Genomic DNA, 53,626 nt, shown 5'->3' with positions numbered 1-53,626 from the left:
GCCCAGACAGACCTCGCGCAGATCCGGCTCGGTCACCGGTTCCAGCCCCAGATGCGCCACCAGAGGGGCCGCCGTCTGATGCGTGCGCTGCAGGGTGGTGACATAGATCGCGGCCAGCCTTTCTCCCTCCAGTCGCTCACCAACCGCCCGCGCCTGCGCCTCACCATCGGGATGCAGCGCCGGGTCGCCATGCCCGTCCTTCATCGGAAAACTCTGTCCCGGCACCGCCGCCTGGGTCTCTCCATGGCGGATCATCAGCAGGTCCACAGCTCCTTTGGGCGGCACATAGGCACGTTGGCGGTATTTGCGGGTCATCCAGTCGCTCCGTTTGGCAAACGCGCGCATCCTGCCCCAACGAGGGTCTGGGGTGCAACGGAAGGACCATGAAGATGTCTCGACTTGAAGCAGCCCTTGCCGCCGAGCAGAACAGGATTGGCACCGAGGTCGGTGTCTCGGACTGGATCACCGTCGATCAACCGGTGATCGACGGCTTTGCAAAATTGACCCATGACGATCAGTGGATTCACACCGATCCCATCCGCGCGGCGGCCGAAACACCGTTTGGCGGCACCGTCGCGCATGGGTTTCTGACGCTGTCTCTGGCGAGCCGGTTTGCCTATGACTGCCTGCCTCCGGTCGATGGACAATCGATGAGCATCAACTACGGCTTCAACCGACTGCGCTTTCTATCTCCGGTCCGGGCCGGATCGCGTCTGCGGGGCCGGTTTGCCTTGCGCGATGTGCGGTGCCGCTCGGATACCGAATTCCTGCGGATCCATGATCTCAGCATCGAGATCGAAGGGCACCCCACCCCGGCGCTGGTTGCGGAATGGCTCAGCCTGATCGTGGTTGATCCGGAACCGTGATCGGGCGTGCTGCAATGCTAGGCATGGCGGCCCTTCGGATGCAGAAAAGCCGCAACAGATCATCTGAATGCGTGAGTGCGTAGTGGACAGCCCCAGCTATTCATGGCTATGACTGGCGTGAATGGGGATAACACACGTATGAGTAAGATTCTGGTCTTGAACGGCCCGAACCTGAACCTTCTTGGCACCCGCCAGCCCGAGGTTTACGGCCACACCACGTTGCAGACGATCGAAGAGGCCTGTGTCGCCCATGGGCACACACGCGGGCTTGAGGTTGCTTGTGTGCAGTCCAACCACGAAGGCGCCATGATCGACGCGATCCATGCGGCACGCGATGAACAGGCGGGTATTGTCCTGAACGCAGGCGCATATACCCACACGTCAATTGCGCTGCATGACGCCATTGCCTCGGTCGATCTTCCCGTGATCGAGGTCCACCTGTCCAACATCCACGCGCGTGAGCCGTTTCGTCACCATTCCTGCATTGCCGCGGTTGTGATCGGGCAAATCTGCGGGTTTGGAGCACACAGCTACATTCTCGCGCTCGATGCCTTGGCTGCGCATCTGGATGAGGAGGTCGGCGCATGACGTTGCGGGACTACCTCCAATACGTCAGCTATTCCAAAACGCTGGAAGAGCTTTGGGACGCGCATACGCGGCAGATGGCGGATTATGGGTTCGACCGGTTGCTTTATGGCTATACCCAATACCGGACCGCGACCTCGCTGGGTGATCCCGAAGACTTCGTGATTCTGACCAATCACGACAAGGACTATATCGACGGTTTCCTGCATTCGGGCCTCTATTTCCACGCTCCTATGCTGAAATGGGCCTTGGATCATGAAGGGGCCGCGAGCTGGCGCATGCTGGCTGAAATGAATGCCAGCCAGGCCATGACCCGGGATGAGCGTCGCGTCTACGACTTCAATGCGTCCAAAGGTGTGATGGCTGGCTATACGGTCAGTTTCAACTCGGTATCAATACGAACCAAGGGCGCGATTTCCTTGTGTGCCCGCGAGGACCTGAGCCAGGACGACATTGATGCGGTCTGGGATGAGCACGGGCAGGATATCCTGCTGATGAACAACGTTGCTCATCTGAAAATAATGAACCTGCCCTACACCGCCCCGAACAGATCCCTGACCAAGCGTCAGCGCGAGGCGCTGCAATGGGTCGGCGATGGCAAGACCACGCAGGATATCGCCCTGCTGATGGGTTTGACGTCGGCCACGGTCGAAAAGCACCTGAGGCTGGCGCGCGAGGCGCTGTCGGTCGAAACGACGGCGCAGGCCGTTCTAAAGGCGGCTCTGCACAACCAAATGTTCGTGGTCGAAGCTTGAGGTAGCAAACGTGACGCTGTCACGCGTCACTTTACCTAGGGTAAGGAAATCATGACTTCCGAATCCCTCGTCTTTGTCGCAATATGAGAGCGTTCCGTGAGTGGTGGCTTTGGCCAAGGAACATTCAGGCCGGATCTCTGCAATTTCAGGGCGCTCCGGTCGCTCTGGCAAAAGGCGCTTATTTTTCGGCGTTCTTGTGTTGGAAATTTTGAGGAGCCCCTACCATCCCCATCGTGTGGGGCTCCTCATCACTTTCCCGTTGATTGGTTTATCTGGGCTGCATTTCGGTGCAGCCCTTTTTTAGTCAAGGAACTCGGAATTCGCGCAAAAAAAAACCGGCTGCCCATTGCGCAACCGGTTTCTTGCTATTGATTTGGTGCCAACCAGTGGCGCCGGGCGTTGTCAGCCCTGAGCGGCCTTTGCGACCTCGGCGGCAAAGTCTTCCTTTTCGACTTCGATGCCTTCGCCAACTTCCAACCGGACAAAGCCGGTGATGGTGGCGCCGGCCTCTTTGGCGGCGGCTTCGACGGTCAGGTCGGGGTTCACCACGAACTGTTGGTTCAGCAGGGTGGATTCGGCGATGAATTTCTTCATCCGGCCCACGATCATCTTCTCGATCACCTGCTCCGGCTTGCCGGATTCGCGGGCGATGTCCATCTGAACCTGCTTTTCCTTCTCGACCACGGCCGGGTCCATGTCTGCCTCAGACAGGGCGGCGGGGTTCACAGCGGCAATGTGCATCGCGACCTGCTTGCCGATGGCCTCGTCACCACCCGACAGTGCAACCAGAACGCCGATCTTGCCCATACCTGCCGCAGCGGCATTGTGGACATAAGACACGACGGTTTCGCCTTCGATCTTGGCCATGCGGCGCACCGACATGTTCTCGCCGATGGTGGCGATCTTGTCGGTCAGGGTATCGGCAACGGACTTGCCACCCAGATCAGCCGCTTTCAGCGCCTCGACGTCAGCCACGTTCAGCGCGGCGCCGGCGATGCCCGACACCATCTCCTGAAACTCGGCGTTCTTGGCGACGAAGTCGGTTTCCGCGTTCACTTCAACGGCCACACCGGTGCCGCCTTCGACGACAACGGCAACCAGACCTTCGGCAGCGGTACGGCCCGATTTCTTGGCGGCCTTGGCCAGACCCTTGGTACGCAGCCAGTCAACGGCGGCTTCCATGTCGCCACCGGTTTCGGTCAGCGCCTTTTTCGCGTCCATCATGCCTGCGCCGGTCGAGTCGCGCAGTTCCTTCACGAGTGCTGCTGTGATTGCCATTTTCGGCTCTCCTCAATTCAAACGGATTTGGGGCAGGTCATACCCTGCCCCATATGTCAATTCAGTGACGGGCAGCTTACGCTTCGGCCGGGGTCTCGGCGGTTTCTTCTGCCAGGGCTTCTTCGGCCGGAGCCTCTTCCATCTCGCCCAGGTCAACGCCAGCGGCGCCCAGTTGCGCCGACATGCCGTCCAGAGCGGCGCGGGCGGCCAGATCGCAGTAGAGCGCGATTGCGCGGGCTGCGTCGTCGTTGCCGGGGATGATGTAGTCCACGCCATCGGGCGAGCAGTTGGTGTCAACCACAGCCACAACCGGGATACCCAGTTTGTTGGCTTCGGCAATCGCCAGTGCTTCTTTCTTGACGTCGATGACAAACAGCAGATCCGGAACGCCGCCCATCTCGCGGATACCGCCCAGCGAAGCCTGCAGCTTGTGCTGGTCACGCTCCATGCCCAGACGCTCTTTCTTGGTCAGGCCTTCGGCACCCGATTCCATGGCTTCATCGATCTGGTTCAGACGGTTGATCGACTGGGAAACTGTTTTCCAGTTGGTCAGGGTGCCGCCTAGCCAGCGGTGGTTCATGAAGTACTGAGCCGACTTCTCGGCAGCTTCGGCGATCGGCTGAGCCGCCTGACGCTTGGTGCCGACGAACAGGACGCGGCCGCCTTTGGCGACGGTGTCACGGATGACCTGCAGCGCCTGGTCCAGCATCGGAACGGTCTGGGTCAGGTCCATGATGTGGATGCCGTTGCGGGCGCCGTAGATGAACGGCGACATGCGCGGGTTCCAGCGCTGAGTCTGGTGGCCGAAGTGAACGCCAGCTTCCAGCAGCTGGCGCATGGTGAACTCGGGAAGAGCCATGCTATTTTTTCCTTTCCGGTTTCTTCCTCGGCGGGGGTTTCAGAGCGGATGCTCCAACCGGCGGTCTTGATGGGGATGTCTCCCCCAAAAAGGCCAAACCCCGCCTGCGGGTTTGAATGGCGCGCGTATACGGCAGGATCAGATGGGGTGCAAGGGTTAAATACCCTTATTTTGCAGGGCTCGCCAAAGGCCTGGCCAGCGCGTGCGCGTGACGCACCGCCGCCTCGCAATGAGCGGCCAGCGCCTTGCGGTCGGGGAAGTCGCTGACACGCGCCGGGCTGTGATAAATCAGCTCAACCGAGCCCTGCCGCCGCGCCGCCAGTGTCTTGAGCAGATGAGGTGCAAAATCCATATCTCCCCACCAGCCGTAGAAGCGGTCCGGCTGCCCCTCTGGCGCGTGAAACACTACTGACACCGGCTGCACATACATGAAATCGCGCAGCTCATCGGAAAAGAAGGCGGCAAACAGCGTGGTCTTGAACGGCAACACCCGCAGCCCGTCGGTTGAGGTGCCCTCGGGGAAGAACAGCAGCTTGTGCCCCGCCTTCAGTCGCTCCTCGAACAGCTTGGTCTGCTCGTGCGCCTTTTTGCGGTCGCGCTCGATGAATACGGTGCCGGTGGCGCGGGCCAGCCAACCGATGCCGGGCCAGTTCGCGACCTCGGCCTTGGAGACGAAGTAGATCCGTTTGCGGGCGTTGAGCGCGAAGATATCCAGCCAGGAAGAATGGTTGGCCACCACCGCCCCCGGTTCCTTCATCAGCTCGCCCGAGGTGCGAAACCCGATGCCAAGAATGCGGAACGCGTTCCTGCAGACAAACTGACTGATATAGGGCGTGACCGGGCGGTGCAGGCCGTAAAGAGGCCGCTCGATCATCCGCACGGCGAGCAGAATGAACAGCCCGCCAAAAACCAGCACCGCCAGCGGAAGGCCGCGCAGAATCACCAGCAGCCCGCCGATTACGCCGACCTTGACCGGATCGGGATCATCCTCGCTGTTCCAAAGCGCGTCCATCAGTCCGCTTGCGCCCCGCCATAGATGCGCCGCTGCCGCTCGTTCATGCGGGCTGTGTCGAGGATCAGGCAGACGTCGGTGGTGTTGAAGGCGTGGTCGATATAGGCCCCCTCGCCAACAAACCCGCCAAGCCGCAGATACGCCTTGATCAGCGCCGGAACTTCAAGCATCGCTTTGCGCCGGTCTAGATCCTCGGGCTCCATCAGGTTCATGTCCACATAGTGCTGCGGCTGCGTGCGCACGCGCAGATCGGGCGGCGCCAGATGGTTGTGATGCAGCATCGACAGAGGCTGCGCCAGCGCCTGAACATCGGTACCGTGAAAGCTGGCGACGCCGAACAGCACTTCGATCCCGTGCTCGGCCACATAACCTGCCAACCCGTTCCACAGATGATACATCGCCGTGCCGCCGCGATAGTCGGGATGCACGCAGGACCGGCCCAGCTCCAGCAGCTTGCGGCCGCTCTGTTTCAGCACCGACAGGTCGTATTCATCCTCGGAATAAAACTGCCCCATCGCCTGCGCCCGGTCGCCGCGCAGCAGGCGGTAGACGCCAATCACCTGGCCCGAGCCGTCATCAATGGCCAGCATGTGGTCGAAACAGGGATCGAACCGGTCGCGCTCGAGGCCCGCCTCATGATCGACCATCTCGCCGCCGCCTCCCAACTCGCGCACGAAGACGTCATAGCGTAGCCGCTGGGCGGCGCGCAGCTCATCCTCGGTCTCGGCGATCTTGACGGTAAAGGCAGGCCCGCGATCCGGCATTCACGCTCCGTTTGTCAGGAAAATTGGGACGCCGCGCTGATACAGCACATTCGGCGACAAAGGCAATATCCGCCGCAGGATAGATGCGGATGTTAACTATTCATCAACCTGTTTCACGGATCAAAGACGGGCATCAGGGCGATGCGCGCGCCGTCGATCACCACCTTCCCCTGCTCGCGGAAATTTACGGTGATCTTGCCGCCGATATTGGACTGCACCTGTCCTATGCCCCAATCGGGGAAATCGGGGTGGCGGACGTACATGCCGGGTGCAAGAATGGCATTCAGATCTGTCATGCGCGGCTCTGCTTGGGGTCAGGATGGCGGATGCTACAGGAGGTATGCATGGGCGAAAGCAACGTCAACCTAGCCGCTCTGATCGGTTCGCGGATCTGCCACGATCTGATCAGCCCGATCGGCGCCATAACCAACGGGCTCGAGCTGCTGGATATGGCCGGTGGCGTGCACGGGCCGGAGATGGAGTTGATCTCGGACAGCGTCGACAATGCCGGTGCCCGCATCCGGTTCTTCCGCATCGCCTATGGCGCGTCCGGAGAACAGTCGCTGGGCCGGTCCGAGGTTGCGGGGCTGCTCGGCGACCTCAGCCGCATCGGGCGGGTCAAGACCCATTGGGGCCCGGTCGATGCCAAGCCGCGCGGCGAGATCAAGCTGGCTTTTCTGGCCCTGCAGTGCTGTGAAACCGCGATGCCGTTCGGCGGTACGGTAGAGGTCGCCTGCGACGAAGGGCGTTGGAGCGTAACCGGAACAGCCGACAAGCTGAACATCGACCCCGATCTATGGCAGGGGCTGAGCAAGCCGGGCTCTGGCGGACCAATCACGCCGGCGCTGGTCCAGTTCATGCTGCTGCCGGATGTGGCGGCAGAGATGAATCGCCGGGTGCGGGTCGAAACCACCGCCACCCAGCTCACCATCCGGTTCTGAGGCGCCGTCTTACCCGGCGCGTGTCGTGCCGTTGCCGCGCACCAGATATTTGAAGCTGGTCAGCTGCGCTGCCCCCACCGGGCCGCGCGCGTGCATCTTGCCGGTGGCGATCCCAATCTCGGCGCCCATCCCGAATTCCCCGCCATCGGCAAACTGGGTCGAGGCGTTGTGCATCAGGATGGCGCTGTCGAGCCGTTCGAAGAACCGCGTGGCGGCGGCCGGATCCTCGGTCATGATGCAGTCGGTGTGGTTCGAGCCGTATTGGCGGATATGGGCGATGGCGGCGTCGATATCCTCGACCGGTTTGGCGGCAATGATGCTGTCGAGGAACTCCTTGCCCCAGTCGGCCTCGGTGGCGGTGGTGGTGCCGTCGGCGGCCAGTGCGCCGTCGGCATGCACTTCGACCCCGGCGGCCAGCAGCGCCGCGATGGCGTCGCGGCCAAGGCTGTCGGCCACATCCTGATGCACCAGCAGGCATTCGGCAGCGCCACAGATGCCAGTGCGCCTGGTCTTGGCATTCAGCACCACATCCAGCGTCTTTTGCGGATCGGCGGCCTTGTCGATATAGATATGAACGATGCCCTCGAGATGGGCAAAGACCGGCACCCGCGCCTCGCGCTGCACCAGCCCCACCAGCCCCTTGCCACCGCGCGGTACGATCACGTCCACGTGGTCGGTCATGGTCAGCAGTTCCTGCACCGCCGCACGGTCGCGGGTCGGCACCAACTGGATTGCATCCTCGGGCAGGTTCGCCGCCTTCAACCCCTCGACCAGACAGGCGTGGATGGCGGATGAGGAGTGAAAGCTCTCCGAGCCACCCCGCAGGATCACTGCGTTGCCGGATTTCAGGCACAGCGCGCCCGCATCCGCCGTCACATTGGGGCGGCTTTCATAGATCACGCCGATAACCCCCAGCGGCGTGCGCACCCGCCGGATATTCAGGCCCGAGGGCATGTCCCATTCGGTCAGAACCTCGCCCACCGGATCGGCCTGATCGGCCACGGTGCGCAGCCCGTCAACCATGCCCTGAACGCGCGCGTCGTCCAGCATCAGACGGTCCATCATCGCCGGGCTCAGGCCCTTTTCGCGGCCATATTCTAGGTCCTTGGCATTGGCCTCGATGATCGCGGTGCGGTTGGCCCAGACTGCGTCCGCCGCCGCGATCAGGGCGGCGTGTTTGCGTTCGGCGCTGGCAAAGGCCAGCTCTTTCGAGGCGGCCTTGGCGCGGGTGCCGAGGTTAGCCATCAGGGCGGGAATGTTGTCGAGGTCCTTCATCGCGGGCGCCTTTCGGGTCGGTCGGGATTGCGTATTTCTAGCAAGAAGAAGCGTCAGAGCGCCATATCATCGCGGTGGATAAGCGCCGCACGGCCGGGATACCCCAGTGTTGGCTCGATTTCCGAGGATTTGCGCCCCTTGATCGCGTCCGCCTCCTGCGCGGTATAGCGGCTGAGCCCCTGCCCCAGCTTGCGGGCGCCGGGCCCGAGGATCGCAACCGGATCGCCGCGCCCGAAATCGCCGGTCACTTCGGTGATGCCCGCCGGCAGGAGGCTCTTGCCGTTGGAGAGCGCAGTGGCCGCGCCCTGATCGACCACGATCTCGCCGCGCGGTTTCATCGCGGAAATCCAGCGCTTGCGCGCTGCCTGCGGGTCGAGTGTGGCGGTGAACCAGGTGCAGTTTGCACCATCTTCAAGCGTTTTCAGCGGGTTGAGGGGTGATCCTTCGGTGATTGCCATGTCGCAACCCGCCGCCGTGGCCATCTGCGCTGCCATCAGCTTGGTTTTCATCCCGCCTTTGGAAAGCCCTGAGCCTGCGTCGCCAGCCATTGCTTGGATCTCGGGCGTGATGCGCTCGATGACGTCATAGCGGATGGCATTGGGGTCCTCGTTCGGGTTTCCGGAATAGAACCCGTCCACATCCGACAGCAGGATCAGCTGATCTGCGCCCACCGTCACCGCGATCTGGGCGGCCAGCCGGTCATTGTCGCCATAGCGGATCTCATCGGTGGCCACAGTGTCGTTTTCATTGACGATCGGGACCACGCCCAGCCCCAGCAGGGTCTCCAGCGTGGCGCGGGAGTTCAGGTAGCGGCGACGATCCTCGCTGTCCTCAAGCGTCACCAGCACCTGCGCGGTGGTGATATCGTGCGGCGCCAACGCCTCTTCATACGCGCGGGCCAGACGAATCTGGCCGACGGCGGCGGCGGCCTGCGACTGTTCCAGAGGCAAGGCAACAGCAGATAGGCCCAGAACCCCACGCCCGAGCGCGATGGAACCGGAGGAGACAAGAATGACATCCGTCCCCTGCCCTTTAAGCCAGGCCACATCCTGCGCCAGCGAGCGCAGCCAGTCCGAGCGCAACAGCCCAGTGTCCCGGTCCACCAGCAGCGCCGAGCCGATCTTGACCACCAGCCGCCGAGCCGACCTCAGGGTTGCCAAGGCTGTGCCTCCTCGACGGGTTTCAGCCGCAGGCGATCCTCGTCAATGCGGGCACGCAGGGCGCGCAGCACGTCGGTCACGCCTTGGCGCGCAACGCCGGACATGGTCATGACGGGGGCGCCAGCGGCCTCTTCAAGTTCGGAGCGGGCCAGTTCAAGCTCTTCTTCATCCAGCGCGTCGATCTTGTTCAGCACGGTGATGCGGGGCTTGTCGGCGAGATGGCCGCCATAGGCCTCAAGCTCGTGAATGATGGTGGTGTAATCTTCGGCCACGGTCTCGGACGTGCCGTCCACCAAATGCAGCAGCACGGCGCAGCGTTCGACATGGCCCAGAAACCGGTCGCCGATCCCGCGCCCCTCATGCGCGCCTTCGATCAGGCCGGGGATGTCGGCCACCACGAATTCGGCATTGTCCACGCCGACGACGCCCAGATTGGGGTGCAGCGTGGTAAACGGATAGTCGGCGATTTTGGGCCGCGCGTTCGAGGTTGCGGCCAGAAAGGTTGATTTGCCCGCATTGGGCATCCCCAGCAGGCCTACATCTGCGATCAGCTTGAGGCGCAGCCAGATGGTGCGCTCGATCCCCGCCTGACCGGGATTGGCCCGGCGCGGGGCCTGGTTGGTGGCCGACTTGAAATGCAGGTTGCCGAAACCGCCATTGCCGCCGCGTGCCAGCAGAACCCGCTCACCCACCTCGGTCAGATCGGCGATCACGGTTTCTTCGTCCTCGTCTAGGATCTCGGTCCCCACAGGCACCCGCAACACGATTTCGTCGCCGTCCTTGCCGGTGCGCTGCTGGCCCCGGCCCGGTTGTCCGTTCTTGGCAAAGAAATGCTGCTGATAGCGGAAGTCGATGAGCGTGTTCAGCCCCTCGACCGCCTCAGCCCAGACCGAGCCGCCCTTGCCGCCGTCGCCGCCATCGGGCCCGCCATATTCGATGTATTTTTCGCGCCGAAAGCTGACGCATCCGCCACCTCCGGCCCCGGACCGGATGTAGACCTTTGCAAGATCGAGAAATTTCATGAGGGCTCCCTACTGCAAAGGCGGCGGCGCGCCAAGTCAGAGTTTTCGGCTGTATGTCCAGGTGGGCACGGCCGCATTGCGGGCGACCGAATAGCTTTCGGCATCTCCCAGATACTGGAACCCGCAATGGGTTAGCACCCGGGCCGAGGCCGGATTGTCTTGAAAGACGCTGGCGAACATGGTGGCGTTGTCCAACGGATTGGCCTCGACCAATGTCTGAACCGCCAGCGAGGCAACGCCGGTGTTCCAGAAGATCGGAGCGACCCAGTATCCCACTTCGGACTGGTTCCGGTCCATCTTTTCCAGCGAGATCAGACCCATCAACTCGGGCCCGCCATCCTTGGTCGCGTCCATGGCCCAGACGTCCTCGTCCCGGTCTTCGGACATCGCCCGCAGGACAAACGCCTCGGTCATGCCCGGAGGCACGGGATGCGGGATTGACGTTGTCATCAGCGCCACGCGCTCGTCGCTGGCGTAATGCTCGATCAGGCCCATGTCAGACCGGCGCAAGGGGCGCAGGTCGAACCGCTCGGTTTCGATGACCGGCTGATTTATTATCTGTTCAAGTTTCATATGTGTGCTCCTCCTCCGAACAACACAAAAAGGACGGACGCGACGGTCAGGCCCGCCAATGTCCACATCAGATATTTCTCGGCAGCCCGTCCTGCAACCGCATGGGCGATCCTGTCGCCGGCAAAGGTCCAGATCGGGTGCAACACCAGCTGACAGCTCAACAGACAGAGAGCGATCGTGAGTGTCGCATCAAATGTTGACGTTCCCGTGGCAACGAAGCCGGTAAAGCCCGCGACGATCATCGCCCAGGCCTTGGGGTTGAGCGGGTGCACGATCAGCCCGGCCCAAAAGCCCGGTGCCCGGTCCGCCGCCCGCCCCGGTGCGAGGCGCAAGTTAGCAACTTTCCAGGCAAGCCAGCAAATATAGGCTGCCGAGGCGTATTTCAGGACCGTGAACAGCCACGGCACCTGCTCTGCCAGTTCCATAAGTCCAAAGCCCACCGGCCAGATCACCAGTTGCTTGCCAAGTGCCACACCCGCCACAAACGGCAGCGCTGCGCGAAAGCCATAGCGCGCGCCTGTCGCCAGCAGGGCCATGTTGGCCGGGCCCGGTGTGCCGACCTGCGAGGCGGCAAAGATCAGGAAACTGGTGGTTGCGACGGCCATGGCAAAGACAGTTCAAACCTTGGTGAAAAACGAGAAAGGGGACCGGCATGTTCTGCCGGTCCCCCATGAATTTTCTCTTAACCTTCTTGGGTCTCGGCTTACTCTGCGGCCTCCGCCACTGGCAGGACCGAAATAAAGGTGCGGTTTTTCAGTCCCTTGTGGAACTTCACGGCGCCATCGACGGTTGCAAAGATGGTGTGATCCTTACCCATGCCTACGCCTTCGCCCGGCCAGAACTTGGTGCCGCGTTGACGTACGATGATGTTGCCTGCGATGGCGGCCTGGCCACCATACAGTTTCACGCCAAGGCGGCGACCAGCTGAGTCGCGACCGTTACGGGAGGAACCGCCAGCTTTCTTATGTGCCATTCTCTCTCTCCTTAGCCTTTGGCCAGCTCTTTGGCCTGCTCAACCCATTCGGGTTTCACTTTGACCGTTTCGATAGCAGCAATCTGCTCATCCGACAAGGCGGCCAGAGCGGCAAAGCTCTCGATACCAGCCTCGGCCAGCTTCTTGGCGGCGGCGGGGCCGACACCGGTCAGCTGGGTCAGATCGTCGGCAGCGGCAGCGGCCGGTGCTTCGGCTTTTGCAGCTTTCTTGGCAGGCTTTGCCGCCGGGGCAGCTTCGCCGGCCGGGGCCGACCCGGTTGCAGCCTTGACGCCCGACTTCTCTGCACCCGAGGCGAGGATGTCGGTGATTTTGACCAGGGTCAGCTTCTGACGGTGGCCAACGGTGCGCTTCGAGCTGTGCTTACGACGGCGCTTGACGAAGTTGATGACCTTGTCACCCTTGATCTGTTCGATCACTTCGGCCTGAACGGCGGCACCATCGACAAACGGCGCGCCAACGACCGGAGCGTCACCGCCCAGCATCAGTACGTCGTTGAATTGAACTTTTTCACCTGCGTCGGCAGCCAGTTTCTCAACGCGGAGCATATCGCCCGCCTGAACCTTGTACTGCTTGCCGCCAGTCTTGAGGACCGCAAACATGCGTCTTTCCTTTTCATCACCGCGTTCTGTGGTCCCCGGGATTCCGGGTGTTTCGGCTTGCGCCACCTCGAACAGCGCGCCCGTTTGTCGGGCGGGTTTGAGGCCCCTGAGACATCCCCGTGGGCCAAATAATAACAAGACCCGGCACGGGTGTTCCGGCCGGGATGCGCGCTTATCCGGGCATTCGGGACAAATGTCAACCGGATTCGGGCGTCTAGAGATCTGTCGCCGTCAGTGCCAGCGCGACGGCCAGTCCCAGCTCATAAGAGATGCTGTCATACATCGCGTCAAACCCCTCAAAAAGGGCCGCGTTCAAGGCTTGCCCTGCCCCGGTTCGAGAAAAGGCGATATTCTCGCGCATCTCGGCTTCGCTCAGGGGCTGGTAGGCCATCAGCAGAAAGCCATAGAGCCACGCGGTGGTTTCGGCCCGGGTTTCATCCTGCTGGTCCAGCAGATCCGACAGCATCACCCCGTCATCCCGTTGGGCACCGTGCCCTTCGGCCATTCCACGGTAGAAGTTGAAATCGGCGCTCAGCGCGCCCTTTACATTCTGCGCCACCAGATCGTTGACCGAGATATATTCCTCGACCAGCCGAAACCGTGCGTCCTGTTGATCGATCTCTTCGTAATAGGTCCGCGCCGCCTCTTCTATGGCGGGCGTTGCAAACGCCCTGCGGGCCGAGTTCTCCAGCGAGATGATCGTCTGCCCTAGATCGCCTTCAAAGAAGGTGGCGGCCTGCGCGCGCTGTTCTGCCGTCATACCATCGGCCAGTGCTTTCCGCAGACCGGCCTGCATCTCATCGGCGACATAGATCCGTTGGATCTGCTGGTCGAAGGGCTGTCCGCCCTCGCCGCCCAGCATCTGATCGTCCAGTTCCCGACCGTACTTCAGCCCCTCATCGCGCAGGATCTCCACCACTTCGTCCAGGCGAAGCGCCTGCGCCAGCCGGTCCAACGTCTCGTCCGCCGCCACCGGCAGTGCCCAAACGCACATCGCAGCCAGTGTCAGCAGCGCCAAACGCATCAGATATCCTGCGCCGGGTGCAGATCCGCCATGCGGGTGGCCAGAATCTCGAACCGGCCCGCCATGATCTCGTATTGCACCGCGTTCAGCAGCTCATAAACCTCCTGCATCAGCGGCTGTTCCAGCGCTTCGACATAGGTGTCCACATCCTCATCCGAGAAATCCTGATAGGTATAGGCGGCGCCCGCCAGCGCCGAGAGTTGCAGCGCACTGCGCATCGAGGCCTCATTCTGGCGCAGCATTGCGCGCAACTCGTCCGCATCCATCTTCAGATCGACCACACCGGCAGCACTGGCCGCCAGCAGAAAGCGCACCTGGATCTCCTGCAAAGCCCGCAATGCCGTGCCGCTGGAATCGATGGCACGGTTCATCCGCTTGAGTGATTCCACCCGCTGCGAACCCTCCTTGACCAGATCGGCGACGATGGCCTGCCCGTCCTGCTGCTTGACCGTGTCATCCTCGATCATGTGTGACGCATTCTCGGCCTCGACCAGCCTCTGTCCAAGATCTGTGGCATAGAACTCAACGGCATGGGTCAGCGCCTCGTCACTCAGCGTTTGTTCCAGGATCGAAACGGCGATCTCACGCATGGTTTTGGTGTCGAAAACCTCCTGAGTCAGCCGCTTCCAGTCCGAGCCAAAAACACCCGGGTCGACGCCAAGCATCTCGGGTGCGGAAGATGAGGCAAAGGCGATGCTGTCCAGCGCCACATCAAAGCCGGTTGTCGTCAGAAAAGCCTCGATCCGTGCGCGGTCGGCGGCACGGGCCGGCGTGGTGGCGATCAACAGGGCCAGAACGGGTAAAACGATCAGCGGGGCGCAACGGCGCAAAACATGTCTCATACTCTTTAGCCTAGGTGATTTCAGGCCATGGGCAACGGAAAATCGGATGCGGTGCGAAATCCCGAAGTTTCTGCTTGCACCCCCGGTCAATCATCACTAAATCCCCCCCTCACAGACCCCCGCGGAGAGGTGCCGGAGTGGTCGAACGGGGCGGTCTCGAAAACCGTTGTGGGTGCAAGCCCACCCAGGGTTCGAATCCCTGTCTCTCCGCCATGATCTTCCTGCTGGAACTTCCAAAATGACGCCCTGTGACAGCCGGGGCGGGTTTTGCCATGTCTTGGGCGTCACCACACCTCGCATCATCGATAAGGGAAGACCATGACAGAAGATCAGATCCGTCTCCGCGAAGGCCGCGCCCTGCTGATCGGCATGTGGGGCAACCTGTTCATGGGGGCCGCCGGTGTCGTCGCGGCGATCCTGTCTCATTCGGATGCCATTCTGGTGGACGGCCTGTTTTCGCTCATCGGCTTCACCTCGGCCCTGCTGGGGCGCCGGGTCAGCGCCACGGTGCATGCCGGGCCCGACCGGTTGCGCCCCTTCGGCTATGCGGCGGATGAAGCGATCTTCGCCACCTTCCGGGCGCTGTCGCTGCTCGGGCTGGTGCTGTTCGCGATGTCGGGCGCGGCGATGAACATCTACGGCTATCTCACAGGCGATCCGCCGGTGCCGCTGAAATTCGGTCCGCTGATCGTTTATTTCGTCCTGATCGGGCTGACCTGTGCATTGCTGTGGTTCATCCACCGCCGGGCCTGGAAACGGACCGGCGAGAGCAGCGATATTCTGCGGATGGAGGCCACGGCAGCCGCCTTCGACGGCATCATCACCGCGGCGGCGGGCCTGGGCATGGCCGGGATCTACTTCCTGCAGGACACCGCGCTGTCGGTGATCACGCCGGTGGGGGATTCGATCATCGTGCTGCTGCTCTGCTCGACCGTCATTGCACGCTACATTTCCGATTTCCGGCGCGGGCTCGCGGAACTGGCTGGTGTCACCGCTGCGCCTGAGCACATCGCCACCACTCGCCGCGCTGCGCGGGCTGCATTGGGTGAGGATGGCGGAAGGCTCAACGATCTGTCGGTCACCAAGCTGGGGCGCAGTTTTCAGGTGGCGGTCTATTACGATCCGGGCCGCCCGGTTCTGGCGCAGGAGATCGACACGCTGAACCTGCGTCTGCAACATGACATCTCCGCCGTCCTGCCCGGCGCCGATGTCATCCTGCTGGCCACCGCCTGGGGACGCAGTTGGCCCGCCACGATGGACCCACGGAGCAATCCGCGCCCGTGACCATCCTGTCTGCGGACGCGCGCCAGAGGCCCCGTATGGCCCGGTGCAAAGGCACGCAGTGCCGCCGGGCCGCGCCCTCCCTCCCCCATGGGAGGGCGCATTGGCGAAGTCGCGCATCGCTCATCCGTCGTTCAGGGCTTTTGAGATAAGCCGCTGACCGCAGCCGTAATCGGCGCCCGCCCGAGGGAGGACACTGCCCTCTGTTGGTCCAGAGATGAACGTTTTGTCAGTGGCGCGCGCTATCCTCGGCCAACCACCGTCAGAACAACGTAAAAGGCCGGACTTCCCGGCCCGGCCTTCTGTCTCGTCTTGCCCCGGATTATGCGCGGCGACGGCGTCCGCCTCCGCGGCGGCCACGGGCGCCCTCGCCCGCGGCGCCTTCGGCTTCGGGGGCCTTGTTGAACTTGATCCACGCACCGCCATGCGGGTCATTGTTGGTCAGAAGGTTGGCGGCACGGATGGCCTCCATCTCCTTGCCCGCACGCGGCAGGGTCGAGCCCAGACCGAACAGTTGGCAGAAGGTCTCATCATCCATGTCTGGCGGCAGGATCACGCCTTTGGCCTCAACCTCGGCCTTCTTCTCGGCCAGCTTCTTGGGGCCGACCGGCAGCGCCACCGGGTTCATGATTGCCGAGGTCATGCCAGCCGCCATCGCCATCGGCAGGAAGGCGTTGTTGATGCCATGCCGGTTCGGCAGACCGAACGAGATGTTCGATGCACCACAGGTGGTGTTCACGCCCAACTCTTCGCGCAGGCGGCGGACCAGCGCGAACACCTGCTGACCGGCCGTCGCCATGGCGCCGATGGGCATCACCAGCGGGTCGACCACGATGTCATGGGCCGGAATCCCGAAATCGGCGGCCCGTTCCACGATCTTCTTGGCAACGTCGAAGCGCACATCGGGGTCTTCGGAAATCCCGGTGTCGTCATTCGAGATCGCCACCACCGGCACGTTGTATTTCTTGACCAGCGGCAGAACCAGCTCCAGACGCTCTTCCTCGCCGGTGACCGAGTTCAGCAGCGGTCGACCCTCAGCCGCTTCAAGGCCAGCCTCCAGCGCGCCCGGCACCGAGGAGTCGATGCAAAGTGGAACCTCCACCAACCCCTGCACCAGCTCGACGATCTTGGTCATCAGCGGCGGCTCGGTCTCGTTCGGGTTGGGGTTCGAGTTATAAACCACGCCCGCGTTTATATCGAGTACGGTGGCGCCTGCGGCCACCTGTGCCAGTGCGTCTTTCTCGACGGTCGAGAAATCGCCCGCTTCCAGTTCGGCGGCCAGTTTCTTGCGGCCTGTGGGGTTGATCCGCTCGCCGATCACGCAAAACGGCTCGTCAAAGCCCAGAACGGCAGTTTTTGTTTTTGATTCTACGACTGTACGGGTCATTGCCGATCCTTAGGAGTTTGCAGGCTTCGCCGAAGCGCCGCCATTGTTGATGGCCCAGTTGGCGTTGGTCTTGATGCCGCCAAGCGGGAAGAAATGCACGGATTCGATGTTGAAATCTGGGTTCGCGGCCTTGTGTTCGGCCAGCTCGGTGATCACGTCGTTGGGCTCATACGGCAGCAGCAGCTTGGAGACGTCCATGGCGCGCTTCTGCAGCACTTTCAGCGACGGGCCGACGCCGCAGGCGATTGCGAACTTGATCAGGGTCTGCAGCTTGGCCGGACCGGCGATCCCGATATGGATCGGAATATCCACACCCGCCGCCTTGACCGAGTTGGCCCATTCGATGATCGGCTTGGCCTCGAACGCGAACTGCGTGGCCAGCGCCATCTGCGCGTCGGTGCGCTCGCTGAATTTCTGTTTCCACTGAAGCGCTTCGTCGACGTTCTTGTTAGACCCGTCGGGGTCGATATCCTTGTTGCCCTCGGGATGGCCCGCTACATGCAGGCGCTTGAAACCCGCCTTGTCGAACAGGCCGGTCTCCATCAGCTGCATCGAGCTGTCGAAATCTCCATGTGGCGTGGCCACGCCACCGGCCAGCAGCAGCGCCTGATCGACGCCCGCCTCGCCCTGATACATCGAGATCCAGTTTTCCAGCGTGGCGGCATCTTTGATGATCCGCGCCGGGAAATGCGGCATCACCGGATAGCCCTCAGCTGCGACGCGCTTGGCGGTCTTGACCATGTCCTCGATCGGGGTGCCCTCGATATGGGCGATGTAGACGCGGGTGCCTTGCGGCAACAAAGCGCGGAAATCGTCGACCTTCTCGGCGGTGCGCGGCATCACCTCGATCGAATAGTTCTTGAGGAAAGCCTCGACGGTCGGATTCACCGGGCCGGGTTCGACCGCATCACGTTTCTTGAAGTTCAGCAAAGCCATTACGGCCTCCCATAAAGATGTGGGGCTTATGCCCAACCGTCATTGGCGATCAGGGCCTTGATGCGATCCTGATCGTATTCCGTTTCCAGACGCAGCGCCTGCGCCTCGGCGATCTCGGACGGATCGCCCTCGACCGCAAAGGGTTCGGCCTTGCGCCACTCGGCCAGGTAGGCATCGCTATCCTTCGCATTCACCTTCATTGCGGCACGGTCGATGGCTTGTTCGAACCGCTCCTCCAGCTGCCGTTTGGCCCCGCGCCGGCCCTTGCCGACGATGACCTGAGCCGGGATGTCGCGCCAGTATACGATGGTGACGTCGGGCATCGCTTTTTGATTCCTCCTAACCTGATGCACAGGTTCTAAACGGCAATGTGGGTCCGGGTCGGTCGATTTTCGACATGTGCCGTATGTGCAGCGACCTTTTCGCCCACGATGGGATACAGGGCATGTACCTTATTTTCCCGCATTGGCAGACATCAAAATACTCATCACTTTAATGAGCCGCTTGCGTGATGTGGGCACGCGACCTATGGTCGGGGTAACTCGAAATCGGAGGGCGTGTGACATGGCGCCCAAGCGTCCCAGAGGTGCGGGCGCGTTCCCGAAAGCGGTCGAAAGCCCCGCGCCTGGCAGGCCCGATCCCGACGCTCTTTATGCAGCGCTTGATCTGGGTACAAATAGCTGCCGCATGCTGATTGCCCAGCCCAAGGGCAGTGGGTTCCATGTGGTGGACAGTTTCTCCAAGTCCGTGCAACTCGGCGCTGGGTTGGAGCGGACCGGGCGGTTGTCGCGGTCCTCGATGTCGCGCACCGTGCAGGCGCTGCGCATCTGCCAGCAAAAGCTCAAGCGCAACAAGGTCAAGCGGATGCGCCTGATCGCGACCGAGGCGTGCCGCCGCGCCAAAAACGCGCGCGATTTCATCCGGCAGGTCAAGCGTGAGACCGGGCTGACGCTCGAGATCATCCAGCCCGAGGAAGAAGCACGCCTTGCCGTGATCTCCTGCGCGCCGCTGGTTTCCACCAAGACCGAGCAGCTGTTGGTCGTCGATATCGGCGGCGGCTCGACCGAGCTGGTATGGATCGACATCTCGTCCATACCGCGCCGCGACCGGCCTTCGGCGATCATGCGGCTGCATGCGGGATTCCATCCGGTCGAAAGCCCGTTTCCGGCGGCCAAGGTGGTCGATTGGATCAGCGTGCCGCTGGGCGTGGCCACCTTACGCGACCAGTTTCATGATGTTGAAGACGACGCTGCCCGCTTCGCGCTGATGAGCTGGTTTTTTGAGGAGAACCTCGCCGATTTCGCCCCCTACAAGGACGAACAGGCGCGCGAGGGGTTTCAGATCGTCGGCACTTCTGGAACGGTCACCACAGTGGCCGCCAGCCATCTGGGGCTCAAGCGCTATGACCGCACCAAGGTGGACGGGCTGCGCATGACCAGCGATCAGATTGACAAGGTCATACGCGGTTATCTAGAACTCGGGCCCCAGGGCCGCCGCCGCGATCCCCGTATCGGCGAGGATCGTCAGGCCCTGATCATGTCCGGCTCGGCCATCTTGCAGGCGCTTTTGCGGCTCTGGCCCACCGACCGCCTCTCCGTGGCGGACCGGGGGCTGCGCGAAGGGCTGCTCTATGCGCAGATGAGCGCGGACGGCGTATTGGAAGACGGACCGTTCTGATGGCGAAGACACCGAGTGGAAAGAACACCTCGGGTCGCGGGCAGCGCGACCTGAAGGTCAAGGTGAAGACTGCGCGCGGGCGCAAGCTCAGTTCGACGCGCTGGCTGCAGAGGCAGCTCAACGACCCTTATGTCAAGCGAGCGCAGGCCGAGGGCTATCGCGGGCGCGCGGCCTTCAAGATCCTGGAGTTGGACGAGAAATACCGCTTTCTGGTACCGGGCGCACGGGTGGTCGATCTGGGCTGTGCGCCGGGCGGCTGGTGTCAAGTGGCGGTCAAGCGGGTGAATGCGCTGGGTGAGAAATCCGGCAAGAAGATCGGCACGGTGCTGGGCATCGACCTGCAGGAGGTCGAGCCGATTGCCGGAGCCGAGATCCACCTGCTCGATTTCATGGAAGATGATGCCGACGAAAAGGTCAAAGAGTGGCTGGGCGGCAAGGCGGATGTGGTGATGTCGGACATGGCCGCCGCCTCATCCGGGCACAAGCAGACCGATCATCTGCGCATTATCTCACTATGCGAGACGGCGGCTTACTTTGCGTTTGACGTGCTGGAACCGGGGGGCACTTTCGTGGCCAAGGTTCTAGCCGGTGGGGCCGAAGGCGATCTGCAAAAACTGCTGAAGCAGAAATTCACCAAGGTGGCGAATGTCAAACCGCCCTCTTCACGGTCGGACAGTTCCGAGAAATTCGTGGTTGCCACAGGTTTTCGAGGCGACTGACGCGATCAGTCCCGCAAGCTTTGTATGCCAGGCAGCTGCTGTTTTCTGAACGACGCCATCGCAATCCCCTTCAACAGCTTTGCATCGGATTTGCTGATATAGGTGCAAGCCGGTTTGGGCTTTGGGATGTTTTGCTCGGGTCCTGCGCCACTCTCTCGTTGGCGGATCAGATCAAAGATCGCGGCGTGCCGATGCTGGCCTTCGTGGTACATGAATCACCTGTTAACAACACCGGGGCGCACATTGCCCCTGCCCTACACTTGCAGGTAATTTGGCCGTGAAAACGGCGGGAACCGGGCAATCGCGTGCCGTATCACGGCTGCAATACCCGCTGCGCTGTGAGAGGCTATGTGGATGTGTCATCCGTTGGGGCAGGCTTCAGGTCGATCAGTGCCCCGTTGAATTCAGCCCCCAGAATCAGGATCACGGCGCAGAGGTAGAGGAAGATCAGCGCCGCCATGGCGCCCGCCAGCCCGGCGTAAGTGGCACTGTAGGTCGCGAATTGGCCTACATAGATGGAAAACCCCCAACCTCCCGCGGCCCAAAGCGCCAGTGTCAGCAGCACGCCCGGCAGGATCTGGATCAGGCTGTGCCGGTGCCCGGGCAGCAGCGCGTGAAAGGCCAGCACCATCCCAGCGGGCATCGCTACTGCGAAAATCCAGCTCAGTCGGTCCACCGACAGCCATTCGACCGCCTCGCCCGTACCCGGGATCGGAAGCGTGTCGGTGACCAGCCGGGTATAGACCGGCAACACCACCTCGAACGCAGCGGCGGCCAACAGGGCGGCTCCACCCCCGATCACCAGCGCGATGCACAAAAGGCGGGATTTCCAGAACGGGCGTGTATCCTCATCGTGGTAGGCCTGAGTCAGCGCCATCCGCACCGCGTTTACCCCGTTCGACGCAAACCAGACCGCCAACAGGCCGCTCAGCGTGATCACACCGGATTTGTCCCCTGCCAGCACCGCGCGCAGCTCGGCCACGATCGGATCGGCCACCTCGCTGGGCCAGGCGCCGAGGATCAGGTCGATTAACTCGTCGGTCACGTAATCCTGTGACAGGCTGCCCGCGAGCGCCACGGTGAACAGCATGAAGGGAAACAATGCCAGCATCATCGACATCGCCACATGGCTGCTCATGACAAAGCCGTTCTTGGTGACAAACCGGCGCAGGGCCAGCCACAGGGCTTTGAGCGGCAACAGGATGGCAGGATTCGCAACGCGGGTCATACCGTTACCCTAGACCGCCCGCGCGCCCGGCAGAACCCCCACACGACCCGCCGATAACCGCCTGCGGCCATTGCACAATCCGATCACAGGGTGCAACACTGTCCACACGCACTAATTTGGTCCCGGGCATCCCTGCCCCGACCCCGCAAACGGCAGAGAACCGGAACGCGCATGGCCTATGACAGCAACGACCCAAACGGCCCCATCCGCTTGAGCCTGTCTGCGATGCGGGACATCGCCATCGTCCTGACGCTGGCGATCTTTGCGCTCTATGCCGGGGCCGGCTTTCTGATCCCACTGACCGTGGCGCTGCTGGTCAATGTGCTGATCATCGCGGTCAGCGATCGGGTGGTGGCGTGGGCGTCGGTGCCGGTCTGGCTGGCCAATCTGGCCGGGATCACGGTGGTGCTGGCGGGCCTGTTCATGATCATGTTCGTGCTGGGCAATCAGGCCACGCAATTTGCCCGCGCCGTCGGGACCTATGAAAGCCAGTTCGATACTGCGGTCAGCCGCATTACCGGTCTGGTCGGCAATGAGGTCACGGAGTTCATTCGCGACAACCTAATCAGCATCGACATGTCGCTGGTCGCGCGCACGGCATTGGGCAGCGCCACCTCGCTGGTGAACCAATTCCTGCTGATCAGCCTCTATGTCGCTTTCCTGATGGCCGAGCGTCTGGCCTTTCGCAACAAGATCCGGCTGGCTGCGCGCAGCCCGGAACTGGGGGCCGAGCTGGCCTCGATGATGGATGCAATCTCGTTTAGCCTGCAGCGCTATGTAGGCGTCAAGACCTTCATCAGCGCGATGACCGCCGCGATCAGCTATGCGGTGTTCCGCGCGCTGGGGCTGGAATATGCCGAGACCTGGGCGGTGCTGACCTTTGCGCTGAACTTCATCCCCTCGATCGGGTCGATCATCGCGGTGATCTTTCCCGCGCTGGTGTCGCTGGTGCAGTTCGAGAGCATCGGGCCGTTTCTGGTCATCGTCTTCGGCTGCGGAACGCTGCAATTCGCGATCGGCAATTTTGTGGACCCTGCCCTGCTGGGCCGCTCGCTCAACATGTCGACTTTTCTGGTCATTCTGGCGCTGACGTTCTGGAGCACCATCTGGGGCGTCATCGGCGCGTTCCTCAGCGTCCCGCTCACCGTCTGCATCCTGATCGTCTTCAGCCATGTTCCAGCACTCAGGCCGGTGGCGATCCTGATGTCGCTGGACGGGCGGCTGAGTGATGACGACACGGATGCGCGCTGACAGTTTGACGATGGAGCAGCCTCTGTTCATCGGCTCCGAAATCTATCGGGGTTCGACCTACGGGTCCAAACATCCGCTGGCGATCCCAAGGGTCTCGACGGTCATAGACCTCTGCCGCGCGCTGGGTTGGCTGCCGCCCGAGCGCTACCGCGCCAGCCCGCGCGCCAAACCCGCAGCACTGACGCTGTTTCACACACCCGAGTACATCAGGGCCCTGCAAGAGGCCGAGCGTCGCCAGCAAGTGAGTGAGGCCATCCGCGCCCGCCATGCACTAGGCACCATCTCGAACCCGGTCTTTCCCGAGATGTACCGCCGCCCCGCCACCGCTGCGGGTGGTTCGATGCTGGGCGCCGAGCTCATTGCCAAGGGCGGTGTCGTCTACAACCCCGGCGGCGGCACGCATCACGGGTTTCCGGATCGCGCGGGCGGGTTCTGCTATCTCAACGATCCGGCGCTGGCGATCCGAACACTGCTGAACAAGGGGCTCAGCCGCATCGCCTATGTCGATATCGACGCCCATCACTGTGACGGGGTCGAGGCGGCGTTTCATGGTTCGAACGCGGTGCGGATGATCTCGGTGCACGAGGCGCGGCGCTGGCCCTTTACCGGCACGCTTGAGGATGACGGGGGCGGGTCCGCCTTCAATCTACCGGTGCGGCGCGGGCTGAACGATGACGAGTTCGCGCTGATCCTCGATCAGATGATCCTTCCCGCTGTTGCGGCACACCGGCCCGAGGCCATCGTGCTGCAATGCGGGGCGGATGCGGTGGCCGAGGACCCGCTGTCCCGGCTGGCTCTGTCGAACAACGCCCATTGGCGCGTGGTGGCGGCGCTGCATATGCTCACGCCCCGCCTGCTGGTTCTGGGCGGCGGTGGGTACAACCCGTGGGCGGTGGCGCGGCTCTGGTCCGGGGTCTGGGCGACGCTGTCCGGGCACGAGATCCCCAACCATCTGCCGCCTGAGGTACAGTCCATTCTGCGCGCCCTGACCTGGCGCCGTGCCGCCGGACGCACGCCGCCCGAGCCGTGGCTGACCACCCTGCGCGATGCTCCACACCCGGGTCCGATCCGCGATGAAATCCGCGCTGACGTCCAAAAACTGGCTGATCGCATATAACCGCGAACCCAAGGTTTTTCCGCAGTGGCCGTCTGAACCGCCGATGCCGCGTCGCAAGCGATTGGGTCGTTTTGCACCAGAACATGGCGGATCGTTGACACGGCCACCGATTGGGTCCGTATATACACGGGCGCGCCGTAATCCGGGACCCGACGAAAATCATGTGGACCGCAATCGTCACCCTGTTCCTCGCCGGGCTGTTTCTGACGGCTCTGTTCTGTGCGCTACGTGCGGCCCAAACGGCGCGCACACCGCAAGGCGCGGTCGGCTGGGTGGTGTTTCTGCTGGCAGTCCCTTGGGCGGGCGTTCCGCTCTACCTCTTTCTGGGACACCACCGCTTTCACGGCTATCGCGTCGCCCGGCGCGAAAGCGAGCGGGTTGTCGCGAGTATCAAGGCCTTCGGCGAAAGCGCCCGGCCCGATCCTGAAACCCTGACCATCAACCCGCGCCCGTTCGAGGAACTGGCCCACCTGCCCGTATCGCGCGGCAACGGCGCGGATCTTTTGATCGACGGTGAGGCGACGTTTCATGCCATCTTCGAGGCGTTGGATGCGGCCGAGCACTACATCCTGCTGCAATTCTATATCGTGCGCGATGACGAGCTTGGGCAGGAACTGCAAGACCGCCTGATCGCCGCCGCCAGACGCGGTGTGCATGTACGCTTCATGACCGATGCGGTCGGCAGCTATTCTCTGCCCGATAGCTACTACGAAACGATGCGGAATGCCGGTATCGACACGGCGGACCCCCGCGACCAACGCGGCCCTAATTTCCGTTTCCAACTCAATTACCGCAATCACCGCAAGACGGTGGTGGTGGATGGCCGCGTGGGCTTTGTCGGCGGTCACAATGTGGGGGTTGAGTATCTGGGCCAGGACCCGAAATTCGGCCCCTGGCGCGACACCCATGTCCGGGTGCACGGCCCCATCGCGCTGCAACTGCAGTTGATCTTTGCCGAGGACTGGCACTGGGCCCGCAGCGAGGACCTGCTCGACCTGCTGCATTGGGAGATTGAGCCGTCGGAGGAGGATATGAACGCCCTCATCGTCGCGACCGGGCCCGGCGACAGCTCGGAAACCGGTGCGATGATGTTCTTCGCCGCCATTGCCGAAGCCCGCGAACGGGTCTGGATCGCCTCGCCCTATTTCGTCCCGGACCTCGACATCATGAGCGCCCTCAAACACGCCGCCATGCGCGGGGTGGATGTGCGCATTCTGGTGCCGGATGTGATCGACCACCGAACCCCCTGGCTGGCCGCCTTCGCCTATTTCGACGAGATCCGAGACTGTGGCGTGCGTGTTTTTCGCTATACCGACGGGTTCATGCACCAGAAGGTCTTTGTGGTGGACGATACGCTGGCCGGTGTCGGTACGACCAATCTGGACAACCGCTCTTTCCGGCTGAATTTCGAGGCGATGGCCTTGTTCTTCGACACCCGCGCGGCGACAGCGGTCGAAGCAATGCTTCTGGACGATTTCGCAGCAAGCAACGAACTGACCCGTAAGCTGCAGCAACAATCCCTCTACATCCGTTATGGCGCGCCGCTGGCCCGTCTGTTCTCTCCTATCCTCTGATCGACCGCCCCGTTTCTGACGGATCTCCCTCAAAAAAAAACACAATTTGTGATAGGCACCGGCCCGAACTGCGCTAGTCTCAACTCGAAACACCAGGAACAGGGAGACGCCGCAATGAGATACCTGATGACCGCAAGTGTTCTGGCGCTGGGGTTGGTGGCCACGGCGCAGGCCGCCGAGTTCAAATGGGCCTCAACCACCGATCCGCAGACCATGGACCCGCATGCGGTCAACTCGGCCCCGGTTCTGGGGTTTCTCAACAACGTCTACGAAGGGCTGGTGCGGCGCGGCAAGGACATGACCGTGGAGCCTGCTCTGGCGACCAGTTGGGAGGCGATCGGTGACGGTGAAGGCTGGCGGTTCAAATTGCGCGAAGGGGTGACGTTCCACGATGGCAGCACCTTTGATGCGCAGGATGTGCTGTTCTCGTATCAGCGCGCGTCCAGCGAGGCCGCCGATACCAGCAGCTGGTTTGCCCCTGTCTCCGAGGTCAAGATCGTCGATGACTACACGGTCGATATCCTGACCAACGCGCCGAACCCGATCTTTCCATCCTCCATCGCCAACTGGATGATGATGGACAGCGGCTGGGCCGAGGCCAATGACGCCGTCGCGCCGGACAAGGAAAGCGGCAATTACGCCACCATCCACGCCAACGGTACAGGCGCCTTCAAGGTCACCGCGCGCGAACCCGGGCTGCGCACCGTTCTTGAACCTTTTGAAGGCTGGTGGGGCGAGGCCGAGCACAATATCACCCGCGCCGAATTCACCCCAATTCAGAACCCGGCCACCGCCGTGGCGGCGCTTCTGTCGGGCGATGTGGACATGATCAACCCGGTGCCCATTCAGGACGCAGGCCGACTCGAAGGCAATGCCGAGGTCAAGGTGATCAAGGGGATCGAGGCGCGTGTGATCATGCTGGGTTTCCCGCATGAGGCCGAGACACTGAAATACGGCGCGGATGCGGGCAAACCCAACCCGTTCGCCGATGTCCGCGTGCGCAAGGCGGTGGCTCACGCCATAAGCGTCCCGGCGATCCTGCGGACCATCATGCGCGGCCATGCGGAGGAGGCCTCGCAACTCGTGAGCCCGGCCATGAGCGGCTATTCCCGCACGCTGGCCAATCGCCCGCCCTTTGACGTGAACGCGGCACAGGCGTTGATGGCCGAGGCGGGCTATGCGGACGGGTTCTCATTCGGTCTCAAATGCCCCAATGACCGCTACCTGAATGACGAGGCGGTGTGTCAGGCCGTGGTCTCGATGCTGGCCAAAGTCGGCATGCGGGCCGAGCTGGACGCCATGCCGGTGCGCAACTACTGGCCCGAGCTGCGCGAGGACAAGTACGACATGTACCTGCTGGGCTGGTCGCCGGGAACCTTCGATGCCGAACATCCGATCCGCTTTCTGGCCAGCACTCCCAACCCGGAAAAGAAGCTGGGGAGCTGGAATTTCGGCGGGTTCTCCAATGCCCGGGTGGATGAGCTATTGCCACAAATCCAGTCCGAGCTGGACGAAGGCGCCCGTCAGGCGATGCTGGATGAAGTGGTCCGGATCCTGCAGGAGGAGCAGGCCTATGTGACGCTCTATGTGCAACCGCTGGTCTGGGGCACCCGCGCTAATGTCGAGGTTACACAACGGCCCGACAATTTCTTCATTCTGCGCTGGGTCAAGGTGAGCTGATGCTGACAACTATCTGACGCAAATGACTAAACAGGGAGGAGAGAACCATGAAACACCTGAAATTCGGACTAGCACTTCTGGTGTCCCTGTGTTTTCTCTCCGTCCCCGTCTGGGCCTGGCGGTCGTTGTCGGCGCCTTTCGCCCTGCCCGACCCCGCCTCATCCGGCGAGGTCGAAACCGAGGGCGCAAGTATTCACTACATGACCTTCGGCGATACTGAGGGCCTGCCGGTGCTCCTGCTGCACGGCGGGTTGGGCGCTGCCGAGGATTTCGGCTCCCAAATCCCGGCTCTGTCCGAGCAGTATCGCCTGATCGCGATTGACAGCCGGGGGCATGGGCGCTCGACGGATGACGATCAACCCTACTCCTATACGCTGATGGCCCGCGATGCTCTGGCCGTCATGGACGCGCTGTCACTCGACAAAGCGGCTATTGTCGGATGGTCGGATGGCGGCAACATCGGTTTGGAACTGGCGATCACGGCGCCAGAACGGGTGACGGGGGTGTTTGCCATCGGGGCGAATTACGATGTGTCAGGCGTCAAACCCTCGGCTGGCGGAGATGGCTTGGTCGGCCAATATGTCGGCTATGCCGTTGCGCAATATGGCGCCATCTCACCCACCCCGGACAGCTTCGGGCCGTTCTCGGAAAAGGTCTTTGCGATGTGGGGATCGCAACCCAGCTTTTCCGAAGACCAGCTACGCGGGATTGCAACCCCGTTCGTCGTTGCCGCGGGCATCTACGAGGAAGCAATTGATGAGGCGCATACTCGTCGCATGTCCGACCTGATCCCCGACGCCGAATTGCTGCTGATCGAAAACGCCAGCCACTTCGCCCAATGGCAACAGCCCGAGGTGGTAAACGCCGCGATCCTGGACTTTCTGGGCAGCCTGAACGCCGACTGATCGCCCAGAATCCTTCAACGGTTCTTTTCCGGTTTCCGCCGGAATGGCTGTTGACACCTGTAACAATTCGCGGGACCAACTTGATCCATGCTCGCCTATGTCATTCGCCGCGTTTTCCAATCCTTCGTCGTCCTGCTGGTCGTCGGGCTGGTCGCCTTTTCCATGTTCCGCTTTGTCGGCGATCCCATCGACAACATGCTGGGACAGGAGCGCACGCAGGCCGACATCGACCGTTTGCGCACGGAGCTGGGCCTCGATCAGCCGTTCCCGGTACAATATTTCAAGTTCCTGCAGGGTGCGGCGCAGGGCAATTTCGGCGTCTCCTATAGGCAAGGTCGCCCGGTCGCTACCATCATCTCCGAGCGTGCGCCCGCCACGCTGGAACTGGCGCTGGTTTCGGGGTTTTTTGCCATCACGATGGGCATCGCGCTCGGTGTCTTCACCGCGATCCGACGACGAGGGATCGCGGCCAATCTGATCATGACGCTCAGTCTGATCGGAGTTTCTCTGCCCACCTTCCTGATTGGCATTCTGCTGATCTACGTGTTCTCGGTCGAGCTGGACTGGCTGCCTAGTTTCGGGCGCGGAGAGACGGTTAAGGTCGGCAACTGGTCCACAGGGTTTCTGACAGCTTCGGGCCTCAAGGCCTTGATTCTGCCCGCAATTACCTTGGGTCTTTACCAGATGACCCTGATCATGCGGCTGGTGCGGTCAGAGATGCTTGAAGTGCTGCGCGCCGACTATATCCGCTTTGCTCGCGCCCGGGGTCTGACCGATCGGGCGGTGAACTTTCACCATGCGCTCAAGAACACGCTGGTGCCGGTGATCACGGTGACCGGCCTGCAGCTGGGCTCGATCATCGCCTTTGCCATCATCACCGAAACGGTGTTCCAGTGGCCCGGCGTCGGGCTTCTGTTCATCAACGCCATCCAGTTCGTGGATATCCCGGTGATGGCGGCGTATCTGATGCTGATTTCAGTGATGTTCGTGACCATCAATCTGATCGTCGATCTGCTCTATTACGCCATCGACCCGCGCCTGCGCATCGACGGGAGGACCGCATGACCGAAGTGACTCAGAAACCCGTCGAGGCCAAACCCTCGCGCCTAGCCGAGTTCTGGGACAGCGATTTCGTCTGGTCCTTCCGCCACTCGCCGGTGGCCATCGTGGCGCTGTTCATCGTGGCGGTGCTGCTGCTGGCAGCACTCTTTGCGCCCCTGATCGCGCCGCATGACCCGTTCAATCCGGCCACACTGAACCTGATGAACGGCTTCACCCCACCGGGTGAGCCCAATGCGTTCACGCAAGAAACCTTCCTGCTGGGCACCGATGATCAGGGCCGTGATGTGTTTTCGACCATCCTATACGGCCTGCGCATCTCGCTCTTCGTGGGCATCTCGGCGGTGGTGCTGGCGATGATCGTCGGCGTCATTCTCGGGCTGGTCGCGGCCTATGTCGGCGGTTGGACCGAGACGCTGATCATGCGGGTCGCAGACGTACAGCTGACCTTTCCGGCCATTCTGGTGGCGATGCTGATCTTTGGCATCGCCAAGGGTTTCACCCCGCCGGAATACCGGGACGAGATGGCGATCTGGGTGCTGATCATAGCCATCGCCCTGTCAGACTGGGTGCAGTTCGCCCGCGTGGTGCGCGGCGCGGCGCTGGTCGAGAAGAACCGCGAATACGTGCAGGCGGCGCGGATGATCGGCCGCTCGGGTCCTGCGATCATGATGCGGCACATCCTGCCCAACATCCTGTCACCGGTGCTGGTCATCGCCACCATCTCGTTGGCGCTGGCGATCATCGCCGAGGCAACGCTGTCCTTCCTCGGCGTCGGCGCGCCGCCCACCCAGCCTTCGCTCGGCACCCTGATCCGCATCGGGCAGGGTTTCCTGTTCTCGGGCGAATGGTGGATCCTGTTCTTCCCAGCCGTCACCCTTCTGGCGCTGGCTCTGTCGGTCAACCTGCTTGGCGACTGGCTGCGGGATGCCCTGAATCCGAAATTGCGGTGAATTTGATGGAACCAGTTCTCTCCGTCCGCGATCTCATCGTCGAGATCCCGACCCGCCATGGCGTTCTGCGGCCCGTGGACGGCGTCAGCTATGACCTCGCCCCGGGCGAGATTCTCGGAGTCGTGGGCGAATCCGGCGCGGGCAAGTCGATGACCGGCAACGCCGTCATTGGCCTGCTGGACCGCCCCGCTCACATCGCCAGCGGAGAAATCCTGCTGAACGGACGGCGCATCGACAACCTGCCCCTGCGTGAGATGCGCAAGATTCGGGGGCGTGAAATCGGGATGGTCTTTCAGGACCCGCTGACCTCGCTTAACCCGCTGATCCCGATCGGAGAACAGCTCTCCGAGACCATCGAGACCCATCTGGGCGTTTCCAAGGCCGAAGCGCGCAAACGGGCGCTGGCCTCGTTGGAAGAGGTCGGCATCCCCGCTGCCGCCGAACGGCTCGACAGCTACCCGCACGAGTTCTCGGGCGGGATGCGGCAGCGGGTGGTGATTGCGCTGGCGCTCTGTGCCGAGCCGTCGCTGGTGATCGCGGATGAACCCACGACGGCGCTGGACGTGTCGGTGCAGGCGCAGATCATCGCGCTGCTCCAACGGCTCTGTCGGGATCACGGCACTTCGGTCATCCTCGTGACCCACGACATGGGCGTGATCGCCGAGGCCGCCGACCGGGTGGCGGTGATGTATGCGGGCCAACTGGTCGAGATCGGCCCGGTTCGCGATGTGCTGACCCACCCCAAACATCCTTATACCGACGGGCTGGTGGGCTCGATGCCCGCCAACAGCCACGGTCAGGCCCGGCTGCGGCAGATCCCTGGCGCGATGCCGCGGCTCAACGCCCTGCCCGAGGGCTGCCCGTTCAACCCGCGCTGCCCGGTGGCTGACGCCACTTGCCGCGCCGCGCCGCGCCCTGCCCTGACGGAGGGCGCCGCCTGCTGGCACCCGATCGGAGAACCCGCATGAGCATGGTCACGATCCGCAACCTGACCCGCACCTTCGACGTGTCGAAGCCCTGGCTGAACCGGATGCTGGAACGGTTGCCCAAGCAGACCCTGACCGCCGTGTCGGATGTCTCTTTCGAAATCAAAGAGAAAACGGTCTATGCGCTGGTGGGTGAATCCGGCTCCGGCAAATCCACCATCGGCAAGATCCTGGTGGGGCTGCTACCGCCCTCTGATGGCGCAGTCGAGGTCGAGGGGGTCGATCTGGCCCATGAGACCGACAAAGCGGTGCTGAGCGATCTACGCTCGAACATCCAGATGATCTTTCAGGACCCATACGCCTCGCTCAATCCGCGCTGGCGGGTGAAGGACATCATTGTCGAGCCGGTCCGGGCGCGTAGCGGAAAGGCCGAGGGACTGGCGGAGAAACTGCTGGAACAGGTGGGGCTGTCGGCGCTCGATGCCGACAAATTCCCGCACCAGTTCTCAGGTGGCCAGCGGCAGCGCATCTGCGTGGCGCGCGCACTGGCGTCCGAGCCGCGCCTGATCGTGTGCGACGAGCCGACCTCAGCACTGGATGTGTCGGTGCAGGCGCAGGTACTGAACCTGATGTCGGACCTGAAGGAGAATCTGGGGCTTACCTACCTGTTCATCAGCCATGACCTGACCGTGGTGCGGCACATGGCCGACCGGATCGGAGTGCTCTATCTGGGGCAACTGGTGGAAGAGGCCAGCCCGGATACATTGTTCGAAACACCGAAACACCCCTACACCCAGATGCTGCTGGCCGCCGCCCCCAAACTGGACCAGTTCGGGCGCGAGGAAGAGCCGCCGCAGGGGGAAATCCCCGACCCGATCAACCCGCCGCCCGGCTGCGTCTTTAACCCGCGCTGCCCGCTGGCGACCGACATGTGCCGCAGCGAACGTCCGGTCTTGCGGCAACTGGGCGAAACGCGGGTCGCTTGTCACATGGTTGAGGGGTGATCCCGCGCTGCCGCCAGCTTCTCGCCTGGCTCAGTCCTTTCGGCGGCCTCCAAATGTCATCCTGCCAAGTACGTCATGCCCGTCGATCCAGCGATGTTTGATCACCGCTGCGACATGCACGACCGTAAGTGCCAGCATGGCGTAGGCCAGCCATCGGTGAAGGCTTTCCATGGCATCTTCGAGGTTCAGCCCCCAAAGGGTCTTTACCGTGGGAAACACCTTTGGCAGGGACAAGCCGAACCATTTGGCGCCATGGCCGCCGAAATCGATCTCGGCCCATCCAACGAGGATGACGGCAGCGGGCAACAGGTAGAGCCCGAAATGCCCGACATGCGAGCCGATTTTCTCCCATTTCGGCATCAATGCCGGAAGCGGTGGCGGCGTGGAGATCATGCGGATAGCGATGCGCAACACCAGCAGCGCGAGCAATGTCACGCCGATGGAGATATGAAGCGCGAACAGGAACTCTTCGATCGGAGAGTCGTCCGGCACCAAAGAGGTCATCGCGTAACCGCAGGCCCACATGAAGATGAACCCGGCGGCCATGAGCCAGTGCAATACCCGTGCTGAGAAGGCGTAGCGTTCCATTTCCACATCCGTTTTTTGCAAGGTCGCAGGCCCGGTGCCACGGGACAAAAGCGGCTACCACCGCAGATGCGCGAAAAGGACCCGCCTTGCGCGGACGGTTGATGGGATTTCGTGAATGGTCGTTCCTCGACCGCTCACGGAGGAGCTGTTAAATTCCGCCTATGATGTCGATTGATGTGTCACTCACCGAAGCCGATTGGCGCGCCCTGTCATGGAAGGTGCTCGTGACAGCATTGGTCGGCGCTGGTTTCGTCCTGGTCCTCGAGCCGGACCACACGGCGGAATTGCCGGTTCTTGCGGCGTTTGGCCTGTGGTCGACACATATTCTCTTTATCGCGGCGTTGTTTCTGGCGGGGGTATGGATGCTCCAGCATTACGGGCTGCGGGCACCGGGCCCGGTTATCGTTTCCGCCCTTGCCCTGCCCTTTCTGTTTGCGCCGGTCTCTTTGCTGTTGGACTACGGATTTGGAAACCCCGACGAGGAGCTTGAGGCAGGCGCGAGCCTGATTGCGGTTTATGTTGGCGAGGTTTTGGCGGTCGCACCGGTTGCATTGACCGTCGCCGTCGTCATGGGCTTCATTCTTCGTCGGGATACGACCGATGAGCAGCGTGAAACCGTTAGCCGCGATAGCCCCTCGCTGAAGAGCATGATCAACACTGTCCCGCGTTCGCTGGGCAATGACATCATTCGCATGCACGCACAGGACCACTATGTCGAGGTCGTCACCAACAAAGGTAGCGCCTTGCTTTCGGAGCAGTTTGGCGCTTGCGTAGAAAAACTGGCGCAATTGGACGGAGTGCAGTGCCACAGATCGCACTGGATCCGCTTGGCGCACATCGACAATCTGATGCGCAGGGGAAGTTCCTATATCTGCACGATGAGCAACGGAGATGAGGTTCCCGTCAGCCGGAGAAGGTATCCTGACTTGAAGGAACGCCTGGGCCGGTAAAACACCGTAATCACAAGGGTGCAGACCTATATCCGGCCCGTAGGAAAAGCCCCGGAACAAGTCCGGGGCTTTCTCTTGTTGATAGTGCCGTTCAGCGCATCACGTAGACCGACGCCGGAGAGTGCCGCACGACACGTGCGGCGTTGGGGCCCAGCAGATAATCCTAGAGGTCGAGCGTATGTGCGCCGATCACGATCAACCCGCCGCCCGGCTGTGTTTTTAACCCACGTTGCCCGCTGGCGACCGATAAGTGCCGTAGCGAACGTCCGGTTTTGCGGCAAGTGGGCGAAACGCGGGTCGCCTGTCACATGGTGGATGGGTGACGCCGACCCGGTTCGGGCTGTCCGGGACAACCTAACTGATCCACGGTTCGCGCAACTGCGCTTGGACGATCAGTTCGCAATCGCTACGAGATATCTTTGACAAAGAAATGCATATGCGGGCGTAGCATTGGCTGGTCGTGATATGTGGTTGTCTCGATTGGATCATCGACCTCGGTGAAACCGAGCTTGGGATAGAGGCTGCGCATTTCGACGTTCGGCGTCAGCGTGTCCACGACCAGGCGTTTTAGTCCCATTTGCCGCGCGGCCTCGACCCGAGCCTCGACCAGTTTTCGGCCTGCTCCGGTGCCGCGCGCTTCTTCGGTCACAAATAACCGCTTCAACTCTCCTGTCTCTGCATCCAGGCACTTCAGCATACCGCACCCGACGATCTGCCCCGTCTCATCCCGGGCCAAAACCAAGCATCCTTTTGGGGGCAGATAATCCGTTGCATTCGCCCAGAACTCGGCAAGAGCGCTTTGCGGTGCGGCCGGGTCAATATCGAAGCCCATTCCCCGCATTCTCTGAACGATCAGATCGTAGTATTGGGTGAGTATTCCGTTCAGCTGACCTCGTGGCGGCAAGCTGTCACAGAACTCAATTTCGATGTTTTTCAAAGGCATGTCAGTCAAGGGTTGGTGAGTACGCGATGACAATTGAACTTAGTAGATCAGCATAGCTCCGAAAAACCACCATTGGGCAATAAAAAGCCCCGGATCATGTCCGGGGCTCAATCGATTTCAATAGATCGCTCAGCGCACCACGTAGACCGAGGCTGACGAGTGCCGCACCACACGTGCTGCGTTGGGACCCAGCAGATAGTCCTTAAGGTCGGGCGTGTGCGCACCGATCACGATCAGGTCGCTGCCGGCGCCTTCGGCGGTCTTCAGGATCTCCTGATAGGCCGTCCCGGTCGCCACCACATGCCGGATCGAGGCATTCCGATCTTCGCCCAACGCGGCAGCGCACAGATGCACAAGTTGGTCATGCGCCTCCGCCACCGCCTTTTCGTGGAAGTCAGGCTCGAAGAACCCCGAGACCCAGCGTTCCCCGAAATCGGGCAGCACCGTCACCACGTCCAACTGCGCCCCGTCCAGATCGGCCAGTCGCGCCGCCTGTTTCAGCACCGGAGCGTCATGATCGCCGTTGCTGATGTCAACGGCGCAGAGCACGGATTTGGTCATGCGGGTACTCCTTCTCTGGCGGCCCGGCCGCGTTGCAGAAAGGCGATCAGGCCAAGCAGGATCAGCGCCGGGATGAACACCAGCTCTTTGGGCGGCTGGCTGGACGGTGCCTGGATCGTGGCGATCCGCACCGCGTCATCGGCGTAGAAGTCGAAGCTATCCAGATTGGCCGAGACCGGCGAGCCAAAGATGGGTTCTTCCAGCTTGACCAACCCGTCCTCTTCAAGCAGCAGCAGACCAAAGGCATCGACACGCGCCTCGCCGCCCTCTTCCGGACCGACGGTCAGGATCAGGGTGGTGTCCTTCATGTTGCCGGTGTCGAAATCCGGGCCGCTTACGGTCAAGCGCAGCTCGGACCCCGGTTCAGCTTCACCGACAGCCTGCACGAAGCCGGCAGGTTCGATGATCTCATACGGCGGAGCGATCCGGTTCATGAAGAAATCCGGTCGGAACAGCGCGAACGCGATCAGGATCAGTGCCACGCTTTCATAGATCCGGTTGCGGGAGACGAAATAGCCCATCGTCCCGGCGGTGAAGACGAGGATCGCGATGGTGGCGGAGATCGCCACGATGATGCCCCCGATCCATCCGACATCGATCAGCAGAAGATCGGTGTTGAAGATGAAGACGAAGGGCAGCGCCACGGTTCGAAGAGAGTAGAAGAAGGCCGTGAACCCGGTCTTGATCGCATCGCCCCCGGACACGGCGGCAGCGGCGAAACTCGCCAGACCCACAGGTGGTGTCACATCCGCCATGATGCCAAAGTAGAACACGAAGAGGTGCACCGCGATCAGCGGCACGATCAGACCCGATTGCGCGCCCAGTTCCACCACGACCCCGGCCATCAGCGAGCTGACCACGATATAGTTGGCCGTGGTCGGTAGGCCCATGCCCAGGATAAGGCTGAGCAGGCCCACCATCACCAGCATCAGGATCAGGTTGCCGCCGGACAGGAATTCGACCAGATCGGCCATCACCTGCCCCACACCGGTCAGCGTCACCGTGCCCACGATCACGCCCGCGGTGGCCGTGGCCAGCGCGATACCGATCATGTTGCGGGCGCCGTCGATCAGGCCCTGCCACAGGTCGCGAACGCCTTCCATGAAGGTGTCAGCCATATTGCTCTGCCCACGGAACATCGCCTTGAGAGGTTTCTGCGTCAGCAGAATCACGAACAGCAGTGCGGTGGCCCAGAAGGCCGAGAGGCCGGGCGATTTCTGCTCGATCATCAGGAAATAGACCAGAACGATGATCGGCAGCAGATAATGCAGACCGGCCTTGTAGATCTCGGCCACGACCGGCAGTTCGACCTCTTTGGCGTTGGGATCGTCGGGAACCAGATCCTCGACCCCGGCAGCCAGTTTGAGCAGCAGGATGTAAGCCACCACAACCGCCGCCGAGAGCGCCAGTCCCGAGGCACCGGGCATCAGGTCCGTGATCCAGCGCACGGGATATTGCACGCCATAGCAGAGGCCCGCGAACCCGGCAAAGAACAGCGCCATGCCGCCAATGGTTCTGCCCATCGACACGACCCGGTTGCCCAGCGTCGGCATGTTCCGCTTCACCGCTTCGAGGTGCACGATATAGACCAGCGCGATGTAGGAAATCGCAGCGGGCAGGAACGCGTGGGTGATCACCTCGACATATGAGATGCCCACATATTCCACCATCAGGAAGGCGGCGGCCCCCATCACCGGCGGCATGATCTGACCGTTGACCGAGGATGCGACCTCGACCGAACCGGCCTGTTCGCTGGTAAAGCCCACGCGCTTCATCAGTGGGATGGTGAAGGTGCCGGTGGTCACAACGTTGGCGATCGACGAGCCCGAAATCAGGCCGGTGGCGGCCGAACCCACCACGGCGGCCTTGGCCGGCCCGCCGCGCAAGTGGCCCAGAGCACCAAACGCCATCTTGATGAAGTAGTTCCCCGCGCCCGCTTTATCGAGCAACGCGCCAAAGAGCACGAAGAGGAAGACGAATTTGGTGGACACGCCCAGGGCAATGCCGAACACGCCTTCGGAGGTGATCCACATATGGCTCATCGCCTTTTTCAGGCTGGCGCCCTTCCAGCGGATGACCTCGGGCACCCATTCCGAAGCGCCGAAGAAGACATAGGCCAGAAAGATCGTCGCGATGATGGCCATTGCCGGGCCAAGCGCGCGGCGGGCTGCTTCGAACAGCAGGATCAGTCCGACCAGGGCAACCCATTTGTCAGTGTCATCGGCCAGACCGCCCGCATTCACGATCTTCTGGTAGAAGATATAGCCGTAAAGCGCGATCACGGTGCCGACAATCCCCATGATCCAATCCTGGATCGGGATGTAATTTCGCGGGCTGGATTTCAGCGCCGGATAGGCCGAAAACGCCAGGAACATCGCAAAGGCCAGATGGATCTGGCGCGAGTTGTTCACCACCGACCCCGGCAGCAGCAGGTTCGAGACCGGCGAGGCCAGGATCACCTGAAACACGGACCAGATCACGGCCACGATGGCCAGAAACAGCCCGACATTGCCCGCCGGATCCCGCGCGCCCGCGTCCGACGATGCCACCAGTTCCTGTAGTTCTTCTTCGGATAGCGGACGATTGCCCTGAGAATCAGAGGTCATCAAAAAGTCTCCCCGTCCTGCCGCCCTCTTTTGTCCAGCGGCGTTTTTGACCCGGTATCGGGTGAGAACGAGGCGCCCGTAGGCGCCTCGTCAATTGCGCATCGGGTGGATTACTCGATCCAGCCCTTTTCCTTGTAGTATTTGGCCGCACCGGGGTGCAGCGGAGCGGACAGACCGTCCTTGACCATCTCTTCGGGCTTCAGGTTGGCAAAGGCCGGGTGCAGCTTTTTGAAGGCATCGAAATCTTCAAAGACCGAGCTGACGACCGCATAGACCGCGTCATCCGACACGTTCGCCGAGGTGACGAAGGTGGCGCCGACACCAAAGGTCTGCGTATCCCCGTCCGAGCCACGATACATGCCGCCGGGGATGGTGGCCGCGCGGTAGTACGAGTTGTCGTCGATCAGCCCCTGGATGGCATCGCCAGTCACGTTCACCAGAACCGAATCGCAGGCGGTGGTCGCCTCCTGGATCGAGCCCGAGGGGTGACCCACGGTGTAGATCATCGCGTCGATCTGGTTGTCGCAGAGCGCGGCCGACTGTTCAGCCGCCTTCAGTTCCGAGGCCAGAGCCAGATCGTCAGTGGTCCAACCCATCGCTTCAAGTACCACGTCCATCGTGCCGCGCTGGCCCGATCCCGGGTTGCCGATATTGACGCGCTTGCCTTTCAGGTCCTCGAAGCTCGAGATGCCTGCATCGGCACGGGCGACAACGGTGAAGGGCTCGGGGTGAACCGAGAAGACGGCGCGCAGGTCCTCGAAGGGCCCCGCCTCTTCGAATTTCGAGCTGCCGTTATAGGCGTGGTACTGCCAGTCCGACTGCGCCACGCCAAATTCCAGCTCGCCTTCGCGGATGGTGTTGATGTTGTAGACCGAACCGCCGGTCGACTCGACCGAGCAGCGCACACCATGTTCCTTGCGACCCTTGTTCACCAGACGGCAGATGGCGCCGCCGGTCGGGTAATAGACGCCGGTCACGCCGCCGGTCCCGATCGTGATGAACTCTTCGGCATAGGCTGCCGGAGCCATGAGCGCCGCCGTGACGATTGCGCCGAGGCTGAGTTTGCTGGTTTTTTTCATTTATGAACTCCCAGATTTATTATTCAGCGGACGAAAGATGAGCTTGGTCATCCCCGTGATTGGGGATCGTGGCCTTGTAGAATAACCGCGCCTCGTTTGCCGGACGCAAATGTTTGAAATTCCTGTCTCTCCCGCTGAGCCGAGCGTTTCATTCCGATCACGGACTTGTCAAGTCTCGCTCTGAGATGAGGGCGCGTGAAACGCATATTTGGCGAGCGCAGATGTTTTTTCCCCGTCTCTCCGCGATCCGGAGCCCATGCATTTTTGCCTCTGGACCTTCCCTGCCCCGGACGCTAATCCAATACCCGTGGCCCAAGTGGCGGAATGGTAGACGCAGGGGATTCAAAATCCCCCGCCTTCACGGGCGTGAGAGTTCGAGTCTCTCCTTGGGCACCACATCAATTTCAACATTGCGATTTCGCGCAGATGGATGCCGCATGCTTCGGCGACACAGGTTGACGCCCGGCTTTTGGCGTGGTTTGGCATCGGGACGATTTTCTTTTGCCGGATACTGCGTCTCATGTTGCAATCGCTTTACGACCGTACCATCCGCTTGGCGGAGCACCCGAATGCGATGTGGGCCTTGGCGGTGGTGGCGTTTCTGGAAAGCTCGGTTTTTCCGATCCCGCCCGATGTGCTGATGATTCCGATGATCCTCGCCCGGCCGTCCAAGGCCTGGCTCATCGCGCTGGTGGCGCTTGTTGCGTCGGTGCTGGGTGGGATGTTGGGCTATGCCATCGGTGCCTTTTTCTACGAAAGCATAGGCCAGCCGGTGCTCGCCGCCATGGGCAAGGGCGCCGCCATGGAAGAGTTCAACACCCGCTTCAATGATTTCGGCTTCTGGGCCGTGCTGACTGCGGGCGTGACGCCGTTTCCTTACAAGGTCATCACCATCATGTCCGGCTGGACCGGCATGCCGCTGGGCACGTTCGTTGCCACGTCGATCCTGGCTCGCGCGCTGCGGTTCTTTGTGGTGGCTGGGCTGCTTTGGGGCTTCGGCGAGTCCATCCGGGACTTCATTGAGAAGCGGTTGGGTCTTATGTTCACGCTGTTCATGATCCTCCTGATCGGAGGATTCGTTCTGGTACGGTATCTATGACACGACGCAATACACTGGTTCTTTTGGCGGCGGCCGGGTCGGCGGCAATGCTGCTGGGTGCCTTGGGATTCCAGCATCTGGGCGAACTGGCGCCTTGCAAGCTGTGTATTTGGCAACGCTACCCGCACGGCGTGGCGGTTCTGATTGGTCTGGCTGCCCTGATGATCTCCCTCCGTCTACTACCGGCCCTTGGTGCGCTGGCTGTGCTGAGTACAGCCGGCATCGGGATCTATCACACCGGGGTCGAGCGTGGATGGTGGGAAGGCCCCTCGACCTGCACATCGGGCGAGATCGGCGGGCTGACGCCGCAACAGCTCATGGACCAGATCATGGCCGCTCCACTGGTGCGCTGCGATGAGGTGCCGTGGGAGATGTTGGGTCTGTCGATGGCAAGCTGGAACGCTGTAGTTTCGCTGGCGCTTGTGTCTATCTGGCTGATGGCCATGCGCACACACGCGGCCTGAGTGCCGGTCAGATTTCGGCGTCGAGTTCCGCGTCCCAGTACAGAAAGTCCATCCAGCTTTCGTGCAGATGGTTGGGCGGGAACTTGCGCCCGATATTGCGCAACTCTTCCGCCTGAGGCTGGCGTGGCGGCTTGCGCAGAGACATGCCCGCCTGCCGCAGCGATTTGGAGCCCTTGCGCAGGTTGCAGGGGCTGCACGCGGCCACAACGTTCTGCCAGCTGGTCACCCCTCCGGCAGCGCGCGGCACGACGTGGTCAAAGGTCAGATCCCCTCTGCCACCACAGTATTGGCAGCAGAACTCATCCCGCAGAAATAAATTAAAGCGCGTGAAGGCCACGCGCTTTTGGGGTTTCACATAGTCCTTCAGCACTACGACCGACGGTATTCGTATCTCGATACTCGGGCTGCGGACCACCTCGTCGTATTCCGCGACGATATCTACCCTGTCCAGCCAGGCAGCCTTTATAGCCTCCTGCCAGGGCCAGAGGGACAGGGGATAGTAGGAGAGCGGACGGTAATCGGCGTTCAGGACCAACGCGGGATTTTGCCTCAACGCCCCCGGTTCCCTGACAAATTCGGTCCTGAAGTCTCCGTCCATTACAGATTCGCTCCTCGCTCTGAACTGCCCGTTGTGACACCAGAGCGGGGAGCACCCGCCCCGGCCTTACTACGACTATATATCGTGTTAAATCTCTGACAAGCCCCGAGTTTCCACAATATCTCGGCATCTGCATATCGCTGTCGGGTAACAGCGGCGTGACAGTTATCCACAGCTTGCCCTGCCGTCGCGAGGCCGTTAAGGGCATGGGCCATGTCCTGGTTTATCCGCTTCAACAAGCCCTTCGATGTGCTGTCACAATTCACCGATCGGGGGAGTGTGGATTCGCCGCGCCGCACCCTGTCGGACTTCATCGACCTGCCCGGAGTGTATCCCGCAGGCCGGCTGGATCGCGACAGCGAGGGTTTGATGCTGCTGACCGACGACGGGCGGTTGCAGGCAAGGATCGCCGACCCGAAACACAAGATGGCCAAGACCTATTGGGCGCAGGTCGAGGGCATTCCTGACGGCACCGCTTTGGCGGCGCTGCGAGATGGAGTCGAGTTGAAAGATGGTCTGACACGCCCGGCCAAGGCGAAGTTGATTGATGAACCGCCCGGTCTCTGGCCTCGAACCTCGCCAATTCGCGCGCGGAAATCGGTGCCTGATAGCTGGATCGAACTCACAATTCGCGAGGGCCGCAACCGGCAGGTGCGCCGGATGACCGCTGCCGTCGGCCACCCTACCCTGCGCCTGATCCGCCGCAGGATCGGCGACTGGACGCTGGACGGGTTAGACAGCGGCACGTGGGAGACTCTGCCTTTGCCACCACGATCAGACGCCCTCCGCAAACACCGCCCCGGACGCAAACCGCGCCGCTGACGCCATGTACGGCAGATGACAGCATGGGATGCGGACGCTACCCTTGCGTCATGACCGAATTGCCTGATGCGCCCCGCCCTACTGCTATCCTGGAGGCGGCGCTTTATGTCGACGATCTGGACGCTGCCGAGCGGTTCTACGGTGAATTGCTGGGGCTCGAACGCATCCAGCGGGTGGGCGAACGGCATGTTTTCTTTCGCGTGGGTGGTTCGGTGCTGCTGATCTTCAACGCCGACCAGACCGAGTTGCCGCCAACCAACCCGCGCTTGCCGGTGCCACCCCATGGCGCGCGCGGTCCGGGACATGTGGCGCTGGTCATGACGCGCGCCGAGATGGAGACTATGCGGGATCGCCTGGCCGCCGCCGGTGTGCAGGTCGATGCCGAGTTCGATTGGCCCAATGGCGCGCATTCGCTTTACGTGCGCGATCCAGCGGGAAATTCCGTGGAGTTTGCCGAAGGGTGGCTGTGGGAATGAAGCTTCGAAGCTTCATTCGCCCGGCTTTGACCGGGCATGAAAGCCGCTTCAAGCGGCTTGTAAGCGGTTTTCAAACCGCTTGGATCAAGGCGTTTCGAAACGCCTTGTCACGGGGCATCGACCTCGCGCCTCACCCCAAGGGCTGTTTCTCACCGCCCACCACCCGGTAGATTTCGCGAGAGATCACGCCAACCTCACCCAACGCTGCCCGAAAAGCCGCCATATGCGGTGTTGCAAAATGCGCATCGAGCGCGGCCTGATCCCGCCATTCTTCATAGACCCGGAACCGGCTGCCCTGCCCCAGCACCTGACTGAACTCATAGATCAGACAACCCGGCTCTTTCACTGTCTCGGCCACCATTGCCTGTGCAGCCGCGCGTGCCTTGTCCACGCCGTCGGCGGCAACTTCGACCACTCCCGTCACGATCAGCATTCCATCTCCCCTTTCAGATCATAGCGTTTCGAGATCCGGTCCACCGGCGTGCCGTCCCGAAGCGGCACGCCATGTGCAACCGAATGCTCCTGAAATCCCATTCGGGAATAGTAGCCCAGGCCCGGCACATTATCCGCCCGGATGGTGGCGTTGATGCTGGCGAATCCAATGCTCCGGGCGGTCTCTGCAGTCACCGCGAACAGCGCCCGCCCCACACCCTTCACCACCGGGTTGCGGCGGGCAAAGGTTGCGATATCGGCGCAATCGGAGGGCAATTCATCATACGTGCCCAGCCATTGAAACCCAGCCACCCGGCCCGCGCCGTCAAGCGCCACGTGGCAGCAGATCTTGTCCGGCCCGTTCAGATAGCTTTGCGCGAACAGCGACTCGGAGAACGGAATCTCAAAGGCGGTCGTCCCCCCGATTTCGATGATCTCGTTGAGGATGCGGCAGGCAGCGGCCACATCCTCGGGCATCATCGGGCGGACGGCGATCTGCATCAGAGGCTCAGCTTATCCCGCATGAAGGCCAGCGCCACGCTCAGCCCGTCCGGCGCGATGCCGTGCCCAGTGCCCTTCATCACATGGGCATAGACCTCCTTGAACCCAGCGCCTTGCAACGCTTCGGCCGCCTCGGGCAGCGATTGCGGCGGCACCACGTCGTCGACATCGCCATGCACTAGCAGCACAGGCATCCGGCTGACCACCTCGTCGGCCAGCAGTTCCGGTTCCAGCAGGCGGCCCGAGAAGGCCACGATGCCCGCCACCGGATCCTCGCGGCGCGGGGCCACATGCAGGCTCATCATCGTACCCTGGCTGAAACCGAACAGAACCACCTGTTCCGGCAGCACATCCTCATCCACCATCAGTGCGTCGAGGAAGGCGTTGAAGTCGTCAACCGCTGCCTCCATACCCCGCCGGGCCTCCTCTTCGGAGGATCCGTCGATCCACGGGATCGGGAACCATTGAAAGCCGAAGGGCATGCCTGGAATGGTCTCGGGCGCGTCGGGGGCCACAAACAGCGTGTCGGGCAGATGCTCGCCCAGCACATCCGCCAGCCCCAACAAGTCCTGCCCGTTGGCGCCATAGCCATGCACGAACACCACGACCGAGCGCGTGCTGCCCGAGACCGGCTCTTTGCGGAGCGCATTCAAAACCCGAGTCATCTGATCCCTTCCCTGTCCTTGGCCACGCGGTAATAGGCCCAGAGCACCCGGGCCGCAACCGAGCGCCAGGGCGACCATGCCTCGGCCATCTGCCGCAACTCCTTGTCGGTAGGGCGTTTGGGCAGTCCGTAAAGGATGCGCGCGGCTTCCTGTAGGGCCAGGTCGCCGGGCGCAATCACATCGGCACGGCCCAGCGAGAACATGGCGTAGACCTCGGCGGTCCAGACACCGATGCCTGGCACCTCGGTCAGGATCGCCACCACCTCAGCATCGGGCGCATCACGCAACGCCTTGTAATCTATCCGCGCCTCGGCCAGTGCTCGGGCATAGCGGATTTTCTGGCGGCTCAGACCCACCGCACGCAGATCGTCATCGGTGGCCCACATGATCTTGCGTGGACCGGTCAGTTTCGCCTCCCGCATCCGCCCCCAGATCGCATTGGCCGAGGCCACGCTGACCTGCTGGCTGACGATGGCGCTGAGCAATTGAGCAAAGCCGTCCGGCCTGCGCCGCAGCGGCAGCGGGCCGGTGCGGTTCATGGCAAAGGCCATGCGCGGGCAGGTCTGCGCCAGCCATGCCGCCCCTTCGGCCACGCAGGCGTCTGTTTCGATGATGCGGCCGACGGACATGTTCCCTCTCACCTGCGGCAAAGTCACGCCCCGCACGTTAGGGGTGCCTGCCGCATATGCAAGCCGCTTGTGCGCAAACGGATTCGCCGATACCCATACGCCCATGACCATGACCGCCACCGCACCGAATGACAGACAGGCCAAACGGAACGTCGCCGTTCTGGTGGCCGCGCAGGCGATTCTTGGCGCGCAGATGCCGATGATCTTCACCATCGGCGGGCTGGCCGGTCAGTCGCTGGCCACCAATGCGTGCCTGGCGACGCTGCCCATTTCGCTGATCGTTCTCGGCTCGATGCTGGCGGCGACCCCGATCTCGTCGATCATGCAGAAATGGGGCCGCCGCGCCGGGTTCTTGATCGGCGCCACCGCCGGTGCGACCGGGGGGGCGGTCGGGGCCTATGGGCTCTATCTCGGCTCGTTCCCGATCTTTCTTGCGGGCAGCCTTCTGACCGGCATCTATATGAGCGCGCACGGGTTTTATCGCTTTGCCGCAGCCGACACTGCTTCGGACGCGTACCGGCCCAAGGCGATTTCCTATGTCATGGCCGGCGGGCTTGCGGCGGCCATCATCGGGCCGCAACTGGTCAAGGCGACATCGCAGGCCTTTGTGGTGCCCTTCCTCGGTACCTATTTCGCGGTGATCGCGCTGAACGTGCTGGGCTCGGTCCTGTTCTTCTTCCTCGACATCCCCAAGCCGCCCCCGCCGGCCGCCGACAGCCCCCGCGGGCGCACCCGGCTGGAGCTACTGAAAACCCCACGCATCGCGGTGGCGGTGATCTGCGCCATGGTGTCTTATGCGCTGATGAACCTGGTGATGACCTCGACCCCGCTCGCCGTGGTCGGCTGCGGCTATACCGAGGGCAACGCGGCGGATGTGGTGTCCAGCCACGTGCTAGCCATGTTCGTGCCCAGCTTCTTCACCGGCCACCTGATCGCTCGTTTCGGCGTGGAAAAGATCGTCGCATCCGGTCTGATCATTCTGGCGGGTGCCGGTATGGCGGCGCTGCAGGGCGTCGATCTGGGCAATTTCTTCATTGCGCTGATCCTGCTGGGCGTGGGCTGGAATTTCGGCTTCATCGGTGCCACTGCCATGCTGGCGGACGCCCATGAACCGCATGAGCGGGGGCGGATGCAGGGCCTGAATGACCTGCTGGTCTTTGGCGGTGTCACCCTGGCCTCGCTGGCTTCGGGCGGGTTGATGAACTGCTCGGGTGGCTCCCCGGTCGAGGGGTGGACGGCGGTCAACCTCGCCATGGTGCCACTGCTGACGTTGGCGGGCGGCGCGCTGATCTGGCTCACGCTGCGGCCTGCCGAACCCAGCACACGCTAGGCCCCTACCAGCGCCCGGTCGCCGCGACCCACATCAGGGATGCCCGGCGTTTGAACTCGCTCTGCCCCAAAGTGCCAGAGGCAACGCGGTCAGGCGCGCGCATGGCCTGATGCAGGATCGGACCGGCCTGCCAACCAGCCAACAGCGCCGGACGTGCTTCCCGCGACACAGCACCACGATTGGCGCGCGCCCGGGCCAGCCGGTCCAGCGCGTCTTGCGCCAGCCGCCGCACCCCGTCCGGAGTGCCGTCGAGCAGCGGGATGCGCCCGCGCGCCTCAAGCTCGGGGATGGCGCGGAACCAGTTCGCCACGCCCGCCGCAAAGCCGAAATCGCGCACAACGCTTTCCTTGGCGTCTCCCAGAGCGCAGGCGGCCACCCAGGTCAGAGTGCCTGCACTCTGGTCAATGTAGTTGGCGAAGTGCTCGGCGTCTTCGAACGGGTCTTTGTAAATATCCCAACGCCTTACGGCCACATATTCATCCAACAAGCCTACCTGCTCCGAAGACAGAACCGCTGCCAAAGGCGTCACCACTTCATGCCGCCGCACCGGCTCACCTGAGGCGATCTCACTCAAGGCATCGCGCCACCATTGCAACCGCATCTCGGCGATCATCGGTTCCTGCGTGACCCAAGGCGCGCGCGCCACCTCGACATTCAGCGCGTAGAGCGGGAACAGCACCTTGCGTGCGGCCACCGGCGCTGCCATCGCCGCCAGAAACCTGTCGGGATCGCCCCGTTGCACCAGCGCCGCGCAAGCGTTCAGATCGTCGCTGAATTCCCCACTCACTGCGCCGCAGCCGTATGCGCTCCGCAATCTCGGGTCAGCTTCCACTGGATCGCGTCGAGCAGCGCCTCAAAGGACGCGTCAACTATGTTGGCGCTGACCCCCACGGTGGACCATCGCCGCCCCTGCCCGTCTTCGCTGTCGATGATCACCCGCGTCACCGCCTCGGTGCCGCCCTGGGTGATCCGCACCTTGAAGTCGACCAGATGCATGTCCCTCAGGATATCCGAATACTGCCCCAGATCCTTGGCCAGCGCTTTGGCCAGCGCGTTCACCGGGCCCCGGTCGCTGCCGCTGTCATCCAGCGATTCACTGACCGAGAGCTTCTTTTCCCCGTCCACCTTCACCACCACGACGGCTTCGGACAGGCTGACCATCTTGTTGTACTTGTTCTTGCGCCGTTCGACGGTGACCTTGTAGCGCTTGACCTCGAAGAACTCGGGTAGCTGCCCCAGCTCCTCCCGCGCCAGCAACTCAAAACTGGCCTGCGCGGTGTCGTAGGAATATCCCTCACCTTCACGCGCCTTGATCCGCTCCAGAATGCGCCCCAGCGCCGGGTCGCCCTTTTCAACCGTCAACCCGGCCTCGGCCAGCCGATTGCGCAGGTTCGATTGCCCCGCCTGGTTCGACATCGGGATGATGCGCGCATTGCCGATGGTGGCCGGGTCTACGTGTTCATAGGTGTTGGGGTCCTTGAGGATCGCGCTGGCATGCAACCCCGCCTTATGCGCAAAGGCCGAGGCGCCCACATAAGCCGCCTGTTTCGTTGGCACCCGGTTCAGGATGTCGTCCAGCATCCGGCTGATCCGGGTCAGCCCCGCTAGCGCTTCGTGCGTCACGCCAGTCTCGAACTTGCTGACATAAGGCTCCTTCAGCAGCAGCGTTGGGATCAGCGCGGTTAGGTTGGCATTGCCGCAGCGCTCGCCCAGCCCGTTGAGCGTGCCCTGAATCTGCCGCGCGCCCGCATCGACGGCGGCCAGCGAACAGGCCACCGCCTGCTCAGTGTCGTTGTGGCAGTGGATGCCCAGCCGCTCGCCGGGGATGCCCGCCGCGATCACCTCGGTCACGATCCGCCCGACCTCGGACGGCAAGGCGCCGCCATTGGTGTCGCACAGCACGATCCAGCGCGCACCGGCGTCGAGCGCCGCCTTGCAGACCTCGACCGCATAAGCCGGATTGTCCTTGTAGCCGTCAAAGAAATGCTCGGCATCATACAGCGCCTCACGCCCCCGGCCCGCGAGATGCGCCATCGAGGCGCGCACGTTCTCGACATTCTCCTCCAGCGGGATGCCGAGCGCGTGGGTCACATGGTAGTCATGCGCCTTACCCACCAGACAGACCGCCTGCGTGCCCGCATTCATCACAGCGGCCAGCACATCGTCATTTTCAGCCGACCGCCCCGAGCGCTTGGTCATGCCAAACGCGGTCAGCCGGGCCTTGGTCTTTGGCGCCGCGTCGAAAAACGCGCTGTCGGTCGGGTTCGCCCCGGGCCAGCCGCCTTCGATATAATCGACGCCCAACTCGTCCAAAGCCTGCGTGATCTGCGCCTTCTCGGCGGTCGAGAACTGCACCCCCTGCGTCTGCTGCCCGTCGCGCAGCGTGGTGTCGTAGAGGTAGAGGCGTTCCTTGGTCATGTCTCCTGCTCCCAACACTTACAGCGGCAGACATCATCACCACTCAGTCGTGCCGCTTGCGGCACGGCCAGCGCCCGACCGCCCCCATGGGCGGGCGCTACAGCGCCCACCCCCGATCGGGCGCTGGCCTGTGTTTCGCAAGGATCAGTCATTACACCGCCTCCAGCTTCGATGCATCGAACCCCGGACCGGGCAACAGTTCGACGCCCTCCTTGCTCATGCGCACTTCGACACCGGCATCAATCAGAGACGCCTTGAGGCGATCCAGTTCCACAAAGTCCTTGGTTTGTTTGGCCAGTTCCCGCACCGAAGCAAAATTGGCTTGCGCTTCGTCAAGTAGCTGCCGCTCGCTTTCCTTGATCAAATCAAGCATTTCGCTGCTAACGGTCCGAAGACCCATGATTTCCATTCCAGCGAGAAGCCCGGGTATATCGCCCTTGTCGGCCAGCTTTCTGAGCTCTGCTATCGCCTTCGGCGTGTTCAGATCATCAGCGAGTGCTTCCAGAATTTGCGGCGGAATGGCACCCGGCACATTGGCGCCTTTCATCCGGTGCCATTTTCCGAGTTCCTTTTGCGCATCGCCACGCTTCTTCTCTGTCCAATCCATCGGCTTGCGATAATGGGTTTGCAAAAAGACAAAGCGGATCACCTCGCCGGGCACGCCCTGCTCCAGCAAATCACGCACAGTAAAGAAATTGCCCAGCGACTTGGACATCTTCTTGCCCTCGACCTGCAGCATCTCGTTATGCATCCAGACGCGCGCGAACTCCCCACCCGGGTGAGCGCACCGGCTTTGCGCAATTTCGTTCTCGTGATGCGGGAACATCAGGTCGTTGCCGCCGCCATGAATGTCGAAACTCTCGCCCAGCAACTCGTGGCTCATGGCCGAGCACTCGATATGCCAGCCCGGACGTCCCCGGCCCCAAGGCGACTCCCAGCCCGGCAGATCATCGGTGGAGGGCTTCCACAGCACGAAATCCATCGGGTTCTTCTTGTAAGGCGCCACCTCGACCCGGGCACCGGCGATCATGTCGTCGACCGAGCGGCCTGAGAGCTTGCCGTATTCCTCTTTCCACGAGTCGACCGCGAACAGCACGTGACCCTCGGCGGCATAGGCATGGCCTTTGCCGACAAGATCCTCGATCATCGCGATCATCTGCGCGATATACTGGGTCGCGCGCGGCATCGCCTTTTCATGGCTTTCACCGAGGATTGATGGCTCAAGCGTGCCAAGCTCGCCCATATCCTTCAGATACCAGCCAATCGTCTCATCCGAGCGTGCCTGCACCAGTTCTTCTAGCGTTCCCTCCGCCCCGGCCTGTTTGCGGGCCAGCGCGGTGGCGTTGATCTTGTCGTCCACGTCGGTGAAGTTGCGCACGTAGGTGACATGATCCGCGCCATAGACCTCGCGCAGCAGGCGGTAGAGCATGTCAAACACCACCACGGGCCGCGCGTTGCCTATGTGAGCCCGGTCATAAACGGTCGGTCCGCAGACATACATCCGCACATTTGCTGGATCGAGGGGGACGAACTCCTCCTTCTTCCGGGTCTTGGTGTTGTGCAGCTTGATCGTCGTCATCGGGTCAGTTCCTTAAGCAACAGGCGCAAACGCGTTGGCGCGGGCTTAGCAACTTGTCTCGGGGATGAAAACGAAAGAAACCGGCCCGCGTGAAGTTCAGCAGGAAATGCAGCAGATAATGATGCAAATGGTCCGGTTCATACCCCTCGCATAGCACGGGAAGCCTCGCGCGCCAAGTCTTGAGTAAGCGACACACCTTCGGCAAAGTGAGGCCATGAGCCGCGAAACCGTCAATTCGTTCTGCAAAACCCTGCCCGGGGCCGAGGTCTCGGACCCGTGGGGCGGCGGCCATGATGCGTGGAAGGTGTGCGGCAAGATGTTCGCCTGTATCGGCACCGCAAATGACGGCGTCTCGGTCAAGACGCCTGATATCGAAACCGCGCAGATGCTGATCGATGCGGGCGTGGGCGAAAAGGCCCCGTATTTTCACCGCAGTTGGATTCGCCTGCCATGGGGAACGGATGAGGATGAGCTGCGCCACCGTCTGTTCATGTCTTATGACATCGTGCGCGGCGCGCTCACGAAAAAGCTGCAGGCAACGCTGCCGCCGCGCGATCCCGATTGACAAAACGGCAATGCTCTGCCCCTCTCCGCCTTGAAGAGAGAGGGAGGCAGAGAATGAAACTGTCGCATCGCATCACCCATCTGACCGGCGGTGGGTCGGACGGTTGGGACGTGTTCTATCGTGCGCGGCGGATGATTTCCGAGGGAGTCGCGGTGACCGAACTGACCATCGGCGAACATGACATCCGCACCGACCCTTCGATTCTGAGCGTCATGAACGATGCAGCCGTGGGTGGGCATACCGGTTACGCGATGGTACCTGGCACGGCGCTGCTGCGCGATACGGTTGCCGCCCGGGTTCAGGCGCGCACCGGCGTGCCGACGACGCGAGACAACGTGCTGATCACACCCGGCGGTCAGGCCGCCCTGTTCGCCACCCATAGCGCTGTCTGCGATGCGGGTGACACGGCGCTGTACCTTGATCCCTATTACGCCACCTATCCCGGCACGATCCGGGGTGTGGGTGCGGTGGCGAAAGCGGTGCAAACCCGGGCCGAGGATGCGTTCCAGCCCCGGGCCAAGGACATTGACGCCGCCGCCGAAGATGCGGTGTCGCTGCTGATCAACTCGCCCAACAACCCGACCGGCGTGGTTTATTCCCGCGAGACGCTTGAGGGGATCGCAGGGGTCTGCCGGGACCGTGATCTATGGCTGATCTCGGACGAGGTCTATGACACGCACGTGTGGGAGGGTGAGCATATCTCGCCCCGGTCGCTGCCCGACATGGCCGCGCGGACGCTGGTGGTGGGGTCGATGTCGAAATCGCATGCCATGACCGGGTCGCGTTGCGGCTGGATCGTCGGGCCGGAAGAGGTGATCGGCCACCTGATCAACCTCGCCACCCACACCACCTACGGAGTGCCGGGGTTCATTCAGGATGCCGCCAGCTATGCGCTGAGCGAGGGCAATCACCTTGAGGATGAGATTGCCGAGCCCTTCCGCCGCCGCCGGGCACTGGCCAAGGAGATCCTTGCGCGGCAGAACACGGTCGGTCTGATCCCGGCGCAGGGCGCGATGTATCTGATGCTTGACACTCGGGCGACGGGCATGAGCGGCGAGGCTTTCGCCAATGCCCTGCTGGACACGCATCGCATTGCCGTCCTGCCCGGCGAGAGTTTCGGGCAGGCAGCGTCGGGCCATGTAAGGGTGGCGATGACGGTCGCGGATGAGGCCTTTGCCAAATCGCTGGAAACTCTGTGCGATTTCGCCGCACAACTGGTTTCCGACAAATCAATGCGTTTCAGCGAGACCGGGTAATTCCGTCGCGCGAAACCCGAAAAACGGCGCGGCTCAACCGAGCCGCGCCGCCGTTGTCAGCTATCAGAAGCGGAAGGTGGCCCGCACCGATGCCGATGTGGCGTCCGCGCCAATGCCCGAACCGCCGATATCGTCGAACTGGTGTTCCAGCACCTCAGCGCCGAGTACCCATTGAGGGGTCATTTGATAGGCGAGGCCCACCCCGTAGAACTCACCGGTTTCGTCGCCCAATGAGGTATCCACCTGGGCAACACCGCCCGTGGCATAGGCCAGCACACGGCCAAAGTCATAGCCGGCCTTGACCTTGCCGCGCAGGACCGAGTCCACCGTGGCCGCGCCACCCAGATCGATGTCGGTCCAGTCATAATCGACTTCACCACCCAGAACGAAGCGGCCAAAATCGTAGTTGTAACCGGCATGCAGGCCATAAGAGACATCGTCGCCCCCCGCGCCTGCCGACGGGTCAACATCCAGTTGCCCGATCTGGCCACCCAGATACGCGCCGGTCCAGTCGCCGCCCTGATAGGGCGCCGGTGGCGGCGGAGCGGCCGGGACCGGCTCGATCACCGGTTCGGTGATGTTGTCAGCCAAGACGGGACTGCTCAGTGCCGCGACCAGGGCGGCCATTGATACGATACGGGTCATTGTGACTTCTCCTGTCAATCGGGACGCCTTTGCGCGCCCGCAGCCCCTACCAAGGAACGCCGACGCCCGGTTTCCAGAGGTCGCGCGGGCGGCGTCCGGGCAGGCGGCGGGGACTGGCCGAAATCGCTGCACCGCGGCATCAAACCGCCCAAAAAATCGGTCGCATTTGGAATAGACAGGCGGGTTTTTGCGCCTCAGGATGACCCGAAACGGAGGCACGCGATGCAGGTCCAACAGTGCAAAATCAACCTTGTGTGCCGCACCATCGGTGCGGACCGGGGTCGTGCTGCGCGGGGCCGTCCCGGGTCAATCTGACGCAACCCCACTCTTTCTCAGATCAAACTCCGGAATTCTCATATGAACGATCAATCCCGTAGCTCATCTCGTAGCGGCGGCCGCGCCGCGCGTCGGGCTGCCCGCGCCACTGCCCTGCCCGACCATCTGCGCCCGGTGCGGCCGGGTATGGAAGGTGGCACGTACAAGCCGCTCAGCCAGAGCGATATGGAGCGTATCCATACCGCAGCCCTCGACGCCTTGGAGCAGATCGGCCTGGCCGACGCGCCGCAAAGTGGCGTCGACTATCTTGTCGGCGCCGGGTGTGTTCTGGGCGACGATGGCCGCATCCGGTTCCCCCGCGCGCTGGTCGAGGACACGCTGGCCAAGGCGAACCGGTCGGTCACGCTCTACAGCCGCGACGGCAAAACCGATCTGGAGCTGAGCGGCAGCCGGGTGCATTACGGCACTGCGGGGGCCGCCGTGCACATGGTGGATGTCGAAGGGCGCGAATACCGCGATTCAACCGTGCAGGACCTGCATGATGCCGCCCGGATCTGCGACCGGCTGGACAATATCCACTTTGTCCAGCGCCCCATGGTCTGCCGCGACATTCCCGACAACCGCGAGATGGACCTGAACACCATCTATGCCTGCTGCTCGGGCACCACCAAGCACATCGGCACCTCGTTCACCGAGCCCGACTTTGTGGCCCCGGCGGTCGAGATGCTGCACATGATCGCCGGAGGCGAGGACAAGTGGCGCGAGCGGCCATTCGTGTCGAACTCGAACTGCTTCGTGGTGCCGCCGATGAAATTCGCAACCGAAAGCTGCGAAGTCATGGAGGAATGCATCAAGGCCGGTATGCCGGTGTTGCTGCTCTCGGCCGGTATGGCGGGGG

General features: G+C 62.3%; 60 protein-coding genes, 2 tRNA genes and 1 pseudogene (1 of these 63 cut by a window edge). 28 read left to right on the top strand and 35 right to left on the bottom strand.

The window, feature by feature from the left end; translation table 11 throughout:
• Positions 1–315: the 5' portion of a histidine phosphatase family protein gene (locus AB3N21_RS10185; protein WP_367935135.1), read on the bottom strand. The gene continues 342 nt to the left of window position 1, outside the view; 315 of the gene's 657 nt are visible here — the first part of the coding sequence; the start codon lies at positions 313–315; its stop codon lies beyond the left edge, outside the window.
• A gap of 74 nt (positions 316–389) precedes the next feature.
• Between AB3N21_RS10185 and AB3N21_RS10180 the strand changes: the two genes are divergently transcribed.
• From AB3N21_RS10180 to AB3N21_RS10170, 3 genes are all read left to right on the top strand, one after another.
• On the top strand, positions 390–866 hold the full coding sequence (locus AB3N21_RS10180) for a MaoC family dehydratase (RefSeq protein WP_367935134.1): 477 nt from the start codon (positions 390–392) through the stop codon (positions 864–866).
• A 138-nt stretch (positions 867–1,004) separates the two neighbouring features.
• Complete coding sequence (aroQ, locus tag AB3N21_RS10175; RefSeq protein ID WP_367935133.1) at positions 1,005–1,454, top strand: type II 3-dehydroquinate dehydratase; 450 nt, start codon at positions 1,005–1,007, stop codon at positions 1,452–1,454.
• On the top strand, positions 1,451–2,206 hold the full coding sequence (locus AB3N21_RS10170; RefSeq protein ID WP_367935132.1) for a LuxR family transcriptional regulator: 756 nt from the start codon (positions 1,451–1,453) through the stop codon (positions 2,204–2,206). The genes aroQ and AB3N21_RS10170 overlap by 4 nt, the downstream gene beginning before the upstream one ends.
• Before the next feature lie 402 nt (positions 2,207–2,608).
• On the opposite strand, the gene tsf is transcribed toward AB3N21_RS10170, so the two are convergent.
• The 5 genes from tsf to AB3N21_RS10145 form a co-directional block, all read right to left on the bottom strand.
• Complete coding sequence (gene tsf, locus AB3N21_RS10165; RefSeq protein ID WP_367935131.1) at positions 2,609–3,484, bottom strand: translation elongation factor Ts; 876 nt, start codon at positions 3,482–3,484, stop codon at positions 2,609–2,611.
• A gap of 76 nt (positions 3,485–3,560) precedes the next feature.
• Entirely contained in the window at positions 3,561–4,343 is a 783-nt protein-coding gene (rpsB, locus tag AB3N21_RS10160) for a 30S ribosomal protein S2 (RefSeq protein WP_367935130.1), read from the bottom strand.
• 166 nt (positions 4,344–4,509) lie between these two features.
• Positions 4,510–5,355, bottom strand: coding sequence for a lysophospholipid acyltransferase family protein (locus AB3N21_RS10155; RefSeq protein ID WP_367935129.1), 846 nt, complete (start codon positions 5,353–5,355; stop codon positions 4,510–4,512).
• Complete coding sequence (locus tag AB3N21_RS10150; RefSeq protein ID WP_367935128.1) at positions 5,355–6,119, bottom strand: GNAT family N-acetyltransferase; 765 nt, start codon at positions 6,117–6,119, stop codon at positions 5,355–5,357. The genes AB3N21_RS10155 and AB3N21_RS10150 overlap by 1 nt, the downstream gene beginning before the upstream one ends.
• A 113-nt stretch (positions 6,120–6,232) precedes the next feature.
• Positions 6,233–6,415: a DUF3553 domain-containing protein gene (locus tag AB3N21_RS10145; protein WP_171176578.1), complete on the bottom strand. Its 183-nt coding sequence runs from the start codon at positions 6,413–6,415 to the stop codon at positions 6,233–6,235.
• A gap of 48 nt (positions 6,416–6,463) precedes the next feature.
• On the opposite strand from AB3N21_RS10145, the gene AB3N21_RS10140 reads away from it, so the two are divergent.
• Positions 6,464–7,060, top strand: coding sequence for a histidine phosphotransferase family protein (locus tag AB3N21_RS10140; RefSeq protein WP_367935127.1), 597 nt, complete (start codon positions 6,464–6,466; stop codon positions 7,058–7,060).
• 9 nt (positions 7,061–7,069) lie between these two features.
• Here the strand turns inward: AB3N21_RS10140 and AB3N21_RS10135 are convergent, their stop codons facing one another.
• The 9 genes from AB3N21_RS10135 to AB3N21_RS10095 all read right to left on the bottom strand — a co-directional run bounded on the left by AB3N21_RS10135 (position 7,070) and on the right by AB3N21_RS10095 (position 14,549).
• On the bottom strand, positions 7,070–8,335 hold the full coding sequence (locus tag AB3N21_RS10135) for a glutamate-5-semialdehyde dehydrogenase (protein WP_367935126.1): 1,266 nt from the start codon (positions 8,333–8,335) through the stop codon (positions 7,070–7,072).
• 53 nt (positions 8,336–8,388) lie between these two features.
• Entirely contained in the window at positions 8,389–9,495 is a 1,107-nt protein-coding gene (gene proB / locus AB3N21_RS10130) for a glutamate 5-kinase (protein WP_367935125.1), read from the bottom strand.
• Entirely contained in the window at positions 9,483–10,517 is a 1,035-nt protein-coding gene (gene obgE / locus AB3N21_RS10125) for a GTPase ObgE (RefSeq protein WP_367935124.1), read from the bottom strand. Before obgE ends, proB begins: the two co-directional genes overlap by 13 nt.
• A 36-nt stretch (positions 10,518–10,553) precedes the next feature.
• Complete coding sequence (locus tag AB3N21_RS10120; RefSeq protein WP_367935123.1) at positions 10,554–11,090, bottom strand: GNAT family N-acetyltransferase; 537 nt, start codon at positions 11,088–11,090, stop codon at positions 10,554–10,556.
• On the bottom strand, positions 11,087–11,695 hold the full coding sequence (locus AB3N21_RS10115; protein WP_367935122.1) for a LysE family translocator: 609 nt from the start codon (positions 11,693–11,695) through the stop codon (positions 11,087–11,089). Before AB3N21_RS10115 ends, AB3N21_RS10120 begins: the two co-directional genes overlap by 4 nt.
• A 98-nt stretch (positions 11,696–11,793) precedes the next feature.
• Positions 11,794–12,063, bottom strand: coding sequence for a 50S ribosomal protein L27 (rpmA, locus tag AB3N21_RS10110; protein WP_010440093.1), 270 nt, complete (start codon positions 12,061–12,063; stop codon positions 11,794–11,796).
• Between the two features lie 11 nt (positions 12,064–12,074).
• Positions 12,075–12,683 (bottom strand): 50S ribosomal protein L21, encoded by a 609-nt coding sequence (locus tag AB3N21_RS10105; RefSeq protein ID WP_367935121.1) that lies wholly within the window; start codon positions 12,681–12,683, stop codon positions 12,075–12,077.
• Between the two features lie 214 nt (positions 12,684–12,897).
• On the bottom strand, positions 12,898–13,707 hold the full coding sequence (locus AB3N21_RS10100) for a DUF2059 domain-containing protein (protein ID WP_367935120.1): 810 nt from the start codon (positions 13,705–13,707) through the stop codon (positions 12,898–12,900).
• A complete protein-coding gene (locus AB3N21_RS10095) occupies positions 13,707–14,549 on the bottom strand; it encodes a DUF2059 domain-containing protein (RefSeq protein ID WP_367935119.1) in 843 nt (280 codons plus the stop codon). The genes AB3N21_RS10100 and AB3N21_RS10095 overlap by 1 nt, the downstream gene beginning before the upstream one ends.
• Before the next feature lie 123 nt (positions 14,550–14,672).
• Between AB3N21_RS10095 and AB3N21_RS10090 the strand changes: the two genes are divergently transcribed.
• Positions 14,673–14,762, top strand: a tRNA-Ser gene (locus AB3N21_RS10090).
• A gap of 105 nt (positions 14,763–14,867) precedes the next feature.
• Positions 14,868–15,833: a cation transporter gene (locus AB3N21_RS10085; RefSeq protein ID WP_367935118.1), complete on the top strand. Its 966-nt coding sequence runs from the start codon at positions 14,868–14,870 to the stop codon at positions 15,831–15,833.
• A 319-nt stretch (positions 15,834–16,152) separates the two neighbouring features.
• On the opposite strand, the gene AB3N21_RS10080 is transcribed toward AB3N21_RS10085, so the two are convergent.
• Genes AB3N21_RS10080 through AB3N21_RS10070 form a run of 3 tightly spaced genes read right to left on the bottom strand, consistent with a single transcriptional unit; the run spans position 16,153 to position 18,476 of the window.
• Entirely contained in the window at positions 16,153–17,217 is a 1,065-nt protein-coding gene (locus AB3N21_RS10080; protein WP_367935117.1) for a methyltetrahydrofolate cobalamin methyltransferase, read from the bottom strand.
• 9 nt (positions 17,218–17,226) lie between these two features.
• Positions 17,227–18,153, bottom strand: coding sequence for a methylenetetrahydrofolate reductase (locus AB3N21_RS10075; RefSeq protein WP_367935116.1), 927 nt, complete (start codon positions 18,151–18,153; stop codon positions 17,227–17,229).
• A gap of 26 nt (positions 18,154–18,179) precedes the next feature.
• A complete protein-coding gene (locus tag AB3N21_RS10070; RefSeq protein ID WP_367935115.1) occupies positions 18,180–18,476 on the bottom strand; it encodes a virulence factor in 297 nt (98 codons plus the stop codon).
• A 241-nt stretch (positions 18,477–18,717) separates the two neighbouring features.
• Between AB3N21_RS10070 and AB3N21_RS10065 the strand changes: the two genes are divergently transcribed.
• A complete protein-coding gene (locus tag AB3N21_RS10065; RefSeq protein ID WP_367935114.1) occupies positions 18,718–19,830 on the top strand; it encodes a Ppx/GppA phosphatase family protein in 1,113 nt (370 codons plus the stop codon).
• Complete coding sequence (locus AB3N21_RS10060) at positions 19,830–20,549, top strand: RlmE family RNA methyltransferase (RefSeq protein ID WP_171176608.1); 720 nt, start codon at positions 19,830–19,832, stop codon at positions 20,547–20,549. Before AB3N21_RS10065 ends, AB3N21_RS10060 begins: the two co-directional genes overlap by 1 nt.
• Before the next feature lie 5 nt (positions 20,550–20,554).
• On the opposite strand, the gene AB3N21_RS10055 is transcribed toward AB3N21_RS10060, so the two are convergent.
• Positions 20,555–20,761: a hypothetical protein gene (locus tag AB3N21_RS10055; RefSeq protein ID WP_171176610.1), complete on the bottom strand. Its 207-nt coding sequence runs from the start codon at positions 20,759–20,761 to the stop codon at positions 20,555–20,557.
• Between the two features lie 134 nt (positions 20,762–20,895).
• Positions 20,896–21,777 (bottom strand): YihY/virulence factor BrkB family protein, encoded by an 882-nt coding sequence (locus AB3N21_RS10050; protein ID WP_367935113.1) that lies wholly within the window; start codon positions 21,775–21,777, stop codon positions 20,896–20,898.
• Positions 21,778–21,948: 171 nt separating this feature from the next.
• On the opposite strand from AB3N21_RS10050, the gene AB3N21_RS10045 reads away from it, so the two are divergent.
• The 9 genes from AB3N21_RS10045 (at position 21,949) to AB3N21_RS10005 (ending at position 32,246) form a co-directional block, all read left to right on the top strand.
• Positions 21,949–23,028: an AI-2E family transporter gene (locus tag AB3N21_RS10045; RefSeq protein ID WP_367935112.1), complete on the top strand. Its 1,080-nt coding sequence runs from the start codon at positions 21,949–21,951 to the stop codon at positions 23,026–23,028.
• Entirely contained in the window at positions 23,006–24,145 is a 1,140-nt protein-coding gene (locus AB3N21_RS10040; RefSeq protein ID WP_367935111.1) for an acetoin utilization protein AcuC, read from the top strand. Before AB3N21_RS10045 ends, AB3N21_RS10040 begins: the two co-directional genes overlap by 23 nt.
• Positions 24,146–24,306: 161 nt before the next feature.
• On the top strand, positions 24,307–25,719 hold the full coding sequence (gene cls / locus AB3N21_RS10035) for a cardiolipin synthase (RefSeq protein WP_367935110.1): 1,413 nt from the start codon (positions 24,307–24,309) through the stop codon (positions 25,717–25,719).
• A gap of 114 nt (positions 25,720–25,833) precedes the next feature.
• The gene (locus AB3N21_RS10030) at positions 25,834–27,399 is read left to right on the top strand and encodes an ABC transporter substrate-binding protein (RefSeq protein ID WP_367935109.1); all 1,566 of its coding nucleotides are present in this window, start codon (positions 25,834–25,836) and stop codon (positions 27,397–27,399) included.
• Between the two features lie 47 nt (positions 27,400–27,446).
• Entirely contained in the window at positions 27,447–28,304 is an 858-nt protein-coding gene (locus tag AB3N21_RS10025; RefSeq protein ID WP_367935108.1) for an alpha/beta fold hydrolase, read from the top strand.
• An 87-nt stretch (positions 28,305–28,391) separates the two neighbouring features.
• Positions 28,392–29,369 (top strand): ABC transporter permease, encoded by a 978-nt coding sequence (locus tag AB3N21_RS10020; protein WP_367935107.1) that lies wholly within the window; start codon positions 28,392–28,394, stop codon positions 29,367–29,369.
• Positions 29,366–30,316, top strand: a complete 951-nt coding sequence (locus AB3N21_RS10015; RefSeq protein WP_367935106.1) for an ABC transporter permease — start codon at positions 29,366–29,368, stop codon at positions 30,314–30,316. Before AB3N21_RS10020 ends, AB3N21_RS10015 begins: the two co-directional genes overlap by 4 nt.
• A 2-nt stretch (positions 30,317–30,318) precedes the next feature.
• Positions 30,319–31,284 carry an ABC transporter ATP-binding protein gene (locus AB3N21_RS10010; protein WP_367935105.1) on the top strand — a complete coding sequence of 322 codons (966 nt, stop codon included), beginning with the start codon at positions 30,319–30,321 and terminating at the stop codon, positions 31,282–31,284.
• Positions 31,281–32,246, top strand: coding sequence for an ABC transporter ATP-binding protein (locus tag AB3N21_RS10005; protein ID WP_367935104.1), 966 nt, complete (start codon positions 31,281–31,283; stop codon positions 32,244–32,246). The genes AB3N21_RS10010 and AB3N21_RS10005 overlap by 4 nt, the downstream gene beginning before the upstream one ends.
• A 30-nt stretch (positions 32,247–32,276) precedes the next feature.
• Here AB3N21_RS10005 and AB3N21_RS10000 read toward each other — a convergent pair whose 3' ends face one another.
• On the bottom strand, positions 32,277–32,834 hold the full coding sequence (locus AB3N21_RS10000) for a cytochrome b (protein WP_367935103.1): 558 nt from the start codon (positions 32,832–32,834) through the stop codon (positions 32,277–32,279).
• Between the two features lie 161 nt (positions 32,835–32,995).
• Here AB3N21_RS10000 and AB3N21_RS09995 point away from each other — a divergent pair, with 161 nt between their 5' ends.
• Positions 32,996–33,784 carry a LytTR family DNA-binding domain-containing protein gene (locus tag AB3N21_RS09995; protein WP_367935102.1) on the top strand — a complete coding sequence of 263 codons (789 nt, stop codon included), beginning with the start codon at positions 32,996–32,998 and terminating at the stop codon, positions 33,782–33,784.
• Between the two features lie 91 nt (positions 33,785–33,875).
• Here AB3N21_RS09995 and AB3N21_RS09990 read toward each other — a convergent pair.
• Positions 33,876–33,983 (bottom strand): annotated as a pseudogene (locus AB3N21_RS09990) (universal stress protein); the annotation flags it as partial.
• Here AB3N21_RS09990 and AB3N21_RS09985 point away from each other — a divergent pair.
• Positions 33,973–34,107 carry an oligopeptide/dipeptide ABC transporter ATP-binding protein gene (locus AB3N21_RS09985; RefSeq protein ID WP_367935187.1) on the top strand — a complete coding sequence of 45 codons (135 nt, stop codon included), beginning with the start codon at positions 33,973–33,975 and terminating at the stop codon, positions 34,105–34,107. The pseudogene AB3N21_RS09990 and the gene AB3N21_RS09985 overlap by 11 nt on opposite strands.
• An 83-nt stretch (positions 34,108–34,190) precedes the next feature.
• Here AB3N21_RS09985 and AB3N21_RS09980 read toward each other — a convergent pair whose 3' ends face one another.
• The 4 genes from AB3N21_RS09980 to AB3N21_RS09965 form a co-directional block, all read right to left on the bottom strand.
• The gene (locus AB3N21_RS09980) at positions 34,191–34,721 is read right to left on the bottom strand and encodes a GNAT family N-acetyltransferase (RefSeq protein ID WP_367935101.1); all 531 of its coding nucleotides are present in this window, start codon (positions 34,719–34,721) and stop codon (positions 34,191–34,193) included.
• A gap of 135 nt (positions 34,722–34,856) precedes the next feature.
• Positions 34,857–35,288 carry a universal stress protein gene (locus tag AB3N21_RS09975; protein ID WP_367935100.1) on the bottom strand — a complete coding sequence of 144 codons (432 nt, stop codon included), beginning with the start codon at positions 35,286–35,288 and terminating at the stop codon, positions 34,857–34,859.
• A complete protein-coding gene (locus AB3N21_RS09970; RefSeq protein WP_367935099.1) occupies positions 35,285–37,894 on the bottom strand; it encodes a TRAP transporter permease in 2,610 nt (869 codons plus the stop codon). The genes AB3N21_RS09975 and AB3N21_RS09970 overlap by 4 nt, the downstream gene beginning before the upstream one ends.
• A gap of 110 nt (positions 37,895–38,004) precedes the next feature.
• Positions 38,005–38,973, bottom strand: a complete 969-nt coding sequence (locus AB3N21_RS09965) for a TAXI family TRAP transporter solute-binding subunit (protein ID WP_367935098.1) — start codon at positions 38,971–38,973, stop codon at positions 38,005–38,007.
• A gap of 310 nt (positions 38,974–39,283) precedes the next feature.
• Here AB3N21_RS09965 and AB3N21_RS09960 point away from each other — a divergent pair.
• The 3 genes from AB3N21_RS09960 (at position 39,284) to AB3N21_RS09950 (ending at position 40,536) form a co-directional block, all read left to right on the top strand.
• Positions 39,284–39,369 (top strand) — tRNA-Leu (locus AB3N21_RS09960).
• A gap of 124 nt (positions 39,370–39,493) precedes the next feature.
• Positions 39,494–40,072 (top strand): YqaA family protein, encoded by a 579-nt coding sequence (locus AB3N21_RS09955; RefSeq protein WP_367935097.1) that lies wholly within the window; start codon positions 39,494–39,496, stop codon positions 40,070–40,072.
• Positions 40,069–40,536 carry a disulfide bond formation protein B gene (locus AB3N21_RS09950; protein WP_367935096.1) on the top strand — a complete coding sequence of 156 codons (468 nt, stop codon included), beginning with the start codon at positions 40,069–40,071 and terminating at the stop codon, positions 40,534–40,536. Before AB3N21_RS09955 ends, AB3N21_RS09950 begins: the two co-directional genes overlap by 4 nt.
• A 7-nt stretch (positions 40,537–40,543) precedes the next feature.
• Here the strand turns inward: AB3N21_RS09950 and AB3N21_RS09945 are convergent, their stop codons facing one another.
• Entirely contained in the window at positions 40,544–41,134 is a 591-nt protein-coding gene (locus AB3N21_RS09945; RefSeq protein ID WP_367935095.1) for an HNH endonuclease, read from the bottom strand.
• 213 nt (positions 41,135–41,347) lie between these two features.
• Here AB3N21_RS09945 and AB3N21_RS09940 point away from each other — a divergent pair, with 213 nt between their 5' ends.
• A complete protein-coding gene (locus AB3N21_RS09940; protein ID WP_367935094.1) occupies positions 41,348–41,956 on the top strand; it encodes a pseudouridine synthase in 609 nt (202 codons plus the stop codon).
• Between the two features lie 50 nt (positions 41,957–42,006).
• Entirely contained in the window at positions 42,007–42,432 is a 426-nt protein-coding gene (locus AB3N21_RS09935) for a VOC family protein (RefSeq protein WP_367935093.1), read from the top strand.
• 130 nt (positions 42,433–42,562) lie between these two features.
• On the opposite strand, the gene AB3N21_RS09930 is transcribed toward AB3N21_RS09935, so the two are convergent.
• Genes AB3N21_RS09930 through AB3N21_RS09915 form a run of 4 tightly spaced genes read right to left on the bottom strand, consistent with a single transcriptional unit; the run spans position 42,563 to position 44,659 of the window.
• Entirely contained in the window at positions 42,563–42,865 is a 303-nt protein-coding gene (locus AB3N21_RS09930; RefSeq protein WP_367935092.1) for a putative quinol monooxygenase, read from the bottom strand.
• On the bottom strand, positions 42,859–43,365 hold the full coding sequence (locus tag AB3N21_RS09925) for an N-acetyltransferase family protein (RefSeq protein WP_367935091.1): 507 nt from the start codon (positions 43,363–43,365) through the stop codon (positions 42,859–42,861). Before AB3N21_RS09925 ends, AB3N21_RS09930 begins: the two co-directional genes overlap by 7 nt.
• Positions 43,365–44,030 (bottom strand): alpha/beta hydrolase, encoded by a 666-nt coding sequence (locus tag AB3N21_RS09920; protein ID WP_367935090.1) that lies wholly within the window; start codon positions 44,028–44,030, stop codon positions 43,365–43,367. The genes AB3N21_RS09925 and AB3N21_RS09920 overlap by 1 nt, the downstream gene beginning before the upstream one ends.
• A complete protein-coding gene (locus AB3N21_RS09915) occupies positions 44,027–44,659 on the bottom strand; it encodes a DNA-3-methyladenine glycosylase (protein ID WP_367935089.1) in 633 nt (210 codons plus the stop codon). Before AB3N21_RS09915 ends, AB3N21_RS09920 begins: the two co-directional genes overlap by 4 nt.
• A 103-nt stretch (positions 44,660–44,762) precedes the next feature.
• On the opposite strand from AB3N21_RS09915, the gene AB3N21_RS09910 reads away from it, so the two are divergent.
• The gene (locus AB3N21_RS09910; RefSeq protein ID WP_367935088.1) at positions 44,763–45,989 is read left to right on the top strand and encodes an MFS transporter; all 1,227 of its coding nucleotides are present in this window, start codon (positions 44,763–44,765) and stop codon (positions 45,987–45,989) included.
• Between the two features lie 4 nt (positions 45,990–45,993).
• Here the strand turns inward: AB3N21_RS09910 and AB3N21_RS09905 are convergent, their stop codons facing one another.
• The 3 genes from AB3N21_RS09905 to cysS form a co-directional block, all read right to left on the bottom strand.
• The gene (locus tag AB3N21_RS09905) at positions 45,994–46,776 is read right to left on the bottom strand and encodes a squalene/phytoene synthase family protein (protein ID WP_367935087.1); all 783 of its coding nucleotides are present in this window, start codon (positions 46,774–46,776) and stop codon (positions 45,994–45,996) included.
• Complete coding sequence (cimA, locus tag AB3N21_RS09900) at positions 46,773–48,407, bottom strand: citramalate synthase (RefSeq protein ID WP_367935086.1); 1,635 nt, start codon at positions 48,405–48,407, stop codon at positions 46,773–46,775. Before cimA ends, AB3N21_RS09905 begins: the two co-directional genes overlap by 4 nt.
• Positions 48,408–48,558: 151 nt before the next feature.
• Positions 48,559–49,986, bottom strand: a complete 1,428-nt coding sequence (gene cysS, locus AB3N21_RS09895) for a cysteine--tRNA ligase (RefSeq protein ID WP_367935085.1) — start codon at positions 49,984–49,986, stop codon at positions 48,559–48,561.
• 214 nt (positions 49,987–50,200) lie between these two features.
• On the opposite strand from cysS, the gene AB3N21_RS09890 reads away from it, so the two are divergent.
• Positions 50,201–50,551 carry an MmcQ/YjbR family DNA-binding protein gene (locus tag AB3N21_RS09890; protein ID WP_367935084.1) on the top strand — a complete coding sequence of 117 codons (351 nt, stop codon included), beginning with the start codon at positions 50,201–50,203 and terminating at the stop codon, positions 50,549–50,551.
• Between the two features lie 53 nt (positions 50,552–50,604).
• Entirely contained in the window at positions 50,605–51,807 is a 1,203-nt protein-coding gene (locus tag AB3N21_RS09885; protein ID WP_367935083.1) for a pyridoxal phosphate-dependent aminotransferase, read from the top strand.
• A gap of 63 nt (positions 51,808–51,870) precedes the next feature.
• Here AB3N21_RS09885 and AB3N21_RS09880 read toward each other — a convergent pair whose 3' ends face one another.
• Complete coding sequence (locus AB3N21_RS09880) at positions 51,871–52,452, bottom strand: outer membrane protein (protein ID WP_367935082.1); 582 nt, start codon at positions 52,450–52,452, stop codon at positions 51,871–51,873.
• Between the two features lie 357 nt (positions 52,453–52,809).
• On the opposite strand from AB3N21_RS09880, the gene AB3N21_RS09875 reads away from it, so the two are divergent.
• Positions 52,810–53,626 (top strand): trimethylamine methyltransferase family protein (locus tag AB3N21_RS09875; RefSeq protein WP_367935081.1); only part of this gene is annotated, 817 nt, incomplete at its 3' end.

This window comes from Ruegeria sp. (genome assembly GCF_040830605.1).
Classification (GTDB): domain Bacteria; phylum Pseudomonadota; class Alphaproteobacteria; order Rhodobacterales; family Rhodobacteraceae; genus Ruegeria.
This window is presented reverse-complemented; position numbering and strand designations above follow the sequence as displayed.

What these genes read in the sequence shown, in the direction of transcription:
- cls (WP_367935110.1), top strand. Translation starts at nt 24,307, where the DNA reads ATGTGGACCGCAATCGTCACCCTGTTCCTCGCCGGGCTGTTTCTGACG.
- AB3N21_RS10145 (WP_171176578.1), bottom strand. Translation starts at nt 6,415, where the DNA reads ATGACAGATCTGAATGCCATTCTTGCACCCGGCATGTACGTCCGCCAC.
- AB3N21_RS10075 (WP_367935116.1), bottom strand. Translation starts at nt 18,153, where the DNA reads ATGGCTTTGCTGAACTTCAAGAAACGTGATGCGGTCGAACCCGGCCCG.
- AB3N21_RS10065 (WP_367935114.1), top strand. Translation starts at nt 18,718, where the DNA reads ATGGCGCCCAAGCGTCCCAGAGGTGCGGGCGCGTTCCCGAAAGCGGTC.
- AB3N21_RS09915 (WP_367935089.1), bottom strand. Translation starts at nt 44,659, where the DNA reads ATGTCCGTCGGCCGCATCATCGAAACAGACGCCTGCGTGGCCGAAGGG.
- rpmA (WP_010440093.1), bottom strand. Translation starts at nt 12,063, where the DNA reads ATGGCACATAAGAAAGCTGGCGGTTCCTCCCGTAACGGTCGCGACTCA.
- AB3N21_RS09970 (WP_367935099.1), bottom strand. Translation starts at nt 37,894, where the DNA reads ATGACCTCTGATTCTCAGGGCAATCGTCCGCTATCCGAAGAAGAACTA.
- AB3N21_RS09965 (WP_367935098.1), bottom strand. Translation starts at nt 38,973, where the DNA reads ATGAAAAAAACCAGCAAACTCAGCCTCGGCGCAATCGTCACGGCGGCG.
- AB3N21_RS09930 (WP_367935092.1), bottom strand. Translation starts at nt 42,865, where the DNA reads ATGCTGATCGTGACGGGAGTGGTCGAAGTTGCCGCCGACGGCGTGGAC.
- AB3N21_RS10115 (WP_367935122.1), bottom strand. Translation starts at nt 11,695, where the DNA reads ATGGCCGTCGCAACCACCAGTTTCCTGATCTTTGCCGCCTCGCAGGTC.
- AB3N21_RS09885 (WP_367935083.1), top strand. Translation starts at nt 50,605, where the DNA reads ATGAAACTGTCGCATCGCATCACCCATCTGACCGGCGGTGGGTCGGAC.
- AB3N21_RS09950 (WP_367935096.1), top strand. Translation starts at nt 40,069, where the DNA reads ATGACACGACGCAATACACTGGTTCTTTTGGCGGCGGCCGGGTCGGCG.
- tsf (WP_367935131.1), bottom strand. Translation starts at nt 3,484, where the DNA reads ATGGCAATCACAGCAGCACTCGTGAAGGAACTGCGCGACTCGACCGGC.
- rpsB (WP_367935130.1), bottom strand. Translation starts at nt 4,343, where the DNA reads ATGGCTCTTCCCGAGTTCACCATGCGCCAGCTGCTGGAAGCTGGCGTT.
- AB3N21_RS10085 (WP_367935118.1), top strand. Translation starts at nt 14,868, where the DNA reads ATGACAGAAGATCAGATCCGTCTCCGCGAAGGCCGCGCCCTGCTGATC.
- AB3N21_RS09925 (WP_367935091.1), bottom strand. Translation starts at nt 43,365, where the DNA reads ATGCAGATCGCCGTCCGCCCGATGATGCCCGAGGATGTGGCCGCTGCC.
- AB3N21_RS10050 (WP_367935113.1), bottom strand. Translation starts at nt 21,777, where the DNA reads ATGACCCGCGTTGCGAATCCTGCCATCCTGTTGCCGCTCAAAGCCCTG.
- AB3N21_RS10095 (WP_367935119.1), bottom strand. Translation starts at nt 14,549, where the DNA reads ATGAGACATGTTTTGCGCCGTTGCGCCCCGCTGATCGTTTTACCCGTT.
- AB3N21_RS10150 (WP_367935128.1), bottom strand. Translation starts at nt 6,119, where the DNA reads ATGCCGGATCGCGGGCCTGCCTTTACCGTCAAGATCGCCGAGACCGAG.
- AB3N21_RS09910 (WP_367935088.1), top strand. Translation starts at nt 44,763, where the DNA reads ATGACCATGACCGCCACCGCACCGAATGACAGACAGGCCAAACGGAAC.
- AB3N21_RS10015 (WP_367935106.1), top strand. Translation starts at nt 29,366, where the DNA reads ATGACCGAAGTGACTCAGAAACCCGTCGAGGCCAAACCCTCGCGCCTA.
- AB3N21_RS10180 (WP_367935134.1), top strand. Translation starts at nt 390, where the DNA reads ATGTCTCGACTTGAAGCAGCCCTTGCCGCCGAGCAGAACAGGATTGGC.
- AB3N21_RS09945 (WP_367935095.1), bottom strand. Translation starts at nt 41,134, where the DNA reads ATGGACGGAGACTTCAGGACCGAATTTGTCAGGGAACCGGGGGCGTTG.
- AB3N21_RS10105 (WP_367935121.1), bottom strand. Translation starts at nt 12,683, where the DNA reads ATGTTTGCGGTCCTCAAGACTGGCGGCAAGCAGTACAAGGTTCAGGCG.
- AB3N21_RS10100 (WP_367935120.1), bottom strand. Translation starts at nt 13,707, where the DNA reads ATGCGTTTGGCGCTGCTGACACTGGCTGCGATGTGCGTTTGGGCACTG.
- AB3N21_RS10005 (WP_367935104.1), top strand. Translation starts at nt 31,281, where the DNA reads ATGAGCATGGTCACGATCCGCAACCTGACCCGCACCTTCGACGTGTCG.
- AB3N21_RS09890 (WP_367935084.1), top strand. Translation starts at nt 50,201, where the DNA reads ATGAGCCGCGAAACCGTCAATTCGTTCTGCAAAACCCTGCCCGGGGCC.
- AB3N21_RS10020 (WP_367935107.1), top strand. Translation starts at nt 28,392, where the DNA reads ATGCTCGCCTATGTCATTCGCCGCGTTTTCCAATCCTTCGTCGTCCTG.
- AB3N21_RS09940 (WP_367935094.1), top strand. Translation starts at nt 41,348, where the DNA reads ATGTCCTGGTTTATCCGCTTCAACAAGCCCTTCGATGTGCTGTCACAA.
- AB3N21_RS09920 (WP_367935090.1), bottom strand. Translation starts at nt 44,030, where the DNA reads ATGACTCGGGTTTTGAATGCGCTCCGCAAAGAGCCGGTCTCGGGCAGC.
- AB3N21_RS10135 (WP_367935126.1), bottom strand. Translation starts at nt 8,335, where the DNA reads ATGAAGGACCTCGACAACATTCCCGCCCTGATGGCTAACCTCGGCACC.
- AB3N21_RS10045 (WP_367935112.1), top strand. Translation starts at nt 21,949, where the DNA reads ATGGCCTATGACAGCAACGACCCAAACGGCCCCATCCGCTTGAGCCTG.
- AB3N21_RS10080 (WP_367935117.1), bottom strand. Translation starts at nt 17,217, where the DNA reads ATGACCCGTACAGTCGTAGAATCAAAAACAAAAACTGCCGTTCTGGGC.
- AB3N21_RS09935 (WP_367935093.1), top strand. Translation starts at nt 42,007, where the DNA reads ATGACCGAATTGCCTGATGCGCCCCGCCCTACTGCTATCCTGGAGGCG.
- AB3N21_RS10000 (WP_367935103.1), bottom strand. Translation starts at nt 32,834, where the DNA reads ATGGAACGCTACGCCTTCTCAGCACGGGTATTGCACTGGCTCATGGCC.
- AB3N21_RS09995 (WP_367935102.1), top strand. Translation starts at nt 32,996, where the DNA reads ATGATGTCGATTGATGTGTCACTCACCGAAGCCGATTGGCGCGCCCTG.
- AB3N21_RS10155 (WP_367935129.1), bottom strand. Translation starts at nt 5,355, where the DNA reads ATGGACGCGCTTTGGAACAGCGAGGATGATCCCGATCCGGTCAAGGTC.
- AB3N21_RS10140 (WP_367935127.1), top strand. Translation starts at nt 6,464, where the DNA reads ATGGGCGAAAGCAACGTCAACCTAGCCGCTCTGATCGGTTCGCGGATC.
- AB3N21_RS10120 (WP_367935123.1), bottom strand. Translation starts at nt 11,090, where the DNA reads ATGAAACTTGAACAGATAATAAATCAGCCGGTCATCGAAACCGAGCGG.
- AB3N21_RS10030 (WP_367935109.1), top strand. Translation starts at nt 25,834, where the DNA reads ATGAGATACCTGATGACCGCAAGTGTTCTGGCGCTGGGGTTGGTGGCC.
- cimA (WP_367935086.1), bottom strand. Translation starts at nt 48,407, where the DNA reads ATGACCAAGGAACGCCTCTACCTCTACGACACCACGCTGCGCGACGGG.
- AB3N21_RS10040 (WP_367935111.1), top strand. Translation starts at nt 23,006, where the DNA reads ATGACGACACGGATGCGCGCTGACAGTTTGACGATGGAGCAGCCTCTG.
- AB3N21_RS09955 (WP_367935097.1), top strand. Translation starts at nt 39,494, where the DNA reads ATGTTGCAATCGCTTTACGACCGTACCATCCGCTTGGCGGAGCACCCG.
- cysS (WP_367935085.1), bottom strand. Translation starts at nt 49,986, where the DNA reads ATGACGACGATCAAGCTGCACAACACCAAGACCCGGAAGAAGGAGGAG.
- AB3N21_RS10170 (WP_367935132.1), top strand. Translation starts at nt 1,451, where the DNA reads ATGACGTTGCGGGACTACCTCCAATACGTCAGCTATTCCAAAACGCTG.
- AB3N21_RS09975 (WP_367935100.1), bottom strand. Translation starts at nt 35,288, where the DNA reads ATGACCAAATCCGTGCTCTGCGCCGTTGACATCAGCAACGGCGATCAT.
- AB3N21_RS10070 (WP_367935115.1), bottom strand. Translation starts at nt 18,476, where the DNA reads ATGCCCGACGTCACCATCGTATACTGGCGCGACATCCCGGCTCAGGTC.
- aroQ (WP_367935133.1), top strand. Translation starts at nt 1,005, where the DNA reads ATGAGTAAGATTCTGGTCTTGAACGGCCCGAACCTGAACCTTCTTGGC.
- AB3N21_RS10055 (WP_171176610.1), bottom strand. Translation starts at nt 20,761, where the DNA reads ATGTACCACGAAGGCCAGCATCGGCACGCCGCGATCTTTGATCTGATC.
- AB3N21_RS10025 (WP_367935108.1), top strand. Translation starts at nt 27,447, where the DNA reads ATGAAACACCTGAAATTCGGACTAGCACTTCTGGTGTCCCTGTGTTTT.
- AB3N21_RS10060 (WP_171176608.1), top strand. Translation starts at nt 19,830, where the DNA reads ATGGCGAAGACACCGAGTGGAAAGAACACCTCGGGTCGCGGGCAGCGC.
- obgE (WP_367935124.1), bottom strand. Translation starts at nt 10,517, where the DNA reads ATGAAATTTCTCGATCTTGCAAAGGTCTACATCCGGTCCGGGGCCGGA.
- AB3N21_RS09880 (WP_367935082.1), bottom strand. Translation starts at nt 52,452, where the DNA reads ATGACCCGTATCGTATCAATGGCCGCCCTGGTCGCGGCACTGAGCAGT.